The organism is Advenella incenata (assembly GCF_004217095.1).
GTDB lineage: Bacteria > Pseudomonadota > Gammaproteobacteria > Burkholderiales > Burkholderiaceae_B > Advenella > Advenella incenata.
In genome coordinates this window covers 2,367,273-2,424,943 of sequence record NZ_SHKO01000001.1, presented here as the reverse complement: position 1 = coordinate 2,424,943, position 57,671 = coordinate 2,367,273, and the positions used below count along the sequence as shown (strand labels likewise).

General features: G+C 54.2%; 53 protein-coding genes, 1 tRNA gene and 1 pseudogene (2 of these 55 cut by a window edge). 35 read left to right on the top strand and 20 right to left on the bottom strand.

The genetic code is table 11. The features are described from left to right. Both EV681_RS10960 and EV681_RS10955 read right to left on the bottom strand, forming a co-directional pair. Positions 1–10: the beginning of a hypothetical protein gene (locus EV681_RS10960; protein ID WP_130303930.1), read on the bottom strand. The gene continues 785 nt to the left of window position 1, outside the view; the window shows 10 of its 795 coding nt (coding positions 1–10); the start codon lies at positions 8–10; its stop codon lies beyond the left edge, outside the window. A 109-nt stretch (positions 11–119) separates the two neighbouring features. Then, positions 120–662, bottom strand: a complete 543-nt coding sequence (locus tag EV681_RS10955; protein ID WP_130303929.1) for an OmpA family protein — start codon at positions 660–662, stop codon at positions 120–122. A gap of 429 nt (positions 663–1,091) precedes the next feature. On the opposite strand from EV681_RS10955, the gene thrS reads away from it, so the two are divergent. The 6 genes from thrS (at position 1,092) to ptsP (ending at position 7,172) form a co-directional block, all read left to right on the top strand. After that, positions 1,092–3,026 carry a threonine--tRNA ligase gene (thrS, locus tag EV681_RS10950; protein ID WP_130303928.1) on the top strand — a complete coding sequence of 645 codons (1,935 nt, stop codon included), beginning with the start codon at positions 1,092–1,094 and terminating at the stop codon, positions 3,024–3,026. Next, on the top strand, positions 2,992–3,600 hold the full coding sequence (gene infC / locus EV681_RS10945) for a translation initiation factor IF-3 (RefSeq protein ID WP_128394066.1): 609 nt from the start codon (positions 2,992–2,994) through the stop codon (positions 3,598–3,600). The genes thrS and infC overlap by 35 nt, the downstream gene beginning before the upstream one ends. A 48-nt stretch (positions 3,601–3,648) precedes the next feature. Further along, positions 3,649–4,608 carry a glutathione synthase gene (gene gshB / locus EV681_RS10940; protein WP_128394067.1) on the top strand — a complete coding sequence of 320 codons (960 nt, stop codon included), beginning with the start codon at positions 3,649–3,651 and terminating at the stop codon, positions 4,606–4,608. 11 nt (positions 4,609–4,619) lie between these two features. Next, positions 4,620–5,033: a PTS sugar transporter subunit IIA gene (locus EV681_RS10935; protein WP_128394068.1), complete on the top strand. Its 414-nt coding sequence runs from the start codon at positions 4,620–4,622 to the stop codon at positions 5,031–5,033. A gap of 25 nt (positions 5,034–5,058) precedes the next feature. Continuing rightward, positions 5,059–5,328, top strand: a complete 270-nt coding sequence (locus EV681_RS10930) for an HPr family phosphocarrier protein (protein ID WP_130303927.1) — start codon at positions 5,059–5,061, stop codon at positions 5,326–5,328. Positions 5,329–5,414: 86 nt separating this feature from the next. Continuing rightward, a complete protein-coding gene (gene ptsP / locus EV681_RS10925) occupies positions 5,415–7,172 on the top strand; it encodes a phosphoenolpyruvate--protein phosphotransferase (RefSeq protein WP_128394069.1) in 1,758 nt (585 codons plus the stop codon). A gap of 456 nt (positions 7,173–7,628) precedes the next feature. Here ptsP and EV681_RS10920 read toward each other — a convergent pair whose 3' ends face one another. Continuing rightward, positions 7,629–8,855: an ammonium transporter gene (locus EV681_RS10920; protein ID WP_130303926.1), complete on the bottom strand. Its 1,227-nt coding sequence runs from the start codon at positions 8,853–8,855 to the stop codon at positions 7,629–7,631. A 41-nt stretch (positions 8,856–8,896) separates the two neighbouring features. Then, complete coding sequence (gene glnK, locus EV681_RS10915; protein ID WP_128394071.1) at positions 8,897–9,235, bottom strand: P-II family nitrogen regulator; 339 nt, start codon at positions 9,233–9,235, stop codon at positions 8,897–8,899. Between the two features lie 352 nt (positions 9,236–9,587). On the opposite strand from glnK, the gene EV681_RS10910 reads away from it, so the two are divergent. The 9 genes from EV681_RS10910 to EV681_RS10870 all read left to right on the top strand — a co-directional run bounded on the left by EV681_RS10910 (position 9,588) and on the right by EV681_RS10870 (position 17,946). Further along, entirely contained in the window at positions 9,588–10,157 is a 570-nt protein-coding gene (locus tag EV681_RS10910; RefSeq protein WP_128394072.1) for a hypothetical protein, read from the top strand. Between the two features lie 317 nt (positions 10,158–10,474). Next, positions 10,475–10,759 (top strand): accessory factor UbiK family protein, encoded by a 285-nt coding sequence (locus EV681_RS10905; RefSeq protein WP_128394073.1) that lies wholly within the window; start codon positions 10,475–10,477, stop codon positions 10,757–10,759. A 386-nt stretch (positions 10,760–11,145) separates the two neighbouring features. Then, positions 11,146–12,714 carry a YifB family Mg chelatase-like AAA ATPase gene (locus EV681_RS10900; protein WP_130303925.1) on the top strand — a complete coding sequence of 523 codons (1,569 nt, stop codon included), beginning with the start codon at positions 11,146–11,148 and terminating at the stop codon, positions 12,712–12,714. A gap of 327 nt (positions 12,715–13,041) precedes the next feature. Next, a complete protein-coding gene (gene rpmI, locus EV681_RS10895; protein ID WP_014750767.1) occupies positions 13,042–13,239 on the top strand; it encodes a 50S ribosomal protein L35 in 198 nt (65 codons plus the stop codon). Between the two features lie 13 nt (positions 13,240–13,252). Further along, positions 13,253–13,612 (top strand): 50S ribosomal protein L20, encoded by a 360-nt coding sequence (gene rplT, locus EV681_RS10890; protein ID WP_025372900.1) that lies wholly within the window; start codon positions 13,253–13,255, stop codon positions 13,610–13,612. A gap of 81 nt (positions 13,613–13,693) precedes the next feature. Beyond that, on the top strand, positions 13,694–14,716 hold the full coding sequence (gene pheS, locus EV681_RS10885) for a phenylalanine--tRNA ligase subunit alpha (protein WP_014750765.1): 1,023 nt from the start codon (positions 13,694–13,696) through the stop codon (positions 14,714–14,716). Between the two features lie 43 nt (positions 14,717–14,759). Next, positions 14,760–17,165, top strand: a complete 2,406-nt coding sequence (pheT, locus tag EV681_RS10880; RefSeq protein WP_130303924.1) for a phenylalanine--tRNA ligase subunit beta — start codon at positions 14,760–14,762, stop codon at positions 17,163–17,165. 18 nt (positions 17,166–17,183) lie between these two features. Continuing rightward, the gene (locus tag EV681_RS10875; protein WP_014750764.1) at positions 17,184–17,516 is read left to right on the top strand and encodes an integration host factor subunit alpha; all 333 of its coding nucleotides are present in this window, start codon (positions 17,184–17,186) and stop codon (positions 17,514–17,516) included. A 40-nt stretch (positions 17,517–17,556) separates the two neighbouring features. Then, a complete protein-coding gene (locus tag EV681_RS10870; RefSeq protein WP_014750763.1) occupies positions 17,557–17,946 on the top strand; it encodes a MerR family transcriptional regulator in 390 nt (129 codons plus the stop codon). A gap of 468 nt (positions 17,947–18,414) precedes the next feature. Here the strand turns inward: EV681_RS10870 and EV681_RS10865 are convergent, their stop codons facing one another. Together EV681_RS10865 and EV681_RS10860 are read right to left on the bottom strand one after the other, a co-directional pair. Continuing rightward, a complete protein-coding gene (locus EV681_RS10865; RefSeq protein WP_128394077.1) occupies positions 18,415–19,572 on the bottom strand; it encodes an alpha-hydroxy acid oxidase in 1,158 nt (385 codons plus the stop codon). Positions 19,573–19,679: 107 nt separating this feature from the next. Further along, positions 19,680–20,120, bottom strand: coding sequence for a hypothetical protein (locus tag EV681_RS10860; protein ID WP_130303923.1), 441 nt, complete (start codon positions 20,118–20,120; stop codon positions 19,680–19,682). A gap of 247 nt (positions 20,121–20,367) precedes the next feature. On the opposite strand from EV681_RS10860, the gene EV681_RS10855 reads away from it, so the two are divergent. Both EV681_RS10855 and EV681_RS10850 read left to right on the top strand, forming a co-directional pair. Next, positions 20,368–20,640, top strand: a complete 273-nt coding sequence (locus EV681_RS10855; protein WP_130303922.1) for a DUF4142 domain-containing protein — start codon at positions 20,368–20,370, stop codon at positions 20,638–20,640. Beyond that, positions 20,639–20,992: pseudogene (locus tag EV681_RS10850) on the top strand (sigma factor-like helix-turn-helix DNA-binding protein); the annotation flags it as partial. The gene EV681_RS10855 and the pseudogene EV681_RS10850, both read left to right, overlap by 2 nt. Positions 20,993–21,038: 46 nt before the next feature. Here EV681_RS10850 and EV681_RS10845 read toward each other — a convergent pair. The 4 genes from EV681_RS10845 to EV681_RS10830 all read right to left on the bottom strand — a co-directional run bounded on the left by EV681_RS10845 (position 21,039) and on the right by EV681_RS10830 (position 23,275). Next, positions 21,039–21,115 (bottom strand) — tRNA-Pro (locus tag EV681_RS10845). 321 nt (positions 21,116–21,436) lie between these two features. Beyond that, positions 21,437–21,787 (bottom strand): GFA family protein, encoded by a 351-nt coding sequence (locus tag EV681_RS10840; RefSeq protein ID WP_130303920.1) that lies wholly within the window; start codon positions 21,785–21,787, stop codon positions 21,437–21,439. Between the two features lie 80 nt (positions 21,788–21,867). Next, entirely contained in the window at positions 21,868–22,284 is a 417-nt protein-coding gene (locus tag EV681_RS10835) for a hypothetical protein (protein WP_130303919.1), read from the bottom strand. A 406-nt stretch (positions 22,285–22,690) separates the two neighbouring features. After that, complete coding sequence (locus EV681_RS10830) at positions 22,691–23,275, bottom strand: YceI family protein (RefSeq protein WP_130303918.1); 585 nt, start codon at positions 23,273–23,275, stop codon at positions 22,691–22,693. A 406-nt stretch (positions 23,276–23,681) separates the two neighbouring features. Between EV681_RS10830 and EV681_RS10825 the strand changes: the two genes are divergently transcribed. Next, complete coding sequence (locus EV681_RS10825) at positions 23,682–24,848, top strand: methyltransferase (RefSeq protein WP_130303917.1); 1,167 nt, start codon at positions 23,682–23,684, stop codon at positions 24,846–24,848. Here the strand turns inward: EV681_RS10825 and EV681_RS10820 are convergent. Beyond that, positions 24,829–25,083 (bottom strand): hypothetical protein, encoded by a 255-nt coding sequence (locus EV681_RS10820; RefSeq protein ID WP_128394096.1) that lies wholly within the window; start codon positions 25,081–25,083, stop codon positions 24,829–24,831. The genes EV681_RS10825 and EV681_RS10820 overlap by 20 nt on opposite strands. Positions 25,084–25,340: 257 nt before the next feature. On the opposite strand from EV681_RS10820, the gene EV681_RS10815 reads away from it, so the two are divergent. Continuing rightward, positions 25,341–25,769 carry a hypothetical protein gene (locus tag EV681_RS10815; protein WP_128394097.1) on the top strand — a complete coding sequence of 143 codons (429 nt, stop codon included), beginning with the start codon at positions 25,341–25,343 and terminating at the stop codon, positions 25,767–25,769. Positions 25,770–26,262: 493 nt separating this feature from the next. Beyond that, complete coding sequence (locus tag EV681_RS10810; RefSeq protein WP_130303916.1) at positions 26,263–28,854, top strand: UvrD-helicase domain-containing protein; 2,592 nt, start codon at positions 26,263–26,265, stop codon at positions 28,852–28,854. Here EV681_RS10810 and EV681_RS10805 read toward each other — a convergent pair. Further along, a complete protein-coding gene (locus EV681_RS10805) occupies positions 28,750–29,100 on the bottom strand; it encodes a hypothetical protein (RefSeq protein WP_130303915.1) in 351 nt (116 codons plus the stop codon). The two genes, EV681_RS10810 and EV681_RS10805, sit on opposite strands and share 105 nt — an antisense overlap. A gap of 213 nt (positions 29,101–29,313) precedes the next feature. On the opposite strand from EV681_RS10805, the gene dinB reads away from it, so the two are divergent. After that, a complete protein-coding gene (gene dinB / locus EV681_RS10800) occupies positions 29,314–30,378 on the top strand; it encodes a DNA polymerase IV (RefSeq protein WP_128394100.1) in 1,065 nt (354 codons plus the stop codon). A gap of 238 nt (positions 30,379–30,616) precedes the next feature. Here dinB and EV681_RS10795 read toward each other — a convergent pair whose 3' ends face one another. Then, entirely contained in the window at positions 30,617–31,078 is a 462-nt protein-coding gene (locus EV681_RS10795) for a GatB/YqeY domain-containing protein (protein WP_128394101.1), read from the bottom strand. A gap of 63 nt (positions 31,079–31,141) precedes the next feature. On the opposite strand from EV681_RS10795, the gene EV681_RS10790 reads away from it, so the two are divergent. Then, entirely contained in the window at positions 31,142–31,858 is a 717-nt protein-coding gene (locus EV681_RS10790; protein ID WP_130303914.1) for an alpha/beta hydrolase family protein, read from the top strand. Positions 31,859–31,917: 59 nt separating this feature from the next. Here EV681_RS10790 and pbpG read toward each other — a convergent pair whose 3' ends face one another. Then, on the bottom strand, positions 31,918–32,829 hold the full coding sequence (pbpG, locus tag EV681_RS10785) for a D-alanyl-D-alanine endopeptidase (RefSeq protein ID WP_128394103.1): 912 nt from the start codon (positions 32,827–32,829) through the stop codon (positions 31,918–31,920). Positions 32,830–33,200: 371 nt separating this feature from the next. On the opposite strand from pbpG, the gene purL reads away from it, so the two are divergent. Together purL and guaB are read left to right on the top strand one after the other, a co-directional pair. After that, a complete protein-coding gene (purL, locus tag EV681_RS10780; RefSeq protein WP_423191203.1) occupies positions 33,201–37,265 on the top strand; it encodes a phosphoribosylformylglycinamidine synthase in 4,065 nt (1,354 codons plus the stop codon). 102 nt (positions 37,266–37,367) lie between these two features. After that, the gene (gene guaB, locus EV681_RS10775) at positions 37,368–38,828 is read left to right on the top strand and encodes an IMP dehydrogenase (RefSeq protein WP_128394104.1); all 1,461 of its coding nucleotides are present in this window, start codon (positions 37,368–37,370) and stop codon (positions 38,826–38,828) included. Positions 38,829–39,161: 333 nt separating this feature from the next. Here the strand turns inward: guaB and EV681_RS10770 are convergent, their stop codons facing one another. Next, positions 39,162–39,974, bottom strand: coding sequence for an alpha/beta hydrolase (locus EV681_RS10770; RefSeq protein WP_130303913.1), 813 nt, complete (start codon positions 39,972–39,974; stop codon positions 39,162–39,164). Positions 39,975–40,211: 237 nt separating this feature from the next. On the opposite strand from EV681_RS10770, the gene guaA reads away from it, so the two are divergent. After that, on the top strand, positions 40,212–41,804 hold the full coding sequence (gene guaA, locus EV681_RS10765; RefSeq protein ID WP_128394106.1) for a glutamine-hydrolyzing GMP synthase: 1,593 nt from the start codon (positions 40,212–40,214) through the stop codon (positions 41,802–41,804). A 200-nt stretch (positions 41,805–42,004) separates the two neighbouring features. Continuing rightward, positions 42,005–42,349 carry a zinc ribbon domain-containing protein YjdM gene (locus EV681_RS10760; RefSeq protein ID WP_128394107.1) on the top strand — a complete coding sequence of 115 codons (345 nt, stop codon included), beginning with the start codon at positions 42,005–42,007 and terminating at the stop codon, positions 42,347–42,349. 200 nt (positions 42,350–42,549) lie between these two features. Here the strand turns inward: EV681_RS10760 and EV681_RS10755 are convergent, their stop codons facing one another. After that, positions 42,550–43,767 carry an MFS transporter gene (locus EV681_RS10755; RefSeq protein ID WP_130303912.1) on the bottom strand — a complete coding sequence of 406 codons (1,218 nt, stop codon included), beginning with the start codon at positions 43,765–43,767 and terminating at the stop codon, positions 42,550–42,552. A gap of 67 nt (positions 43,768–43,834) precedes the next feature. Next, a complete protein-coding gene (locus tag EV681_RS10750; RefSeq protein WP_130303911.1) occupies positions 43,835–44,323 on the bottom strand; it encodes a MarR family winged helix-turn-helix transcriptional regulator in 489 nt (162 codons plus the stop codon). A 468-nt stretch (positions 44,324–44,791) separates the two neighbouring features. Between EV681_RS10750 and EV681_RS10745 the strand changes: the two genes are divergently transcribed. From EV681_RS10745 to EV681_RS10710, 7 genes are all read left to right on the top strand, one after another. Then, positions 44,792–45,319 carry a sigma-70 family RNA polymerase sigma factor gene (locus EV681_RS10745; RefSeq protein ID WP_128394110.1) on the top strand — a complete coding sequence of 176 codons (528 nt, stop codon included), beginning with the start codon at positions 44,792–44,794 and terminating at the stop codon, positions 45,317–45,319. Next, a complete protein-coding gene (locus EV681_RS10740) occupies positions 45,316–46,287 on the top strand; it encodes a FecR domain-containing protein (protein ID WP_165393005.1) in 972 nt (323 codons plus the stop codon). Before EV681_RS10745 ends, EV681_RS10740 begins: the two co-directional genes overlap by 4 nt. A gap of 118 nt (positions 46,288–46,405) precedes the next feature. After that, positions 46,406–49,144 (top strand): TonB-dependent receptor, encoded by a 2,739-nt coding sequence (locus EV681_RS10735; protein ID WP_242612193.1) that lies wholly within the window; start codon positions 46,406–46,408, stop codon positions 49,142–49,144. 41 nt (positions 49,145–49,185) lie between these two features. Continuing rightward, complete coding sequence (gene tadA, locus EV681_RS10725; RefSeq protein WP_130303909.1) at positions 49,186–49,656, top strand: tRNA adenosine(34) deaminase TadA; 471 nt, start codon at positions 49,186–49,188, stop codon at positions 49,654–49,656. A gap of 2 nt (positions 49,657–49,658) precedes the next feature. Next, positions 49,659–50,672 (top strand): LD-carboxypeptidase, encoded by a 1,014-nt coding sequence (locus tag EV681_RS10720; protein WP_130303908.1) that lies wholly within the window; start codon positions 49,659–49,661, stop codon positions 50,670–50,672. A gap of 117 nt (positions 50,673–50,789) precedes the next feature. Then, a complete protein-coding gene (locus EV681_RS10715) occupies positions 50,790–52,391 on the top strand; it encodes an ABC-F family ATPase (protein WP_130303907.1) in 1,602 nt (533 codons plus the stop codon). 15 nt (positions 52,392–52,406) lie between these two features. After that, entirely contained in the window at positions 52,407–53,000 is a 594-nt protein-coding gene (locus EV681_RS10710) for an IMPACT family protein (RefSeq protein WP_128394117.1), read from the top strand. Positions 53,001–53,203: 203 nt separating this feature from the next. Here the strand turns inward: EV681_RS10710 and trxA are convergent, their stop codons facing one another. Together trxA and EV681_RS10700 are read right to left on the bottom strand one after the other, a co-directional pair. After that, complete coding sequence (gene trxA, locus EV681_RS10705; RefSeq protein ID WP_128394118.1) at positions 53,204–53,587, bottom strand: thioredoxin; 384 nt, start codon at positions 53,585–53,587, stop codon at positions 53,204–53,206. Positions 53,588–53,869: 282 nt separating this feature from the next. Continuing rightward, positions 53,870–55,159, bottom strand: a complete 1,290-nt coding sequence (locus EV681_RS10700; RefSeq protein WP_128394119.1) for an NCS2 family permease — start codon at positions 55,157–55,159, stop codon at positions 53,870–53,872. A gap of 229 nt (positions 55,160–55,388) precedes the next feature. Between EV681_RS10700 and tsaD the strand changes: the two genes are divergently transcribed. Continuing rightward, a complete protein-coding gene (gene tsaD / locus EV681_RS10695; protein WP_130303906.1) occupies positions 55,389–56,423 on the top strand; it encodes a tRNA (adenosine(37)-N6)-threonylcarbamoyltransferase complex transferase subunit TsaD in 1,035 nt (344 codons plus the stop codon). A gap of 5 nt (positions 56,424–56,428) precedes the next feature. Here tsaD and plsY read toward each other — a convergent pair whose 3' ends face one another. Next, positions 56,429–57,067 (bottom strand): glycerol-3-phosphate 1-O-acyltransferase PlsY, encoded by a 639-nt coding sequence (gene plsY / locus EV681_RS10690; RefSeq protein WP_128394121.1) that lies wholly within the window; start codon positions 57,065–57,067, stop codon positions 56,429–56,431. Between the two features lie 132 nt (positions 57,068–57,199). Here plsY and surE point away from each other — a divergent pair, with 132 nt between their 5' ends. Then, positions 57,200–57,671: the 5' portion of a 5'/3'-nucleotidase SurE gene (gene surE, locus EV681_RS10685; protein ID WP_128394122.1), read on the top strand. Its footprint extends 284 nt past the window's final position; 472 of the gene's 756 nt are visible here — the first part of the coding sequence; it begins with the start codon at positions 57,200–57,202; the stop codon falls past the right edge of the window.

Genomic DNA, 57,671 nt, shown 5'->3' with positions numbered 1-57,671 from the left:
ACTTTGACATAAGTTTGGCGTTATCAGTTTCAGGCCGGACAGGATGCCTGCCGGTCCAATTCGGTGACCGTCAGCTTGCGGCTACAGTGTAAGTATATCTTGGCTGACACCGGTGCGAATCAATTGAACAGGCTTTTACCCAAATTGGAAATTCCGTCGAAGAAGCGTTCTATGGTGTTGACGTTCATATCGGCAGTACTGGCCCCAAGAATGATGATTTTTGACTGCTGAGCCGTAGTATTGACCGGTTGCATGGTTCCGGGCGTGGGCGAAGCCGAGGATCCTGTGACATAGGCCAGACGCGAGCGATCAACGCCGCGGCTTATCAGGGCCTTCATGATGGACAGGGCGCGCACTTCCTGCAGTTCCTGGTTGTATTCAGCCGAGCCGGTATTGTCCGATACGCTGTCTACGAGGGCTTTACGTTCCGGGCGGTCGCGCAGCAACTGGCTGACCCTGTCGAAAAAAGGCGCTGATTCAGGCTGTAGCGTGGCCGAGCCGGGCAAAAACAGGTTGCTGTCTTTTGAGGCGATGGCAACGCCGCGCGGATCCTGGCTTATTTGCAGCCCGCTGCGGTCATTGCCGCCCATTGAGGCGCAGGCGGTAAGCAGGGTGAGGGCAAGCAAGGCAAGCGCGTTGCGCAACAGGCGTAATTGAGGCATATTAGCTCCGTTTTATGTGCGATACAGTGAAATTTGGCCACCAGCCTAGCATGGCCCGGGCTAAAAATGATGAACATTAATATACTGCAACAGGTCTTTTTAAGACAACCCGCGGCAATTGGCACCTCAGTAGACGCGCCAATCGAGGCAATGCTGTGTTTTTTCGCTGACATGCACCCCTTGAATTTTTACAAATTGCAGCCATTTATTGGCTATAGGTCCGGGGCTGGTGTAAAATCACGGGGTATTTTACGCAAAGGTGAGACTGTTTAGATGATGTCCGAAGCTTCACGAACCCAGGGCCTGACCACCACCGATACGTGTATCGGTCTACCAGCGCGCTCGTGATTCTTGCCAAACGTATTTTTCAAAAGAACAGCGAACGCGACTTGTGAAGTCGCGTTTTTTTATTCAATTCAAGGCAACAGCATGTTTCAAATTACTTTACCCGATGGTTCCAAGCGCGAGTTTTCCCAACCTGTCCAGGTGGGAGAAATTGCGACGACCATCGCGCCCAGCCTGGGCAAGGCGGCGCTGGCTGGTAAGGTAACAATCAATGGGAGCGAGTCGCAGCTGGTGGATACGTCATTTGTCATTGACAGGGATGCCGATCTTGCCATCGTGACTGCGAAAGACCCGGATGGCCTGGACGTTATTCGTCATTCTACCGCTCACTTGCTGGCCTATGCGGTCAAATCCCTGTTTCCAGATGCGCAAGTCACCATTGGCCCTGTTATCGACAATGGCTTTTATTACGACTTTGCCTACAAACGTCCGTTCACGCCCGAAGATCTTGAAAAAATCGAGAAAAAAATGGCTGAACTTGCCCGAAAGGACGAGAAAGTTGTTCGTGAAGAATGGTCGCGCGACGATGCCGTGGCATTTTTCAAAGAGCAGGGCGAAGCCTACAAAGCCGAAATCATCGCTTCCATTCCGCAGGATCAGAAAATATCCCTGTATCGGGAAGGCGATTTCATCGATCTTTGTCGTGGCCCGCACGTACCCTCTACCGGCAAGCTAAAGGTATTCAAGCTAATGAAAGTGGCCGGCGCCTACTGGCGTGGCGACAGCAAGAACGAAATGCTACAGCGTGTCTATGGCACGGCCTGGGCAACCAAGGAAGAGCAGGCCGCTTATCTGACAATGCTGGAGGAAGCAGAAAAACGCGACCATCGCAGACTGGGCCGTGAACTGGACCTGTTTCATTTCCAGGACGAAGCGCCGGGGCTTATCTTCTGGCACCCCAAGGGTTGGCAGATCTGGCAACAGGTTGAGCAGTACATGCGCGACGTCTATCGGGATAACGGCTACCAGGAAGTGAAGGCGCCGCAAATTCTCGATCTGAGTCTGTGGAAAAAAACTGGCCACTGGGACAATTACAAAGAGAATATGTTCACCACCGAGTCCGAGAACCGTGTTTATGGGCTCAAACCCATGAATTGCCCCGGACACGTGCAAATTTATAATGCCGCGTTGCATTCCTATCGGGAATTGCCTATCCGCTACGGTGAATTCGGCCAATGCCATCGTAATGAGCCCTCTGGTTCATTGCACGGCATGATGCGGGTACGCGGTTTTACGCAGGATGATGGACATATTTTCTGTACGGAAGACCAATTGCTGGCAGAGTGTGCCCAATTCACAACACTATTGCAGAAAGTATACAAGGATTTCGGCTTTGCCGAAGTCCTGTACAAAGTGGCTACCCGACCCGAAAAACGTATCGGCGAGGATGCTGTTTGGGACAAGGCGGAACACGCCCTGATGGAGAGCTTGCGCAGCTCCGGATGCGAGTTTGAAATCTCGCCGGGAGAGGGCGCATTTTACGGTCCCAAAGTGGAATATACGCTTAAGGACGCCATTGGCCGCCACTGGCAATGCGGCACGATCCAGGTAGACTTCTCAATGCCTGTGCGGCTTGGCGCCGAATATGTCGATGCCCACGATCAGCGCAAGACCCCGGTCATGTTGCATCGTGCAATCCTGGGCTCGCTCGAACGCTTCATTGGTATGCTCATTGAAAACCATGCCGGCGCCATGCCTCCCTGGCTGGCTCCCGAGCAGGTGGTGGTTTGCACCATATCCGAATCGTTCTCTGATTACGCCACCGAGGTGGTCACAGAGTTGAAAAAACACGGTTTTCGCGCTTCATCCGATTTGCGCGGGGAAAAAATCACCCGTAAAATCAGAGAAAACAGTATGCAGAAGGTTCCTTACATTCTGGTTGTCGGCGAAAAAGAACGGGACAGCGGTGCTGTCGCAGTTCGTGCCCGCGGCAATCTGGACCTGGGAAGCATGTCTGTAGAAGCATTTATAGAACGCCTGCGTCATGACGTTGCAACACGTCAGGACGTTTCAGCGTAGTTTATTAATTTCAGGAGATCTTAACATCGCAACCGAAAAAACCAATCGTATCAACGCCGAAATCCGTATTCCGGAAGTCCGACTAATCGGCGTAGACGGCGAACAACTGGGTATTGTCAAAACAGTAGAGGCCTTGCGTCTGGCTGAGCAGGAAGGCGTCGATTTAGTTGAAATCGCGCCAAACGCGGAACCGCCCGTATGTCGAATTATGGATTACGGCAAGTTCAAGTATCAGGAACAAAAGCGTCAGCAGGAAGCCAAGGCCAAGCAGAAAATTATTCAGGTCAAGGAAGTCAAATTCCGGCCGGCGACCGACGAAGGTGATTATCAGGTCAAGCTGCGCAATCTGAAGCGTTTTATTGAAGACGGTGACAAGGCCAAGGTTACGCTGCGGTTCCGTGGTCGTGAAATGGCTCACCAGGAATTGGGTATGCGTGTTCTTGAACGGGTTCGTGACGATATGGCAGAGCTGGTTCAGGTTGAAGCCATGCCCAAGCTGGAAGGCCGTCAGATGGTCATGGTTCTGGCGCCCAAGCGCAAGGCTGTGCCCGCCGGCAAGGCCGACGATAAATAAACACGGACTGCCAATACGCTTCCGTCGTCAATGTAGGATGTAAATTAGATGCATGTACTTTTTATCATTGATCCGCTGCCTTTGCTGAAGGCATACAAGGACAGTTCGGTGGCGATGATGCGAGCCCTGCACAAGCGTGGCCATGTCATCAGCGTTGCGCTTCAGTCTGACCTGTATGTTGAACTGGGTCGGGTAAAAGTACGTGCTCAACCGATACAGCTGGATATGACGGCGGATCTTCACGCCCACAGTTGGTGGACGCAGCAAGAGAATGCGGTTGAAACCGAGGTTGGTCATTTCGATGCGGTGCTCATGCGCAAGGACCCACCGTTCGACATGGAATACCTGTATTCGACGCATTTGCTGGAGACAGCACAAAAGCAGGGTGCGCGGGTATTCAATTCGGGTAGCGCCATACGTAATCATCCAGAGAAACTGGCGATTACCGAGTTCTCCGAATTTACGGCGCCCACGCTTATTACAAGCACCATATCGCGCCTGAAGGCGTTTCATGCGTTGCATGGGGATATTATCGTCAAGCCGCTGGATGGTATGGGCGGTACGGGTATTTTCCGAATCATGGAAGCCGATCCGAATGTCAACGCCATTCTGGAAACCCTGACGGTGGACCAGACGCAAACGATCATGGCGCAAAAGTATATTCCCGAAATCGTTCAGGGCGATAAGCGCATTTTGCTGATTGACGGCAAACCGGTGCCCTATGCACTGGCGCGCATACCGCTGGCTGGCGAAACCCGTGGAAATCTGGCAGCTGGCGGGCGCGGGGTTGCCCGCAAGCTGTCCGAGCACGATCTTGCCATTGCAAACCGAATTGGCCCTATACTGCGGGAACGCGGGCTGCTGCTGGTCGGTCTTGATGTGATTGGTGACTATGTCACCGAAATCAACGTGACCAGCCCGACCTGCTTTGTGGAAATCACAGAGCAGACCGATTTTGATGTTGCTGACCATTTTGCTGCTGCGCTCGAGAAAGCTGCTGCAGTCTGAAGGTACAAAAAATGACCACCCTTGCTCTTATAGCGCATACGCCTCTGGCCTCGGCCCTGTCCGAATGTGCTCAGCATGTCTTGGGACAAATTGATAACTATGTTTTCTTCGACATCGAGCCTGATGTCGATCCGGAGTCCAAGGCTGACGAACTGATCGCGCAATTGAAGGCGATGCTCGGCCCGGACCAGCAAGTGCTGATCTTGTCGGATCTGGGCGGTGCGACGCCGGCCAATATCGGCGCCCGTGTGGTGCGCCAGTTGCAGGATGCCGGCGTCAAGGCCCATATTCTATCCGGCACCAACGCCTGTATGCTGCTCAATGCGGTTCGATATCGGGATCAGCCGATGGACCAGTTATGTCAATCCATTTTTGAGGGGGGCAAGAAAGGCATGAAATGTGTCGACCTGGCTCCTAACGATTAACCTTTCTGATAAAGACCGCGCTCATATGCCTTCAGTTGATATAGTAATAAGTAATAAATTAGGGCTGCATGCCCGCGCTGCCGCCAAGCTTACCCAACTGGCCAGCAAGTTCAAAAGCGAAATCTTTATCACCCGAGCCTCCCAGCGGGTTAATGCAAAAAGCATCATGGGTGTCATGATGCTGGCTGCGGGCAAGGGTATCACGGTCAATATTGAAGCCGAAGGCGATGACGCCGATCAGGCGCTCATCCAGATTCAGGCGCTGTTTGAAAATAAATTTGGCGAACCCGAATAACGACAGCCCATTGCCCATGATGGCAATGAGCGACAGTTGCACCTGAAAACAGGCACGTAAAAGTGCAAGGGACAAGACCATACACGATGACATACACCGAGCACACACCGACAAGACAAAGTACTGTTTTTACCCTGCAGGGAAAAGGTGTTGTGCGCGGTTTTGCCATTGGTCGCGCGGTCGTGATGGGCGCCGCCACACTTGAGGTGAGTCACTATCGCATTGCATCTGAAGATGTGCCGGCAGAATGCGCCAGGCTGGATCATGCGCTGAAAATTGTCTATGACATGCTGCAGCACACTATAGACACGTTGCCTGCCGATGCGCCAAAGGAGCTGGTTCCGCTGCTCACGGTTCACAGTTTGCTGGTGTCAGATCCGGAACTGGCCGCGCAAACCAAAGAGTTGATTGCATCCCGCCAATATAATGCCGAATGGGCCTTGAGTACTCAGGGGCAGATCGTGGCTGAGCAATTTGCGGTTATGGATGATGATTACATCCGTGAGCGCGTTGCCGATATTCATCAGGTGATTGAACGAGTCATTCGCATCCTGGCCGGTTCGGGTGAATTGATGCTGCCTGATATGTCCAGCGAGATAGACATCAATTCGCTTATTGTGGTGGCTCACGATATTTCGCCGGGAGACATGCTTAAGCTGCGCGGCGGACGCTTTGCTGCATTTGTTACTGATCTTGGCGGCCCGACATCGCACACGGCTATCGTAGCGCGCAGTATGAATGTGCCTGCGGTGGTGGGCCTGGGAAATGTCCGGAGCCTGGTGCACGATCGGGATATGTTGATTGTCGATGGCGAAAACGGACTGGTGTATGTCAATCCAACTCCGGAGATTCTGGCCTTCTATCAGCGCAAGCAGGAAGCCTTTATTCAGGAACGGGCGGAATTGATCCTGTCCAAAGATGAGCCCGCCATCACGCTGGACGGCAAACGCATTCGCCTGGAAGCGAATATCGAATTGCCTCATGAGGTGTCGCAGGCGCTGGACATGGGTGCCGATGGCATCGGGCTGTTTCGCAGCGAATTTCTGTTTATGGGCAGGCAAATTCTGCCGACCGAAGAAGAGCAGTTCGAGGCCTATGCGCACGTGTTGCGTGCCATGCCTGACAAGCCTGTGACGATCCGCACCCTGGATTTGGGATCGGACAAAACGCTGGATGGTGAAGCGACGGTCGCGGTCAATCCAGCACTGGGCCTGCGTGCAGTGCGCTATTGTCTGTCGCGTCCGGACCTTTTTGCGACCCAGCTGCGCGCACTGTTGCGCGCGTCAGTGCACGGTCGGCTCAGAATTCTGATTCCGATGCTCTCGCATATGCACGAGCTGCACGCCGTGCGCGATGCCATCGAATCGGCAAAAAAAGAGCTGGACGCTGCTGGCATACAATATAGCGACAATATCGAACTGGGTGCGATGGTTGAAATTCCGGCCATCGCCATTGCGATAGAGCCTTTTCTTAAATCGCTGGATTTTGTTTCCATCGGCACCAACGATCTGATTCAGTATACCCTGGCCATCGACCGGGTCGACAACGAGGTGTCTGACCTGTACGACCCTTTGCACCCGGCTGTGCTGCGGCTGATTTCGCAAACGATCCAGGCAGGCGAGCGCGTAGGCAAGAGTGTGGCCATATGTGGCGAAATGGCCGGGGATGCCCGCTATACCAAGCTGCTGCTGGGGCTGGGTCTAAATGAGTTTTCCATGCATCCGCAGCAGTTGCTGGACGTCAAAAAACTGGTTAGAACATCGCACACCAATGCCTTGCGCACCAAGATCGCAACCGCGCTCAATCGTGCCGAATCTATTGATTTGAACAGTCTGGGCATTTGATCCGTTCAGGGCAATTGATTGGCCCAGGATTCTGAGGCGTCCGGGCATCTGATTGCTTCTGGTTATCTGTTCGCGACGGCTGCAGATTGAATTGTGCGTTATCGGAGGTGGGCATGAGCCGAGTATTAGCCGAGTTAGCGGAAACGGCCCGCTGATAGCGTCCAGAGCGGCTTCATTCCGATCATCACATTCGGCCAGGGTATCCAAAATAGGATATTTAGGCAGGGCGCTTAGGCAGGGCATTCATGTAGCGATCGAGGCTCATCCAGGCAAAGAAAAGGACACCGTGGTGTCCTTTTCTTTTTTATATTGCGACTATCGATTTTTCACACACTGCCATTGCTGCGGCCAGGGTCAGAACTGCTTTGTTGAGGCCGCTTGCAAAGCCGACTGGCTTTGCAAGTTTGTCTGCTTGAGAGTGCTTGGCAGTGTGTGCAGTCCTGTTAAAGACTTAATTCAATTGTGATAGCCTTGCTCGCCATGAGAGCTGATATCCAGGCCCTGGCGTTCTTCATCTTTGTCCACACGCAATCCGCCAGTGACCAGGCCCGCTATCTTAAGGGCAATGAAGCTTACAACGGCACTCCAGATGATCGCAATCACAATGCCTTCAATCTGGTTGAACAGCTGCCCCGGAATCATGCTTGCAGAATCCAGGCCGGGGCCGCCCATTGCTTTGGCATTGAACAGGCCCGTCAGGATGCCACCGACGATACCGCCGATGCCATGCACGCCGAAAACGTCCAGGGAGTCATCGGCCTTGAGCAGGCGCTTGAGACCGTTTACCCCCCAGACGCAGAACAGACTGGTTATGGCACCGATAATCAGCGCGCCCATGGGGTCCACCAGACCGGCAGCCGGCGTTATACCGACCAGGCCGGCTACGGCACCAGAGGCGCCACCCAGCAGGGAAGGCTGACCCTTGAATTTCCACTCGGCCAGAACCCAAACCACGATAGCAGCGGCCGTGGCCAGAAGCGTGTTAAATACCGCCAGCGCTGCCTGATTGTTGGCGCCCAGGGACGAACCACCATTGAAGCCGAACCAGCCTACCCACAGCATGGCTGCACCGATCATGGTCATGGGCAGGTTATGTGGCTGCATGGCTTCTTTGCCATAACCGATACGAGGCCCAACAACATAGGCGGCCACCAGCGCGGCTACACCGGCGTTGATGTGCACCACAGTGCCACCGGCAAAATCCAGCGCATCGCCAAACAGCAGGCCTTTTTCGGCCCAGATCATATGAGCCACAGGGATGTAGGAAAACGTGAACCATATTGCCATGAAAATAAGCACGGCCGAGAACTTGATACGCTCGGCAAAGCCACCCACGATCAGAGCGCAGGTGATGCCGGCAAAGGTGGCCTGGAAGGCAACGAATGTCAGTTCGGGAATGGTGCCCGCCAGCGCATAGGAATCTGCGGGCAGGTCAATCACTCCGGAAAGGAAAGCCTTGGACAAATCACCAAAAATCGCATTCCCGCCGGAAAAGGTAAGGGAATAGCCGTAGGCAAACCACAGAATCGTGATCAGGGCGAAGGTAACCAGGACCTGGCTCATCAGCGAGAGAATGTTCTTGCTGCGAACCAGGCCACCGTAAAACATGGCAAGACCGGGAACAACCATAAACAGCACGAGAATGGTGGACACGCTTACCCAGACTAAATCGGCGCTTTGCATTTTTAAATTCCTTTCAATACAGGTGATAGGGAGCGACGGGCTTACAGCGCCGCATTGCCGGTTTCGCCAGTGCGAATTCGGATGACTTGTTCCAGGTCAGTCACGAAAATTTTTCCGTCACCGATTTTGCCGGTGGTGCCTGACTGGCAGATGGTCTCAATTGCCTGTTCCACCTGTTCATCGGCAACAGCCGTCTCCAGCTTGATTTTGGGCAGAAAGTCCACAACATACTCTGCGCCACGGTATAGCTCTGTATGACCTTTCTGCCGGCCAAAACCCTTGACTTCTGTAATCGTCAGCCCTTGAATTCCGATTTCGGCCAGGCCCGCACGGACCTCATCCAGTTTGAATGGCTTGATAATGGCAGTGATCAGTTTCACAATGTTCTCCCAGAAATAACATTTGTCTTTAAGGACCGATTGTCCATGGCCTCTTAAAAGCAATAGTCGTGCCAGCTTTTGCTACCGTGCAAACGCTTGTTGAAGCACGCAAATGATGCATAAACGCATGTGGTCATAAATACGCGCCCGATATTGGTGCGTTATGAGGGATCTTGTTTGCTGAGCTTGCAATATGTGCCCGGGTCGGTGCTGCCATTCGTTGTCTTAGTGCATAGTTTGTAACAGCCAGGAACGGTTACCGGATAATTCAGATGGTTTTCAGCTTATACGTGCCGCCAAATTACAGTAAAATCATGAAACAAATTCCATTTTCAATTGAAGAGGTGAAGCCTTGAAGAACGTATCCAAATTCAGTCTTGTAGCCATGTTGTCCGCCGCTGCCTTTATTGCTGGTTGTGATAACAGTTCTGATACTGCCCAGACCACGCAGACTCCTGCTGCAACCGATTCGGCAGTGGATCAGGCAAAGCAGGCGGCAGACAAGGCAGCCGAAGAAGCGAAAATTGCCGCTGATAAAGCATCTGAAGCCGCCTCTGAGTCAGCCAACAAAGCGGCTGATGCAACCCAGGATGCAGCAGATAAAGCGGGCGAAGCTGCCGGTAACGCGATGGATTCTGCCAAAGAAGCGGCCAGCAGTGCGCTTGAATCGGCTAAAGAGGCAGGTTCAAACGCGGCTGATGCAGCCAAGGAATATGCCGACACCGCCATGAAGTCAGCCACAGAAGCAGCAGAGTCAGCCAAGCAGGCGGCCTCTGATGCCATGGACGCGGTCAAAGAGAAAACATCCGGCGCTACCCAGCCGGCTGGCGAGACCTCTACAACCGCGCCAACTGAAACTGCACCAGCCCAGAGTGCACCGGCTGCGCCAGCCGAACCGAGCACAGAGTCAAAACCACAATAAGCCATTGCTTACATCAACCCGCCCCAAGGCGGGTTGATGCTTTAGGGCTGGGCCATGCGTAGATCTGCCTTGTGGATGGCGCTAAAAAACGGCAGGCTGGTGGCCTGAGCGTACTCGTCTACACCTCATCGCCTGGGCTGCGTTGGTCAGGCGTTGTGCCCATGTCAGGCCGCGTTGCGTGATGTCGTGCAGTGTTGTGCATTGAATGTAGAACGTCGCTTTCAGCTGGCGCAGTACAAAGTTTGCAATGGCAAATGTGTACAATATGAAGAACAGGACGCGGCACTGGTGCCCGTATACATACAGGAATCACAATCATGAAATCGAATCAGTTATTTGAAGATTTTCAGAAAAATATTCAGGAATTGATCAAGAACAGTCCGGCAGCGGATATAGAAAAGAATGTGAAGGCATTCATGGCCCAGGGATTTTCCCGGCTGGATCTGGTCACTCGGGAAGAGTTTGATGTGCAGGTTGCCTTGTCGGCAAAATTGCGCGAACGTCTGTTCGAGCTGGAGTCCCGGGTTCGTCTGCTGGAGGAAAAGGCAGGCATTACAACGCCGTCTTCAACAGGCACTCATACCGGCCCGGTTGTCGATTAAGATCGCAAGGTATACGGCTGCTCCCCGGGTCTGCCCATGGGGAGGGCTGCCAGTATCACGCCTGCTTGGGTGTTGACAGATCATTTGTCGGTCATATGTCGGGCAGTATCTGGGATTTTATGAGGTGTCATATAAGGCCTCATTTGTGACTCCATTTGTGACTCCATATGCGAGGCCGTATGTGTGAGGCCTATGTGCGAGGCCCTATGTACCGGGCTGCCAGTATCGCTCACGACGATCGGCTTCGTTTCGCTGCCTGCTCGAGTGTTCTGTGCATGGCAGCTATCTCCGGGCTGTCAGTTCCCACTATAGATCAATCTATCCTGTAATAACGGTGGTCGGGCCAGGTTTCTGCCAGAATGCCCTGATGCATTCAGGAGATTCGGATGAGCTTAGCGGTGTTGGCCAGCAGGGCGCTTTGCGGTATGCACGCGCCAGAAGTGTTTGTTGAAGTGCATCTCGCCCAGGGGTTGCCGTCTTTTACCATTGTCGGGTTGCCGGACGCCGGTGTTCGCGAGAGCAGGGAGCGGGTGCGCTCGGCCATTTTGAGTAGTGGATATAGCTTCCCGGCCGGACGATTAACGGCAAATCTTGCGCCGGCCGACATTCCGAAAGAATCCGGCAGATTCGATCTGCCGATTGCGCTGGGCGTGTTGCTGGCTTCAGGGCAACTGGTCTTGTCAGACAAAATGGCTCAGCAGGTACTGCCCGGTATCGTTTTTGCGGGCGAGCTTTCGCTTACCGGCGCACTGGTCCCCGTTGCTGCTCCGCTGGTTATTGCCCTTGCCGCAGCCAGGGCCGGTAGGGCGCAGCGGCCCGAGAAGGCGGGTAGCCGACCCATTCTTATTTTGCCTGACGAGAATGCCTGTTTGGCTGCCGCCGTACCCGGCCTCACTGTCATTGGCGCCCGTACGTTGCGGGAAGTGGCAAGCCATCTGGATGAAACAGCAGTATTAGCGCCCGTAACGGTGGATGGCCAGGCTTGCCTGAAGAGTCAGAAAGAGCAGGAGGGTGAAGGGGCGCCTGAACTTTGTTTATCCGATGTGCGTGGCCAGCAGGTAGCCTGTCGGGTCCTGGAGGTCGCTGCCAGCGGCTGCCATGGCTTGCTGATGTCCGGGCCGCCCGGCATAGGCAAAAGCATGCTGGCGCAACGACTGCCCGGAATATTGCCCCCTTTGGATGAAAATGCAGCCATAGAAGTCGCGGCGATTCATAGCCTGCACCAGCGTGCACCCCGTTTTTCAAGGAAAGTCCCGATGCGCGCGCCGCATCACTCCAGTTCTGCGGCAGCCTTAATCGGTGGCGGGGTCAATCCACGGCCTGGCCAAATCAGCCTGGCTCATCATGGCGTCCTGTTTCTGGATGAGTTGCCCGAATTTCAGCGACATGTGCTGGAAGCCTTGCGTGAACCCATGGAAACAGGAGAAATCCATATCGCCCGGGCCAATCGTTCAGTGAGCTATCCGTGCCGTTTTCAACTGGTAGCGGCCATGAATCCGTGTCCCTGCGGCTACCTGGGTAGCACGCACCGATCTTGTCGTTGTACGGCGGAGCAAATAGAGCGCTATCGCGCGCGCCTGTCGGGGCCATTTTTGGATCGCATGGATATGCTGTTACAGTTGACGCCACCGGCGCAGGGTTGGCAGCAGTTGCCGGCATCCGAGCCTTCCGGCGTGGTACGGCAACGAGTTGTGCGCTGCCGTGAGCGGCAATTGCAGCGCCAGGGGCGATTAAATGCGTTGCTGACGCCAGATCTGATGGATCAGGTCTGTCGTACGGATTGCGAGGCGACCCAATTGCTGGCCCGGGCCGGCAGACACTGGGGATGGTCAGCCAGAGCGATGCACCGGGTGTTGCGCGTAGCCCGCACGATCGCGGATATGGCAGAGGTAGGGCAGATTCGCGCAATCGATTTGACCGAAGCCATGTCGTTTCGTCAACAATTGACCCGATAAGCGCCCAGCAGGGACGCTTGTAAAAGGGCAGGTGAAGACCCGCTTTATTAACAATCCGTCGCCTGAGGGCCACATTTATTGCCGATTCAACGAATTCTCTCCGGTTTTGCTCACTTAATTGCTGGCAGTTGGAGAAAAATCATCGTATAATCAATGGTTTCCCGCAGGCCGTAGGCATCACGGAGCACTGTTTTCTGGGTAACCATGAAATATAACAGCTGATTCGGGGCGTTCGAGCGGATCGTGACGGGAAAAATGGATACGGGTTAGCAAAGTCTTAATAAACGGTTATTAAGCACCTTTTATCCACATTTGCAGGTATCAGTTATGCCCAAAATGAAAACCAAGAAAAGTGCTTCCAAGCGCTTTATCGTACGCGGTAGCGGTTCTATCAAGCGTGGTCAGGCTTTCAAACGCCACATTCTGACAAAGAAAACCACGAAAAACAAACGTCATCTGCGCGGCACGACAGCCGTTCACGAATCCAACGTGGCTTCAGTAAAAGCCATGATGCCTTTTGCTTGATAGGAGTTAGACTATGCCTCGCGTAAAACGCGGTGTTACCGCACGTGCTCGTCACAAAAAAGTTATTGCTGCAGCCAAAGGCTATCGTGGTCGCCGCGGCAATGTGTTCCGTATTGCCAAACAGGCAGTCATGCGTGCTGGTCAGTATGCATATCGTGACCGTCGCAATAAGAAACGTACATTCCGCGCTCTCTGGATTACCCGTATCAATGCGGCTGTCCGTGAGAACGGCATGACCTACAGTGTATTTATCGCCGGACTGAAAAAGGCCGCCATTGAACTGGACCGCAAGGTTCTGGCCGATATGGCTGTCCACGACAAGGCTGGTTTTGCCGCCGTTGTCAAACAGGCCAAATCTGCCCTGGGCGCCTGATCCACTGACGATTTAAATTTGTGCTGTATACAAACGGGGCTCGTTTCGGGTCCCGTTTGTTATTTCAAGAATGGTAATTTCATGACGCAATCGCTGGACGATCTGATTCTTCAGGCCAAAGACAAATTCGAGCATGCAACCGATTCGGCTTCGCTTGAAAACGAAAAGGCAAAATTTCTTGGGAAAAACGGGGTCATCACCGGCTTCATGAAAGGGCTGGCACAGCTGCCCCCTGATCAGAAGAAAGCCGAAGGCGCCCGCATCAACAGGGTCAAGCAGCAAATCGAATCGTTGCTCAACGCGCGTCGCGAGCAGTTCGCGCGTGATCAATTGAACCAGCGCCTTGCCGCGGAAACCATTGATGTCACCTTGCCGGGCAGGGGTCGCTCCATGGGCGGCGTCCATCCGGTGATCCAGTCATGGCAGCGTATCGAAGAAATTTTCCATAGCATCGGTTTCGATGTGGCTGATGGCCCCGAGATCGAGAATGACTGGACCAACTTTACCGCCTTGAATAACCCCGAGAATCATCCTGCGCGCTCCATGCAGGATACCTTCTACGTGGATATGAACGACGCCGGGGGCCTGCCTTTTCTGCTGCGCACCCACACCAGTCCCATGCAGGTGCGTTACGCCCGCATGCACAAGCCGCCAATCAAAGTAATTGCGCCTGGCCGTACTTATCGCGTGGACAGCGACGCAACGCATTCCCCCATGTTCCATCAGGTCGAGGGCCTGTGGATCGCGGAAGACATCTCTTTTGCTGATCTGAAAGGGGTGTATACGAATTTTCTGAAAGCTTTTTTTGAAACCGACGACTTGAGCGTGCGGTTTCGACCTTCTTTTTTCCCGTTCACCGAGCCATCTGCCGAAATCGACATGATGTTCACCTCTGGTCCCAATCAGGGACGCTGGCTGGAAATTTCCGGTTCAGGCCAGGTGCATCCGGAGGTTGTACGCAATTTCGGACTGGACCCTGAAAAATACATCGGGTTCGCGTTCGGATCAGGCATTGAGCGTCTGACTATGTTGCGCTACGGCGTGAATGATCTGAGGCAGTTCTACGAGGGAGACTTGCGTTTCCTGCGTCAGTTCAATCGCTGATTTTCACGCTTTAACTCCCTATTTGAACCTAGAAAAAGACATCATGTTATTTCCTGAATCCTGGTTAAGATCCTTCGTTAACCCATCGATTTCCACCGACGAGCTGGCGCATATGCTGACCATGGCCGGCCTGGAAATCGAAGGGACTGCGCCCGTCGCGCCGCCATTTTCGGGGATCGTAGTGGCCCACATCACGGCCGTGCGCGCCCATCCCAATGCTGACAAACTGCGCATCTGTACCGTGGATGACGGCTCGAGCGAACCGTTGCAGATTGTCTGTGGGGCGCCGAACGCCGCCGAGGGCCTGAAGGTGCCGCTGGCGCGAATTGGCGCGGTCCTTCCCGGAGACTTCAAAATCAGCAAGGCGCGCATGCGCGGCGAAGATTCGTTCGGTATGTTGTGTTCTGCGCGTGAACTGGGCCTGTCCCAGGATCATGGCGGGTTGCTGGAGCTGGATGCCGACGCAAAAGTCGGGCAGGATATCCGCAGCGCACTGGACCTGAACGATACCATTTTCGAAATAAAACTGACGCCCAATCGTGCCGATTGCCTGTCCATTTTGGGTGTGGCGCGTGAAGTGCGTGCGCTAACGGGTGCGCCGTTGACCGAGCCGGTCAGCAAGCCGGTGGCCGTCACGCATCAGGATACACTGCCGGTCACTGTCCAGGCGCCGGATCTATGCGGTCGCTTTGCGGGCCGGATCATTCACGGCGTCAATGCCCGGGCCGCCACGCCCGACTGGATGAAAAGCCGGCTGGAACGCGCTGGCCAGCGTTCAGTCTCGGCATTGGTGGATATTTCCAATTACGTCATGCTGGAGCTGGGCCGTCCCACCCACGTGTTTGACCTGGCCAAGATCAATGGCGGGCTTACCGTACGCTGGGCAAAAGAAGGGGAAAGCCTGACGCTGCTGAATGATCAGACGGTGCAACTGGCTTCCGATGTGGGCGTGATTACCGCCGGCGAGACGATCGAAAGCCTGGCCGGAATCATGGGCGGAGCCGCCACAGCTGTGTCCCTGGATACCACCGATATTTACCTGGAAGCCGCTTTCTGGTTTCCTGACGCCATCGCCGGGCGCGCGCGTCGCTACAAGTTCAGTTCCGAAGCGAGCCACCGCTTTGAGCGCGGAGTGGATTTCCAGAACATGGTTGAACACATTGAATATATTTCCAGCCTGATTCTCGAGATCTGTGGCGGTCAGGCCGGTCCGGTCAGCGATCAGAGCATTGCGCTGCCGGCACGGCCCGCCGTGGCTATGCGTCTTGCTCGTTGCCGCAAGGTGCTGGGTATTCCAGTTACCGAAGCACACGTGCGCGACGTCTTTACCAAGCTCAATTTTCAATTTACGGAACAGGACGGCGTATTTTCCGTTGTCCCGCCGTCATTTCGTTTTGACCTGGAAATAGAGGAAGACCTGATCGAAGAGGTCGCCCGTATTTACGGATTCGAGAATATTCCCAGCAATCCGCCAAAGACGTCGGCCACGATGCTGCCTACGAATGAAACACGTCGCTCCCAGCACCAGTTGCGCCATCTCATGGCTGCGCTGGACTACCAGGAGGTGGTCAATTTCAGTTTCGTGCAGAAAGACTGGGAAAGCAATTACATGGGCAATACCGACCCGATCGTATTGCTCAACCCCATTGCCAGCCAGCTCGAAGTGATGCGCTCAGGCCTGATCGGCGGGCTGGTCGCCAATATTCAATATAATCAGAAGCGGCAGCAGAGCCGGGTTCGGGTTTTTGAGCTGGGACGCATCTTTATCCGCGACAGCGCTGTGACTGATGGTGATCTGAGCGTGGCCGGTGTGCGCCAGCCGCTACATCTGGCCGGCGCGGCGTGGGGTCCGGCGGAACCGGAGCAGTGGGGTTTGCCCGTGCGCCAAACAGATTTTTTTGATGTCAAAAACGATATTGAGCGCCTATGCAGCCAGCAGGCACGCCATCTGCGTTTCGAGCCGGTAAGCCATCCGGCCCTGCATCCCGGACGCAGTGCGAATGTCCTGCTTAACGGACAGGTGATCGGTTTTGTTGGTGAACTGCATCCGCAATGGGTGCAGGACAATGAACTGGTTCATCCGCCCGTGGTGTTTGAACTGGATGTTATTGCGTTGCAGCATATGCAGTTTGCTCACTATACGGAAGTGGCGCGGCAGCCTGCAGTATTTCGCGATCTGGCCATATGGGCGCCTTTAACGCTGAAACTGCAGGACTTGCTTGACACATTGGAGAATAATCAGCAAGATGGGCAATTCCTTGATATTATTAAGGATATTGCACTATTTGATGTCTGGAAGGATCCAAGTTCGGAGCAGCAGGAGCGCAGTCTGGCCTTGCGGTTTACGTTGCAGGATCCGGCGGCAACCTTGGAAGATACACGTGTAGACCAGTGCATGAACGCAGTGCTTGAACTGCTGGTTCAAAAGCATGGCGTTCGTAAAAGATAGAACAGGAAGGGAAAGAGCATGTTGGAAGAAAACAATACCTTAACCAAGGCAGAATTGGCGGAATTGCTGTTTGAGCGCGTTGGATTGAACAAACGGGAGGCCAAGGATATTGTGGATACCTTTTTCGAGGAAATCCGGGAGTCGCTCGCCAAGGGCGATTCGGTCAAGCTGTCTGGTTTTGGCAACTTTCAGGTGCGAGACAAACCCGCAAGACCGGGTCGCAATCCCAAGACTGGTGAGGTCATCCCAATCTCTGCCCGCCGGGTTGTTACCTTCCATGCAAGCCAGAAGCTCAAGGGTATCGTAGAGCAGGGTGATGAGTATAATCCTGATCTTACGCTCATCGATTAAAGTGGTTCCTTAAAAGACGGTTTGGGTTTACAATCTGCGCATGAATCAGACTGAAATACCTTCCATCACTGCGTTGCCCCCGATTCCGGCAAAGCGATATTTCACCATCGGCGAAGTATCCGAGCTGTGCTGCGTCAAGCCACATGTTTTGCGTTACTGGGAACAGGAGTTCACGCAACTGAACCCGGTCAAACGCCGGGGTAACCGTCGTTACTATCAGCATCATGAAGTGCTGCTTATTCGCAAAATTCGTGATCTGCTCTATGAACAGGGGTTCACCATCAGTGGTGCGCGCAATCGTTTGAGTGACGGCCGTGATGCCCAACACGATCAGGATGCCGCGGTTCGTCTGTCTGCGCAGGATCTGCAATACATCCGCTCAGAGCTGAACAGCGTCATGAAGATTTTCGACCAAATGGTCGCTCCCTGATATCTTCCCTGATTCCGAATTAGGTCTATGAGGGCTATCAGGTCTAGGGCGATCAGGCAATAACAGACACTGGCGTACCGCGATCGCTGCCCAGGGTCGCTTTGCCTTACAGGGGGTGTTCTGCGTAAGCGCTTCCTGTTCAAGTTTATTTTGCTTAAGTTTATTCAGCCCAGGTTTGTCCTGCTTGAGCGATCTGGTCAAAAGCTGCTACGCTAAACCGCCCCGCGAAACCATCTCATTAAAACAACCCGTTAAACTGCTCTGTTGCAACGGTTCAGTCCAAATAAATTCACTCTAGTCAATTAACTCTCTAGTCAATTAAATCAGCGCACGCGCTTGGGTGAACCCAGCCGCAGCCCCCGCTATAGTTACGAAAAGCACACGCACAAAAAAACCGTGATTCACATAACGTCAATCACGGTTTTTTTGATGTTTGGCATTATCGTTGCCAAACAGGGTGCTTGCTGATTACCGTTGCTGGGGTAACAGGATATCGGCCGTCACCTTATTGATGTCTGTCTGTCCGCAGAATCCGAGTGTGATATCCAGTTCGTTGCGGATAATCTGCAGAATTTTGGTGACGCCTTCTTCTCCGTAGGCCCCCAGCGCATATAGAAAGGCACGACCGATCATGGTGCCTTTGGCGCCCAGCGCAATCGCGCGCAGTACGTCCTGACCGGAACGGATACCGCTGTCGAGCCAGACTTCAGGGCCGTCGGTGCCGATCGCTTGCATAATCGAGGGGAGCATGGAAATGGCGGACGGGGCGCCATCAAGCTGGCGACCACCGTGGTTTGATACAACGATGGCGTCAGCGCCGGTTTCTTTTGCCAGTCGCGCATCTTCCGGATCCAGGATTCCCTTTAGGACCAGTTTGCCACCCCAGCGGTTTTTGATCCATTCGATATCGTTCCAGTTCAGGCTGGGATCAAACTGTTCGGCGGTCCAGGAAGAAAGCGAGGATAAATCGTCCACCCCCTTGGCGTGCCCGACAATATTGCCAAAGGTGCGACGCTGGGTTCTGGACATTCTCCATACCCATTCTGGTTTTAACGCCAGGTTGAGCAGATTCGGGATGGTAGGCTTGGGCGGGGCAGAAAGACCGTTTTTGATATCCTTGTGCCGCTGGCCAAGCACCTGCAAATCCAGTGTAACGACCAGCGCCGAGCAGTTGGCAGCCTTGGCGCGGTCGATCAGGCGTTCGTTGAAATCCCGATCGCGCATGATGTATTGCTGGAACCAGAAGGGGGCAGAGGTATGAGCGGCAATGTCTTCAATCGAGCAAATGCTCATGGTAGACAGGCAAAAGGGCACACCAAATCGTTCTGCGGCACGGGCAGCAAGAATTTCCCCATCGGGGTGCTGCATACCGGTAGAGCCTGTAGGCGCCAGCGCCACCGGCATGGTGACATCCTGTCCCAGCATTTTGCTGCGCAAATTGCGGTTTTCAATATTGACCGCGACACGCTGACGAAACTTGATCTTTTGGAAATCTTCCTGATTAGCGCGATAGGTGGATTCAGTCCATGCACCCGAATCGGCATAGTCGTAAAACATTTTTGGAACTTTACGCCGCGCAATGCGTTGCAGATCGTCCAGGCAGGTGATTTTGGTAAGATCAGCCATTATTTTTTATTTCCAGGAAAACAAACAATAGCGTCAATTATACGGATAAGGGTGAAGAAACCACAGTCTCTTCACCCTTAAAATTAAAAAAACGAAAATCGCGGCGCTTATTCAGTTGGCCAGCGCAACACTGCCTTCTCGGCCTTGCCTTTGGCAACCGTAAATGCGTGCTTGCGGGCTTCGCCTTTGTATGTAGCAGTCAGCTCATATTTGCCATCGGGCAACTTTACATTGAGGTAAGGTCCGGTGTTTGCGGCATCAAATACTTTCTTGTTGTCCTTGTCAACAATCTGCACGGCGACATCAGACAGGAAAGCCTGATCCTTGACTGCCGAAAACGTCATATGCAGGTTGTAGTCCTTTTCGGAACTTTTCAATTCATTTTGTTCGGCGTTGCCGATGCCACCCGTAATATATTGAATTGACTCATAACTTTGCGGCTGTACCTGAGCGAATACCGCATTGGCGCAGCCGATAGTCAGGCCCAAAGCCAGGGCAGAGGTAGCCAGAAACGTTTGAATGTGGCGGATGGAAAACTGTGTGTTCATTCTGATACTCCTTATAAAGCGCTCCAGACGCATTACTCTCAAATGCGTATAAAACCCGGATAGCCAAATCAGTGTAAACACAAAAACTTCGGAAATGGCCGTTTTGATGCCGGCTGAAATATTTTTGACAGTTCAACATATCCGTAACGCCAGTGCATCTGGCGGCATCCAATGCTATGAACGGAACGGTTGCGGCCTGATGTGCTGTCAATTCGTTCTGTCATAACCATACATTAAAGGACGCAAAATGAAATCAACACATATAGGATGGATTCTGCTGGCGGCGCTGTCAGGTTGTGCATCAACGGCAAAGAATACCGGACCCGCGGACGCCCAAATTGCCGCTATTGTTGTCACTGCCAATCAGGTCGATGTGGATGCAGGCGAACTGTCCACATCTACACCCAGATTGAAGGATGTGCGATCGTTTGCAAATTTGATGATTACCGACCATAACGCGGTCAATCGTTCGGCTACAGCGCTGGTGCAGAAACTGAACGTGCAGCCGGAACCTGGGTAATATCGAAAACGAGACGCGTGCAATGTTGATCACCGACAGCAATCGACCATATCATGAAGCGACGCGCAGTCAGATGCGCTCGTTGCTGGAGGCGCGATTGGATCAATTGCCGGAATCGTTTCGCACCGTATTTGTCCTGCGCTCGGTCGAAGAAATGTCAGTAAAAGAGACGGCGCTGTGCTTGGGCATGCCCGAAGCAACGGTACGCAGCCGGCATCATCGTGCCAATGCAATGTTGCGCAAACTGCTGGCGCGTGATCTGGATTCCACCGCGCGCGATACGTTTGAGTTTGATGGTGACAACTGCGACCGCATCGTTGCCAACGTACTGCAGCGGGTGCCAGCGGCGTAAGATGACAAAAAGGACTTGCCGATTTCTCGTAAGTCCTTGATTTTGTTGGTCGGAACGGAAGGATTCGAACCTTCGACCCCTTGCACCCCATGCAAGTGCGCTACCAGGCTGCGCTACGCCCCGACGATATTGTCGCTTAGCAGTTTTGAGGTAAATCGCACGTGGTTAACCTTTGGGGAAATAGAAAGTTAGTAATGCGATCTCAGCTAAGTCGTGCATCATATCATTGTGACGTTTTTTTTTCAATCGTCCAAGGTGGGTTTCATGAAAAACCATGCCTGAAATTGATGGGTTCGTGCAACACCATAAGCACCCCCCAGCTGTTTATTATGGCGCCATGGTTGCAACAGCTTATGACGCGGCCGCCTGTCTTATTGCTTGCACTGTAGTGGCGGGCACCGGAAATATTACCAGAGCAAGCTGCATTCAGAATCCGATAAGACGCTAAACCGCAGCACCGTCATATTTTTGCAGCACCAAAGCGTCCAGGTCTGCCTGCGGTACGCTGCGCAAATTGACTGCGTAGGTTTGTGTGCCATCCGGCTGTCGCCCCGTTGAAAACGATTGCACTCCGCAGTTTTGACAGAACAGGTGCTGGATTTTGTGTTTATTGAACTCGTAAGTCTTTAGCTGATCACTGCCGCTGTTTAACTCGAACTGGTCGGCGGCAACGAAGGTCAGTAGCGAACCGGTGCGTCTGCAAATGGAGCAGTTGCAACTAATTGCCTGGCTAGGTATTTCAGCATTGACCGTAAAAGTGACTGTGCCGCAATGGCAGCTTCCCTGATATGACATTGATCGCTCCTTGTATATTGCAACCGTTGGCTTTGGCAGACTGCATGGTTTAGTGCATTCAGCCTGCCTGGCCTGCGGGGTCAGGAGCCGATGCGACGCTGCAGCTGTTCATAAGCTCGTTCAGCGGCTCTTTGTCTGGCCGGCGTTGTCGGGGCCAGGTAATACGACGAGAAACTGGAATGGTATCGTTTTAACACGGGGCGGGTGCGCTTGTCAGCATTGTCATATGCCTGTTTGTAGTCACGCTCCCAATTGCGGTTGATCACCCGATAGCATCGCGTTCCTTTCTCGTACGATTCGTGTGTCATGGCTTGGCAGCGGCTTACCGAGACGGGAGGGTATTTATCGGCGAAGGCTATCGCCGTTGCTGTGGTGGCTTTGTCCGATTCCAGTTCCTGCGCGGTGAACTCTGCATAGGGATCAGTCTGGCTAAAGGAGCAGGCTGCCAACAAAATCAAGGCTGTGATAACGGCTGTCTTTTTCACTATTGAAGTCATGTTCGAATTTTCCTGAAGCAAGAAACGTTAGCTAGAGAGGGGAACCCGCCTGCGCAAAAGTATATACAACTTTAGAATTGATACAAAGAGAAATATTATGAATGAAATGTGAACTGGGGTGCCGACTCATGCTTTCGACTTGCGGTCTATGACAAAAGGTTTTTCAGGCATGCGATGGCATTGTCGCCATTGCATGGGTCGCAGTCTGTGTGACGGGCGAGCCAGAGAGGAAGTCAGGGCGGAAAAAGTCAGGGGGTAATCAGAGGGCAATCAGAGGGTAGTCAGCGCATAAAAATAGCCGCCGTTCAGATCGGCGGCTATTGCAGGGTTGCCAGGCAAACGAAAAACTGCGCATGGTTTCTAGCAAGTGCATTATCCTGTTCTTTACAGGAAAATGCGTTACCGGTTATTTGACGATGGCTTCAATCTGGACAAGTATTTTGACTTCATCGGGAATGCCCATGTCGATACCCCAGTTCATGCCCCATTCTGAGCGTTTGATCGTGGTTTCGAAATCACCGCCGCAGATGTTCTTCTTCAGTACGGGCTGGAAATAGCAATTGTAATTGGTATTTTTCAGCGTCACCGGATGAGTCTGGCCCAGCAGAGTCAGGTCGCCACCTACCGTGGCCAGTTTGTCATTCTTGTATTCAAACGACTTCCCGGCAAAAGTGATTTCCGGATATTTTTCGGCGTTGAAAAAATCGGCAGACTTCAAATGATCATCGAAATCCTTGGTGCCTGAATCGACCGATCCAGCCTTTATTTTTATATCGGCGGTTCCCTTGTTTTGCTTGGCATCGGCGGCGATGGTGCCCTGAACATCATCAAAGCGAATGCGCAATGTCGACGTTTTAAAATGCATGACTTCCACGGTCACAAATGTGTGGGTCGGTTCTACCTCATAGTTTGCCGTTTCAGCATGGGCCGTGCTGGCCATACCGCCGAGCAGGGCAGCAGAAAGGGCGGCGTTACGTAATACAGAGATCATTCAATATACTCCCGAAAAAGTGATGGCAAGGCAACGGTCTGATGACTGGCGCGCAAATCATTCTGATAATTTATCATGAATTTATTCAGTATTCTGTAAGTAACGTGTGCCCCTCGGTATTCATCCGTCCGGCATGATTTGAAAACCAAAATTCAATTCGCTGCCGCGCTCGGTATACTTTGTTGGGTGCGCGGCCAATACCGGGCCGTAGCGGACAACGCAAAGACGGACCCAGGCTGTTTTATGGCACAATGCCTTGTTTGTCCGGTTCGAAAAGCGGTTTGGCCGTCTGGGCGCTTCCCAGAACATGCAGGTCTGCAACCGCATACGGGTAGCGCGAGAACAAACATAATATTCGTGTGACTGGCGATAAACAGCAGTATATGCATTCCAAGGAATTGAATAAATGAATACCGAACAGACCGAGAACAGCACTCCGGAGTTGGGCCAGATTCTGCCTGATGGTGAGCAGGCGGCTGTCTGGCATTCAGAAGCCGGCTTTGCTGCGCCCACTTCTTTGCAGGATGCTGACGATACGATGCGGGCCGATCAGGCCTTGAAAAAAATGCGCAACGGCATCGGGCTGCTTTGGCGGGGTGACTTCCAAAATGGCAGGCAACTGCTGCAGGCTTTGGGGCGTCGGCTCGACCGAAAGACCAAAGCCGCAACTGGTCATGAAGCTGAGCCTATATCAGCGCGTTTTCACCGGTACCGGATGCAGCAGGCCCAACGGGCACGCCTGCTGGGTCTGCTGCTGATCCGGCTCGAATCTGACACTACGATTGCACTGCGTCGGGCGCCAGCCTGGGAGCAGGCGCTGCTTCAGGTGTACGGGTCTGCGCATCCGCCCATGCTGGTGTCGTTAAGAGAATTGCTTGGCGTAGTCGGAGCATATGAATGGCGCCGCAAAGGGGTACCAATCATCGACTGTGATTTTCGTATTCATCCGCATTACGGCGTATTTTCACCCTCGCGTGCCGAATATCTCACGTTGCTCCTGCAAGCGCCCTTGCCGGAAAACTGCCGGACTGCATTCGATATCGGCACCGGTACGGGCGTATTGTCTATCCTGTTGGCCAAGCGAGGCGTCGCGCGTGTCATTGCCACCGATTCGTCACCGCGCGCAGTGGCCTGTGCGCAGGATAATGTAGACAGGCTGGAATTGGGGGACCAGGTGACGGTGCAGGAGGTTGAGTTTTTCCCCGAGGGCAGGGCCGATCTGCTGGTGTGCAATCCGCCCTGGTTACCAGGGAAAGTCACTTCATCGCTTGATGCGGCCGTCTATGATCCCAACGAGCAAATGCTGAAAGGCTTTTTGCAAAAAGCGCGGCAGCATCTGGAGCCGGGCGGCCAGATCTGGCTGATCATGTCTGACCTGGCCCAGTTATTGGGATTGCGTGCAGTGAACGAATTGACACAGCTGTTTAGTGAAAATGGCCTGCGCGTGCTTACCGTTTATGAGGCCAAGCCTACCCACGCTCGTGCGAGCGATCGTTCGGATCCCTTGCATGAGGCACGCGTGCAAGAGACGACATCGCTATGGTGTCTGGCGCCTATTGACACTGAAAATTGATGAAGTAGGTGTCTTCTGGCGTGCCAGTACCGGTGGGATTGTGTTGTGAAATATTGACAGGTTTCTGATAGCCGCAAGTTTTTTGGGCCGTCTGCATGCACATTTCCCAGTTCGGTGGCGTTTTCGCATCGGGTGAACATTTGACGCCATAATTGCCGCGATCTGTCACGTCAAGCCCGCTGGAGGCACACCCGGCCAGTACGATAGGGACAAGAAGCAATAGCAGTTTTTTCATTCACGAACTCCTGTTGGGGCTGTATTGTCTAGTGGCTGTATTGTATCGGATTATTAATCACGTACTTTTATTTTAATTAAATTCAGTTATAGTGGTAGAAGAATATCCTGTAACGTATTGAATTGAACGTATGTATTTGCTCCATTGTGAGAAGTGATATGTTTGATTTGTATGCATTCCGTTACATTCAAGTGTGATTCTGTTGTTATGATGAGAGTCGTATAAGTTTTGTTTATGTCTTTTAAAGGGGTACTTCTATGAAAAAATTTCTCGTTCCCGCTATGATCGTTCTCGCAACTGCAGCAACAGTAAACGTACATGCTGCTACGCCGTCTGACAATCTGTCTCGGCATGCGCTGGGCGAGGCAAAGGATACCCGTTCGGCTTGGGCCAAATCGCAGGACATGTATGTTGAGCCAACGCTACGTATGACAGAGACCACTGTACCTGTCGCGCCAGGCCAGGCTCAGCAACAAAATTTACCCGTTGAGGCAGTACCTGCAGGCTCTGTTCCACCAACAGGTACCAGCACGACAACGGTGTATGGCCCTAACGGTCAACCTGTTTCTCAGCCTGCACAGCAAATGCCACAGTCGGCACAGCCAGCTGCGCCGGGCCAGCCCGTGCCAATGCAGCAGGGCACCAGTGGCGCACCTGTTCAGGATCTGTCTCGTCCACAGCCCTGATGGCTTGCGGCTTGGCGGTATAAAGCCGCTTAGCCATGGGCTTGATCCGCAAACATAAATAGCGCGCATTATTCTTGTCGTTGTTGTTGATGCCATCCGCGGGTCCGCCTGCTACTCGCTACACGAAAACCGATAACGTTGCTGCGTTATCGGTTTTTTTGTTCGCACACCGATTCAGTTGTGTGCTTCGCACACGCACTGCCTGCAGCAGGCACGTCTGATTGCGCATTCGTGTTGATTATGGGCGGTCAATGACGCGCGCGATCAACAAGTACGGCGCCACGCAGTTCCGTTTCAGATTGCCATGTGGCGACCCGCTGAGCACTTTATGTAGGATCGGTACTGCGATTGCGGCAATGACGTCCGATTTGATCCGGGCGATATCCAAAGCGGCTGGTAATTATCAGAGGATAAAAATACCCACATAGGACCCCGTTCATGGTTTGAATTCATTAATCTGCTGGCATCCGTTTGTTATCAACACAGACACCGAATGCAGCCATTGAAAACGACAACCCAAGACAACCCGGCAATTTGGCTGGAACGCTATGCCGAATTGTTTGACAGTATTGAAAGTACACCGCTCACGCAAGAGCAACGCCTGGCCTCTATCTCTAATGCAGCAGCGACACTTGTTCTGGCCGGCGCCGGAACAGGAAAAACCAGCACGCTGACAGGACGCGCGGCATTTCTCATGGCCCATGGGCTGGCAAAGCCTGAAGAAATTCTCTGCCTGGCGTTTGCTCGTGAAGCGGCACGGGAGATTGATGATCGCCTGCAGCGCCGGCTCGCTGCGCGCTGGCCGATGCAGGGGTTTTCAGCGAGCACGTTTCACAGTCTGGGGTTGCGGATCGTACGCGAAGTCGAGGGCAACACACCTGCGCTCGCTGAGCTGTGCAGTAATCGACAGAAGCTGGCAGCGTTTATACACGAACATATGCTGCGGTTGAGCGCGCGATCGGCCGACTATGCCGGCGTGTTGTTTGAGTATTTTTCAATGATTGAGCCTGGTCTTGCATTGTCGTGCGAATTTGCCGAGCGTGGCGATTATCTGGCAGAGTGTTCGATCCGCCTGCTGCAGACCATTCGTGGCGATGTCGTGCGTTATCCATTTGATTGCCTGGTGGCCAATGCGCTGTGCTTGATGGGTATTGAATATGACTATCGAAGACATTATCCTCATCCGGTCTTCCAGGCCAGGCGCCGCCCATATCAGAGCACTTTTTATCTGCCAGAGGCAGGCGTTTATATTGATGTGTTCGATTGCACGAGACAGGCCGGTGAACAATGCGCTGCCGCTACTCTATCGCGGCAACTTGCCCGCTGGCATCAGCATTATGCCACGCGTCATATTACTGTATGGGAAGCGCCGGGTTTTACGCAAGACATCTGGCAATTGATTGAGCACTTAAGCTGCAAGTTTATTGAGTGTGGTATATCCGTGCGCGCGGTCGGCATCGATGCTACTCACAGTAGCATTCAGACTCATCAGGTTCTGAATCTTCAGGGCAGGGCAGGCAGGTATCGTGCCTGTCTGCAAACGCTGGTTGGCTCTGCGCGTTGGTACTCTCTGGTGGATACGCTGGCCACTGTGCTGCCGCTGCATCTTCAATGCAAAGCCCAGACGGCCGCGGATACAATGCTTGCCGAACGCAAGCATGCGTGGGAACGGCGCCGTATCGCGAACATCGCAGCACTGGTGCAGCCGCTGGCGACGGTCTATAAAGCACGTTTGCGCACGCATGGTGAAATTGATTTTGACGATATGATCAACCGGGCAACGCAGTATGTTGCCACCGGTCGCTTTATCGTTCCCTGGCGTGACATACTGATTGATGAATTTCAGGATATCTCGGCGCCGCGCTTTGCACTGATTGCTGCCATGTTGCGGCAGCGGCCGGACCTGCGGCTTTTTTGCGTTGGCGATGACTGGCAGGCCATTTATCGTTTTGCGGGCAGTGAGATTCGATACAGTACGCAATTTTCTGACTATGTTCATCCCCAGGCCCGGATCGTGCCTTTGAGTTGCACCTTCCGGTTCAATCAGGCATTGTGCAACGTCAGCAGCCAGTTTCTGATGAAAAATCCATTCCAGAATCGCAAGCAGTTGTTTGCCGCGAGCAGTGACATGCGGCCGGTGGTCACTGTTGCCCGGCAGGAGGATGGCCTGGCCGTGATTTTATCGAGGCTGCAGCGCAGGGTGGAGCAAGGGGCAGAGGCTGATCACGACTGTGGCTACGCCTCTAAGACGTTCGTTCAACGTTCCGCCGCAGCATCGCTCATGCCAACGGCAGGCTTTCGAATCATGAAGCGGATTGCAGCGCGAATTGCCTTGGCGTTGCCGGTGCTGGCCAGGACATTGTCAGCGGCAGCTGCCAGTGCCACCAACCTAGTCGATTCTTCTGCCAGAGCAGCGACAACGGTGAACACCGACGCCTGTCGTGGACGGTCGCCGCCAATGCCAAAGGCCTCGGTGCTTATTCTGGCGCGGTTTGCGCATCTGCTGCCCGATGACGACAGGCTGGATGCGTACGCTGTGCGTTATCCTGGTTTACAGTTGACCACCAGCACTGTACATGCCTCCAAGGGACTGGAAGCCGACTATGTGCTAATTCTGAATATGCAGCAGGGGGTTTACGGTTTTCCTTCAGGCAAGCCATCAGATCTTGTGATTGAACGCTTTAGGCCGCAGCCCGAGTGCTTTGAGCACGCCGATGAGCGGCGGCTATTCTATGTCGCCCTGACGCGCGCCAGAAAGCATGTATGGCTGCTGGTGCCGCAAGACCAGAAAAAAATGTCGGTATTTGTGAGGGAACTGCTGCAAGATAATAAAGCCGTGGTTCGCAGCGTGGCTAAGCGTAGCGTGAGATGGCGCGCCTGCCGGGCAGGCGCTGACCGGTCTGGCAGCGCATCAAACATCGTCGTTAAAATGGCTCGCAGACTACGGTCAGGCTGGCGCTTGCCTATGCACGAAAACGCGCTAGCTGATCGGCAGAAACGACCGATCGCCTGTGTAGTTGATAAAATCAAGCGCTGTATCATAGGCATCGGCGTCGGCGCAGAAAAAAAGAACCGTATCATCTGAGTCCATATTGGCCAGAATGGATTCCATTTCATCTTCTACCGGTTCGTCTTCAAGGCCCAGGCTGGAGACATGGATCTGGCCATCCTGCTCAAAACGCGCTTTAGGTAAAATATTGGGAATCCGGTCAAAGTCTACGTCTTGCACAATCAAATAAATGTCCAGCGCCAGAGCATTGACTTGCGCCAACACCTGAATGCCATTGTGAATCGCCCGAACCAGGCTTGTTTGTATTCCAGGATCACCCATGATTTATTCAGAAAGCAATGAAGTTGGCGGAGGCGCATCGCCTGGCACGGCCGGAGCACCCTTATAATGACCTTGGTGCACACCGCAACCGGCCAGGGCGATGAGAAGGGCAGTCATTGCGACAAATTTTTGCATGATAGTTAAAGTACCTGGAATGAGGGCTAGCGGGAATCGCTACAATACAATTGTAATACGAACTGACCGTCTGGATCCATGACACGAAAAATTGTCCATATTGATATGGACGCATTTTATGCTTCTGTCGAGCTGCGTGAAAATCCGCAGCTCAAAGGCTTGCCCGTGGTCGTTGCCTGGGACAGTATTCGTTCGGTGATCGTTGCTGCATCCTATGAAGCGCGCAAATACGGTTTGCGGTCTGCCATGTCTGTCAGGCGTGCGCGGGAACTGTGTCCGCATGCGATTTATATTGCCCCCAACTTTACCTTATACCGCGATGTGTCGCGCCAGGTGCGCGGCATTTTCCAGCAATACACTGATCTGATTGAACCGCTGTCGCTGGACGAAGCCTATCTGGATGTCACGGTCAATCACAAGGGTATTGCATCAGCAACTGAAGTGGCCCGCCGGATACAGGAGGACATTTTCCTTGAAACTTCGCTCACCGCGTCTGCGGGCGTCGCGCCCAATAAATTTCTGGCCAAGATCGCGTCGGACTGGAATAAACCCAATGGAATTTGTGTTATTCCACCATCCAAGGTGATGTCATTTTTGCAGGATCTGCCGCTGGAAAAAATTCCCGGTGTCGGACGAGTCACGCTGGCAAAATTTCATCGGCTGCAAATGAAAACCATTGCTGACTTGCGCCTGCGTAGTGAATGGGAACTGACACATCATTTCGGCCGGTATGGCCGCCGTTTGTACGAACTTGCGCGCGGGATTGATTTGCGTGAAGTCGATACCAATCAGCAATCGCAGCAGATCTCTACGGAAACTACCTTTGATCGGGACTTGCCTTATCTGCAACTGCAGGATCCACTGGACGCCATTGCCAGAAAATTATGGGAGCAGGTGCTGCGCAAGCGCAAGTTCGGCCGTACCGTCACGCTCAAGCTCAAAAGCGCCTCCTTCAGGATCGTGACCCGATCTCAGACCTATTCCAGTCCGCTATATTCAGCGGACGAAGTGCGGCAGGCTGCGGCTACGCTGCTGGCACGGGTTGAAGCCGATAAACGCCATACACTATATCGGCTTATTGGTCTGGGCATTAGCGCGTTTGCCGAAGTCGATGAGATTGAGGCGCAAATATCCTTGCTGTAGGCTTTGTGCTGTCTGATGTTGTTCGTCACGTATAGGTGGGCGCACGAGAATGCGAAGATGCGAGGTATGGAAGATACAAGGCGGGGCCTGCGTTGCGCAAGAAAAATGCCATTTTCCTCAGGCTGTCGGCCGGCAGAAAAATGGCAATGATAGTCCTTGTCTGGGAGCATACGATCGTGTGCTAGCGGCCAACCGTATTGCATGCAAGTGAGCGAGCACGCATTGCCGGTTAACAGGTTTACGGTTTAAGACGATCTTTCAGACGCTTGGACAGTTCTGCCATGTCTGTGCGGCCTGCCAGTTTTTGCTTAAGAATAGCCATGGCCTTGCCCATAATTGCCGGGCCGGTAATACCATCTGCCGTGACCTGGGTAAGCGCTGCGTCAACCGCTTCGGTTACCTCCTGTTCTGATGCTTCTTCCGGCAGGAATTCCCTGAGTACTTGCAGTTCGGCTTTTTCAGCTTCAGCGGTTTCAGTGCGGCCGGCATTTTCAAAAGCAGTGATGGATTCCTTACGCTGTTTGACCTGTTTTTCGATGATGGCCAGCACCTGGTCGTCATTCAGCTCAATGCGGTCATCGATTTCCTTCTGTTTGATAGCGGCCTGCAGAAAGCGCAGTGTCCCCAGTCTTGCAGTCTGCTTGGTGCGCATGGCGTCTTTGACGGCATCCGATATTGCTATTTTGATGGGAGAAGACATGAATTTATTCCGGGAATGGTAAGATTAGTTTCATATTATGGCATAACTTTTTCGGAGATATATATGACGGAAATAAAGACTTCCCAGATTCTTCTCCCGGAAGGCGACACCCATGGTCAGTTGTTTTACGTACTGCATGAAGAGAACGAGCAATTAACGAATATGCCATTTTTGTTAGGCACCATTCGAGCTGAATTTCCTGATGCTGTGATCCGGATCGCGGTAGTTGCGCTGGATGAAGACACGGCATGGTTGGACGCCGGGGACACCGAGCCGAGCGAGTCAGCAACGGTGCAACTTGCGCCGCGGCTGGCGGCCAATATCAAATCGCTGGAGCATGATATTCAGACGGGTCAGAATATGCACGGCGTATTAAGCGAGGCCACTGCCGTGATCGGCGTGGGGCCCGCCGGGTCGCTGGTGTTGGGCTTAACGCTGCTGGAGCAGCCGATCGCCGGCAGGCTAATTACATTCGGTGCGAAATTTCCTGCCTATCCACTGGAGTTATCTCTGGATACAACGGTTCATCTGCTGCATGCCGATCGCGATACAGCGGTTTCATCAGCCCGGGCACGCGAGGCGCATGAACGCATGGCGCAGTTGCAGGCCGATGCGACAATTGACATTGCCATGAACTCGGCCGAGTCGTTCAGTGAAGTGCTGATTGGAAAAATGTTTGAAAGATTGAAAACCTGCGTGCCGTTACGATACTGGCGGTATGCCGCAGAGTCTGAGAGTGATAAAGAAGAGGGCAGGACGCCGCCCACTTCCCTGCATTAGAGGAGCAACCGGGACAGCAGGCAAGCAAGCTGTTGCTGTCCGGTTTGGCTCCCCAGGCTTTACAGCAAGGTGGGGTAATCTTGCTGAACCATATGGCGCACACGCACCGCGTCTGCAAAACGGGTCAATCCGCCATCGGCATTGAGCAGTACGACGGCAACCGGGCGATTATCCATTTCAGTCATCATGACCAGGCAGTCGCCTGCTTCACGGATATAACCTGTTTTGGAGATGTGGATGTTCCAGTTGCTATTGCGGATCAGGCGGTTGGTATTGCGATAGCGCTGTTCGCGACCATTGCTGGTCACGATTTGGTATTTATCGCTGGTTGTATATTCTCGAATAAGGGGCTGCTGATGCACCGCCTGCATCAGACGCACCAAATCGCGGGGAGAGGCGACATTCTGCGGCGACAGCCCCGTGGGCTCTACAAAACGGGTCCGGGTCATGCCCAGCTGGCGCGCCTTGGCATTCATTTCGCGCACAAATGCGTCCATGCCGCCCGGGTAGGTTCGACCTAGCGCATGAGCCGCCCGGTTTTCCGAGGACATCAAGGCCAGATGCAGCAATTCGCTGCGTGTCAATATAGTGCCGACGGATAGTCGTGAGGATGATTTTTTCACCCGATCAATGTCATCTGCCGTAATGATAATCTGTTCGTTCATATTCAGATTGGCAGTGGTAATGATCAGCGCGGTCATCAGTTTGCTGATTGACGCAATGGGTCGGATTACATCGGCGTTTTTGGAATAAAGAATGCGATTATCAGTCAGGTCGACTACATAGGCTACCTGGGAACGGACGATGCCGCCATTATCGGCCTGGCCGACAACGGTGCTGGCCAACGGCAGGGCATCATAGGTCTGGCTGCCGTCATCTTCCTGGGCGAAACCGGAAACGGGTACAATAGAACCAGCGGCCAGCACGACGGCCAGACATGCGGTCAGGGTTTTTCTAAGAAATTTTTGCATAGGTTCGTCACGGACAAATTAGATCAGGGTCAGCGCAATTATAAATAAGATTTGAAAAAAAATATATTTATTAATGAGTTAGAGGCGATATCTAAATTTACTGTTAAGTATACCGCACAGGTGGCATCTTGTGTTTTGCTGTATTAATAAGAGACGAAGCAAGAGGATGCGCGTAAATTCGGCTATGTTTGGCTAAATCACGCTAAATTGTATCAAATGTTTTCCTTATAAAAATAAATAAAAAACAGGCCGTTTCTCTCCAAGGCATCAGGGTAAATATCGCAACTGCATGGTTATTGCGCATGAGACGGGGCCAGGGACGATAAAATAACGCTTTCCTGTTCAGGCAATTTTCATTTACTCCGGTTTTTATTGTGTCAGATACTCAACATCAACACCAGATTGCATACGGCTGTGCCGCCTTGACCCCGTTTCAGAAAGAGCGACTGCTTGCGGCGCTTGCCCAGGCCGGGTTGCCTGTGCAGGACGTGACTGCCCGTTACGAGCACCACGTTTTTATTGGCGGCGTCATGTCGCAGGACGATCAACAACGGTTAAGCCAGCTGCTCGATTACGGCACTACCCAGGCAAGCGTGCCGGTGCAGGATGCGCTGGTACTGCGCGTACTGCCACGTCTGGGTACGCTGTCACCCTGGGCCAGCAAGGCAACCGATATTGCCCACAATTGCGGCTTATCGGCAGTTCGGCGCATAGAGCGGGGTATCGAATATCGGTTTGTTCCGAAAAAAGGGTTGCTGGGCACCAAAAAGCTTACGCAGGAACAACTGTCTCAGATCGCAGCGCTTGTCCATGACCGGATGACAGAGACCGTGGTGGATGCGGCCTTTGATGCTTCAATATTAATGCAAACCTTGGCTGGTAAGCCGCTGACGCAAATTGACGTTCAGGCCCGTGGCCGGGTTGCGCTTGAACAGGCCAATGAGAGCCTGGGTCTGGCGTTATCGCCCGTGGAAATAGATTATCTGCTGACCTCGTTCAGCGAGCTGGGGCGCGATCCGACTGATGTCGAATTGATGATGTTTGCGCAGGCAAACAGCGAGCATTGTCGCCATAAGATATTTAACGCCAGTTGGGAGATTGATGGCGAGAAAAAAGAAGACACCCTGTTTGGCATGATCCGCAAGACACATGCGGCGCAGCCCAAGGGAACAGTGGTTGCGTATTCAGACAATGCCGCCGTCATGGAAGGCGGGCAGGCAAGCCGTTTCTTTGCCGGCTTTTCTGCGGAGGATCACGCCGCGGCGGCGCCCAAGTATGGTAGCCATACGCGTCTGACCCACACCCTGATGAAAGTGGAAACGCACAATCACCCAACGGCAATCGCGCCGTTTCCGGGTGCGGCCACCGGCGCTGGCGGCGAAATTCGAGATGAGGGGGCCACTGGACGCGGTTCCAAGCCCAAGGCGGGCCTGACCGGCTTTACCGTTTCCAACCTGAACCTGTCGGATATCGCCGAATCGCGTGAGGCCAAGCCTTATGGCCTGCCTGACCGAATTGCCAGCCCGCTTGACATCATGATCGAAGGGCCTATCGGCGGCGCGGCGTTCAATAATGAATTTGGCAGGCCCAATTTGTTGGGCTACTTCCGTACCTTCGAGCAAACGGTCGACGGGGTTCGTTGGGGATATCACAAGCCGATTATGATCGCAGGCGGTCTGGGCAGTATTGATGCTGCGCTTACCCATAAAGACGTTATTCCGGGACAGGCGCTGCTGATTCAGCTTGGCGGGCCCGGCATGCGTATCGGCATGGGAGGCAGCGCAGCTTCGTCCATGAGCGCCGGCGCCAATACTGCGCAGCTGGATTTCGATTCAGTTCAGCGCGGCAATCCAGAGCTCGAGCGTCGCGCTCAGGAAGTGATCGATCGCTGCTGGCAATTGAAAGAAGACAACCCGATTATTGCTATTCATGATGTGGGCGCAGGCGGCTTGTCCAATGCGTTTCCGGAGCTGGTCAATGATGCCGGCCGCGGCGCGATTTTTGATTTGCAACGGGTTCATCTGGAAGAGTCCGGCCTGTCGGCTGCGGAAATCTGGAGCAATGAAGCCCAGGAACGCTACGTATTGGCTATCCTGCCCGAAGACCTGTCCCGTTTCGAAGCGATTGCCGTGCGCGAACGCTGCCCGTTTGCCGTAGTGGGGGTAACCACAACAGAGCGCCATTTGAAGGTCTCTGATGGCCAGGGCTTACCAGGGTTCTCAGAGCCGCAAGCGGCAACGCAAGCCGATGGCCCTGCGCCGGTGGATGTGCCAATGGATGTCATTCTGGGCAAACTGCCTCGCATGAAACGCCAGGCCGAACACAAGGCAAGAACCTTGGTGCCAATGGATGTCACTGGGTTGGATCTGGCCGAGATTTCAATGCAGGTCATGCGCCATCCGACGGTAGCCAACAAGTCATTTCTGATTACCATTGGCGATCGCACCGTGGGCGGCCTGTGTTCAAGAGACCAGATGGTCGGCCCATGGCAGATGCCCGTGGCCGACTGCGCAGTTACGCTGGCCGACTATGAATCGCTGCGCGGCGAAGCCATGGCGATGGGCGAACGTACGCCGCTGGCTATTGGCAATGCGCCGGCTTCAGGCCGCATGGCGGTTGCCGAGGCGCTGACCAATCTTGCTGCAGCCGATGTCGCCACGCTGGAAGACATCAAGCTGTCCGCCAACTGGATGGCCGCCTGCGGTTTCGAAGGCCAGGATGCCGCGCTGTTTGACACGGTGAACGCCGTGTCAACACTATGTCAGGCTATTGGCCTGTCGATTCCAGTGGGCAAGGATTCATTGTCCATGCGGACACGCTGGGACGACCAAGACCAACCCAAAGAGGTGGTTGCACCTGTATCGCTGGTGGTAACGGCTTTTGCGCCGGTCACCGACGTACGTAAAACCCTGACGCCACAACTGGTGACTGACCAGGGCGAGACTGCGCTGATTTTGCTGGATCTGGGGCAGGGACGACAGCGCCTGGCCGGCTCGGTGTTGTCAAATGTGATTGATCAGTATGGTTCCGACGTTCCCGATCTGGACGATCCCACACTGCTCAGAACCTTCTTCCTGACCATCCGTTCGCTGGTCGAGCGCGGGCTGATCCTGGCCTATCATGACCGCTCCGATGGCGGTCTGCTTGCCACGGTAGCCGAGATGGCCTTTGCGGGCCACGTGGGTGTTTCCATCAACCTGGACATGTTGACTTTTGACGAGACCTCTGCTGATTGGGGGGATTATAAAATTCGTCCCGAACAGGTGGCGGTGCAACGCGATGAGTTGACGGTCAAGGCGCTGTTCAACGAGGAAGCCGGTGCTGTCATTCAGGTCCGGGCCGAACAGCGAGACCAGGTGCTGCAAGCCCTGCGCGAAGCAGGGCTATCCCGTATTTCAAATGTAATCGGAGCGCCGAATGCCTCTGATCAGATCGAATTTTACCGCGATGGCCGGCGTATTTTCGGTCTGAATCGCGTCGAACTGGGTAAGGCCTGGAGTCAGGTTACCTACGAAATCATGAAACGGCGCGATAATCCGGCCAGTGCCCTGGCCGAGTTCAATAGCTGGGACGAGCGCGAAGATCCCGGGTTGAACGCGGTTATTGGCTTTGACCCCCAGGAGCCGCTGGCCGCGCCTTTTATTTCAAGTGGCATACGTCCCAAAATTGCCATCTTGCGCGAACAGGGCTGCAACAGTCAGGTTGAAATGGCCTGGGCCTTCGATAAGGCCGGCTTTGATGCCTACGATGTGCACATGACCGATCTGCTGTCCGGTCGCACCAAGCTTGCCGACTATCAGGCCATGGTGGCGGTTGGCGGCTTCAGTTATGGCGATGTGCTTGGCGCCGGCGAAGGGTGGGCGCGCACCATCCGGTTTAACTCGGCGCTGTCTGCGCAGTTCGCTGCTTTTTTCGCGCGGCCCGACGTATTTGCGCTGGGCGTGTGTAATGGGTGCCAGATGCTGGCCACGCTGGCTGACATGATTCCCGGCGCGCAGGACTGGCCACGATTTACTTATAACCAGTCAGCCAAGTACGAAGCGCGCCTGAGCCTGGTGCAAATTGAACAGTCCCCATCTATCTTCTTTAACGGTATGCAGGGCAGCCGCCTGCCGATCGCGGTGGCGCACGGCGAGGGCTTTGCCGATTTTGGCCTGCAAGGCGATATCACTGCCGTTCAGACTGCCTTGCGTTATGTATCGAACACCGGTTTTGTAACAGAGGCGTATCCGGCCAATCCCAATGGCAGTCCGCAGGGCATCGCCTCTGTCACGACGGCAGATGGCAGGTTCACCATTATGATGCCGCATCCGGAGCGGGTCACGCGCAATGTTATGATGTCCTGGCACCCGGACAGCTGGGGCGACCAGGATACGGGTGGAGAGTACACGCCGTGGATGCGGATGTTCATGAACGCCCGTGTGGCTATGGGGTAGAAAACGGTTTGCGCAGCGGGAAATTTCTCGCTGTTTGAGCAAACCCGGTTGATTCCGTTCGGGCGCAAGCGTATAATTTTGCTTTGCGCCCGGAGTTATTTCATGCGTCTCATTCAAAAAGCGCTTACCTTTGACGATGTTCTTCTGGTACCTGCGTACTCAAATGTGTTGCCGCGCGACACGTCTCTCAAAACCAAACTCACCCGTAATATCACACTGAATATTCCGCTGGTATCGGCCGCCATGGATACGGTTACCGAAGCACGTCTGGCCATCGCGATGGCGCAGGAAGGCGGGATCGGGATCATCCACAAGAATATGACTGCAGACGAGCAGGCCGCAGAAGTGGCCCGCGTCAAGCGTCATGAATTCGGGATCGTCATCGATCCGGTGTCGGTCACCTCCGACATGAAAGTGCGCGATGCCATTGCCCTGCAGAAAAAGCACGGTATCTCGGGTCTGCCCGTGGTTGACAACGGTAAGGTGGTTGGCATCGTGACCAATCGGGACCTGCGTTTCGAAGACCGTCTTGATGTGCCGCTCACCTCGGTAATGACACCCAAGGAACGGCTGATTACCATGCATGAAGGCGGCACGCTGAGCGAAGCTCAGGCCTTGATGCACAAATACCGTCTGGAACGTGTATTGATTGTTAATGACGATTTTGAATTGCGCGGGCTGGCTACCGTCAAGGATATTGTTAAAAATACTGAACACCCTTACGCGTGCAAGGACGAATTTGGTCAATTGCGTGTCGGCGCAGCGGTCGGCGTGGGCGAGGGCACCGAAGAACGTGTACGCAAACTGGTGGCAGCCAATGTCGACGTTATTATCGTTGATACCGCACATGGCCACTCCCAGGGCGTGCTTGATCGCGTACGCTGGGTTAAAGATAATTTCCCGGAAATAGACGTGATTGGTGGCAATATAGCCACTGCCGAAGCTGCCAAGGCGCTGGTCGATGCCGGCGCAGATGGCGTCAAGGTGGGTATTGGTCCGGGCTCAATCTGCACCACGCGGATCGTCGCGGGCGTAGGTGTTCCCCAGATCACGGCCATTTCCGATGTAGCCAAGGCGCTGGAAGGCACTGGCGTGCCGCTGATCGCCGATGGCGGTATCCGCTACTCTGGCGACGTGTCCAAGGCGCTGGTTGCGGGCGCCTTTGCCTGCATGATGGGCGGCATGTTCGCAGGCACTGAAGAGGCGCCGGGCGAGGTTGTATTATTCCAGGGGCGCTCTTATAAGTCCTACCGGGGCATGGGTAGCCTTGGCGCCATGGAAAAAGGGTCTGCCGACCGTTATTTCCAGGATCCTGCCAACAACGCAGACAAACTGGTGCCGGAAGGTATTGAAGGACGTGTGCCATATAAAGGCAGCGTGTTGGCCATTATTTATCAGTTGGTTGGCGGTATCCGCGCATCCATGGGCTATTGTGGTTGTGCCTCGATCGACGACATGCGCACCGTGCCGCAATTTGTAGAGATTACCTCTGCAGGTGTGCGCGAATCGCATGTACATGATGTGCAAATCACCAAAGAGGCGCCGAACTACCGCGCCGATTAAGCACAGTCTGAGCAGTAGCGCCACCTATGCCGTGGCACATTGCGCGATCGGCATCATAACCGGGTACTAACACCCGGAACCAAACCCGGCACTGTTTACGACAGTGCCGGGTTTTTTGTTGGCTCATTATGAACTGGGTTAGACATCGTTTGGACTCTTTGCTGTCCAACTTTTCCATGCAATTTACTCGGTCGTGTCAGATTACTGCACGCAACGCGGCTACAGAGCGCGCAAACGAAGCGGCCCAGGTCGATTCTGCTGACCGATGCGGCAATGGTCAACATAGATCGATCAGCAGTCAATATTCCTTTCTGGCAATGTTGCTGTGGGTTATTACAACGAAGACAGTTCCAGCAGCTTATCAGCCACCATGTTCGGCGCCAGTAGTGGGGCGGAATGCGAGCTGCTCAGTTCGGCCCAAATCCAGTCTGACTGGCCCTTTACCCAGTCATGTGAGGCAGCAACCGGCCTGTAGGGCGGGGCAGTGCAGACCAGGTAAATTTTCTTCACGCCAGCACCTAATGGCGCGTTCAGCGAGAGCGCGCTGGCGTAAGTGTTGATGGGATGCGGTGTCAATTTTCCTTGCGCGAATGTGTATTGCTTGGTATCGGCGGGAATGCCCAGATGAATCGGATCCGGCGCGGGAATGCCATATCCATGGTGGGCCTGGGCCGAGGCTGTTAATGAATTGACCACCTTATCGGGCAACGTCGCAAACGTGGACTGACCTGAAGGCAGCACAAAGGCGTCCAGGTAGATAAGGCGGTCCAGGCGATCTGCGATACGATCGGCCACGCCACTGATGACCAATCCGGCAAAACTGTGGCCCACGAGAATGACATTTGCAAGCGTCTGATTGCCAGGCTGCTTGCCTGCAGAATGGGCAAGCGCTGGTGCCGATTGCGGGTGCAATATTGCAGTTTCGATATCTTCAATGAATGTTTCCAGCGAAATGGCCGCCGATAGCTCGTTCGCGCGCTCTCCCAGACCGGCCAGCGTGGGGGTGTATACGATATGCCCCTGATCCCGCAGCTGTTGCGCAACCGCGTTCCAGACCCAGGCTCCGTGCCAGGCGCCATGGACCAGCATAAAGGTTTTTGCTGTGGAGGCAGAATCGGTAACGGGTTGATTTTGGGCATTTTTCATTAATACAGGGCCTTTGGTATATGAGCGAAATAAGGGGTAAGACAGACACGCTGTCCCGGCGTGCTGTGCCGCGTACGTGCGCCAAACGGTCGCGGTTGCGTTGCGGGGCCGCGACGCGCAAAACAGCCCTGACTGTCACATCTTATGCGCAGCCAGGTTTTGACACGGTTTTGGGCGTCACTGCCATTATAATGTCGTCTTCCAATTTCTTTTCTTTTGTCCTCAGGCGGATATAGCATGCATCAGCGGATTCTGATTCTCGATTACGGTTCACAGGTTACCCAACTTATTGCGCGACGCGTACGCGAAGCAGGGGTGTTTTGTGAAATTCACCCCGGTGATGTCGATGCGGCTTTTCTTGCAGAACAGCAGGGTCTGGGACTCAAAGGCGTGATTTTGTCCGGCAGCCATTCGTCTGCCTATGATGAAGCATCGCTCAAGGTGCCGCAGCAGGTGTTCGAGCTGGGCGTGCCGGTGCTGGGCATCTGTTACGGTATGCAGGCCATGGCGTCGCAACTGGGTGGCAAGGTCAGTTGGTCCGACCATCGTGAATTCGGCTACGCTGAAGTGCGCGCACATGGCCATACCGCACTGCTCAAGGACATTGCCGATTTTGTCACGCCCGAAGGCCATGGCATGCTCAAGGTCTGGATGAGCCATGGCGACAAGGTTACTGAACTGCCCGACGGTTTTGTGCTAATGGCTTCCACGCCTTCGTGCCCGATAGCCGGGATGGCCGACGAAAGCCGTCATTTTTATGGTGTGCAATTTCACCCCGAGGTGACCCATACCACTCAGGGGCGGGCGTTGTTGAACCGTTTTGTTAATGACATTTGTGGTTGCAGCAATGACTGGAACATGCCCGACTACGTTGAAGAGGCGGTCACACGCATCCGCGAGCAGGTCGGCACCGATGATGTGATTCTGGGATTGTCCGGCGGTGTGGACTCATCCGTGGCCGCAGCATTGATCCACAAGGCCATCGGCGATCAACTCACTTGCGTCTTTGTGGATCATGGGCTGCTTCGCCTGAATGAAGCAGAGCAGGTCATGAAGATTTTCGGCGAGCACCTTGGCGTTAACGTGATTCATGTCGATGCAACTGACGCCTTCATGAGCAAGCTGGCTGGCGAAACCGACCCCGAGAAAAAACGCAAAATTATCGGTCGTGAGTTTGTGGAAGTGTTCCAGGATGAAGCGGGCAAACGCAAAAGTGCACGCTGGCTGGCCCAGGGCACGATCTACCCCGATGTGATTGAATCGGCCGGAGCCAAAACCGGTAAGGCGGTTGCCATCAAGTCGCATCATAACGTGGGCGGTCTGCCGGAAACATTGAATCTGCAACTGCTGGAGCCACTGCGCGAGCTGTTCAAAGATGAGGTGCGTGAGCTGGGTCTGGCGCTGGGTCTGCCGCACCATATGGTGTACCGTCATCCTTTCCCCGGCCCGGGCCTGGGCGTGCGCATTCTGGGCGAAGTCAAGAAAGAATATGCTGACCTGTTGCGCAAGGCTGATGCGATCTTTATTGAAGAACTGCGCAACACGACCGATGAAGAATCAGGCAAATCCTGGTACGACCTGACCTCTCAGGCCTTTGCCGTGTTCCTGCCGGTCAAATCGGTGGGCGTCATGGGCGATGGCCGTACTTATGATTATGTGGTCGCGCTGCGCGCGGTGCAGACATCAGATTTTATGACGGCCGACTGGGCGCAATTGCCATACCCGTTACTGGGTCGTGTGTCATCTCGTATTATCAACGAAGTGCGCGGCATCAACCGGGTGGTTTATGACGTTTCAAGCAAGCCGCCTGCGACGATTGAGTGGGAATGAGGTTAATTTATAAGTTATTGATTTAACCGCAAAAATTTTGACTCGATAACTATATCTCCCACATCAACAATGGTATTTTTCACGGTGTCCGCAAGGTATGCCGTTGAGAAAAACACCGATACCACCATCGTGTCAGTGATGCCGGCATGGTATCGGATGGCTCTCGGACATGCCGGAGCAAGTTTCTAGGATTCTTTGATATGAGCACTCTACCTCCCTGTTCCCAATGCCAATCGAGCCTCACCTATGAGGATGGTGGTGGGCTCTACATCTGCCCCGAATGCGGCTACGAATGGCCGGTTCAAGCCGAAGCCGTGGCTGAGTCGGACGAACGTGTTCACCGTGACGCCGCCGGAAACGTGCTGCAAGATGGAGATAGCATCACCGTCATCAAAGACCTGAAACTCAAGGGATCGGGCGGGGTCGTGAAGATGGGGACGAAGGTCAAGAATATCCGCCTGGTTGATGGGGATCATGACATTGACTGCAAGATCGATGGATTCGGGGCAATGAGCTTGAAGTCGGTGTTCGTCAAGAAAATCTGATGGGTAGCCTGCAGAGCGACCCAACGCGACACCATATGGACCTTGACATTGGCGTGCTCCGGGCGGGGCCGATTGGCATAGCATAGTATCTTCGTGGTATTACCAGACGACCGGTGTTAAGGGCTAGGCTAGGCTTGGTTGCAACTTCAAATTAAAATAACTATCTAAAGGACAGCAGTAGCGGGCGCTAACTGCTTCCCTTAATGTGACGGCTGGGCGATTGTCGGCCGAATGCGCGGATGGCGCTGGAATAACACCGCCACAGGCACGCCGATTAAGATGACCATCGTGCAGAACGAATAGATGGCCACTTCAATGCCCCAATGGTCGGCAATCCAGCCTATGCCCATCATGGGAATCATGCTGCCAACGTAACCGGCGACCAGGTAAGTGGCTAACAGTCCTGAACGATTGGCGGGTCCGGCCAGGCGGGTGATCATGCCCATGCCGGCAAGCATGGTCATGCCATGCCCGATTGCCGTGAGCGACACACCCAGCGCAAACAAAATGGCCGAGCTGGCGTGCAAGTTCAGCATGAGAATCGCGTTGCTCAGGGCTAATGCGATTGTGCCCGTAGCGCCGCACCAGTGAATAGGCATGCGTCCGGCAATTACCTGAACCGCTGCCGAAGAAAACAGGATCAATGCAATAGAGGTGCCGCTGACGACCGGACCGTCCCAGGGCACAAGTTTGCCCAGAAATAGCGGCGCCATGGACGCATATAGGCCAAAAACGCCAAATGCTAGAAAAGGCAGGCAGCAGGTGAGCACAAATGCCCTGGACGCGCTTGCGTCGGGCCAGGTCAGTTTTGGCAAAATATCGTGCAGGGTCAGGCGGGCAGCGGCCTTGGGTTTAATGGTGTCGGGCAGGTTCAGACAGCACAATACCGTTAAACCCAGGCTGCCCAGGATCAGGGTCGGAATATAGGCGAGCGTCAATGGCGCAGGGGCCCATTGCCCGATAACGCCGCCCACCAGCGGGCCCAGACCGAAACCAAAAGCCATCAAAAAACCAGTCATCATGGCCACGCGTTGTACGCTGCCGTGGCGGGACAGTTTGGATAACCCCAGGGTCGCACTGGTGGTCACCATGCTTGAGGCCACCCCCACGATAAAGCGTCCGATATTCAGGCTGGTCATGTTCCATGCGATTAGGCTGATGGCTGTTCCCAGCAGGACCAGGGCCAGGCCCCACTGCATCATGGGGCGAAAGCCGACGCGATCAGGCAGGCGCCCCAGAAACAGCAAGCCGCAAAGTGCGCCGCCCATGTACATGACGTAGATAAGCGAGATATCGCTCGTTTGCAGTTGCCAGGCTTCTTTATAGAGCGCATACAGGGGGCTGATGAGCGCGGTGCCCATCACGCCGACAATCATGGCAAAACTCACCCAGGTAAAGGGCGATACTTTCAATTTCATTTTTCAACCGTATGTTTTCTGGCGCAGGATTGGCCGGTGCGGGTGCAGGAGCAAGGAAAGTGGAGCGTCATTTGTTGATCTGTCCCGCCGATTCGAGCCGTCCTGAGATTTTTTCCAGGGCCTGGCGGGTGACTTGTATTTCATTTGCGGAAAGATCAGCCAGTATGGTTTGTTCGATTTCCATGCTTTTTTCCAGGATCAGTGCCGCCGCCTTACGGCCTGCAGGCGTCAGGGCAATGCGCTTGGTACGTCGGTCGGCCGGGTCGAAATCCCATTGCACCAATTGCGCTTTTTGCAGTTGCGCCAGCACACGCACCAGCGAGGAAGAGTCCAGGTACAGCGCCTGCGCCAGATCTTTCTGGCGCAGGGCTTGGTTCTGCACGTGCAGCACCAGCAGCGGCATGCGCGTGGCATCCGAGAGGCCCAGATCTTTGAAATTCAAATCGATCTGGCGACGCCACTGCCTGTACACGCTGCCCAACAGAAAACCAAAGCGGCTATGAGGCTGTAAAGGCTCGTGCGAAGAAGGGGGGCTTGCTGGCAATTTAGTTTGCATGCAAAGTATTTTACTACGGGTTTACCCTTGAAACAAGAACAACGTTCAGTTATCTGTTAGTCAGGGCTGATCAGTGGAAACAACAGCAGAGCCCTCGGGCAAGGTGTAATACCGGTATCCCTGTTTTTATTCAAACAATAGGCGTACCAGTGCCGGCGTTGGTTGTACCTACTTATCGACTGCGTCGACGCCGCCATTGAGCGCATTAGTTTGTGTGAAGGGGCCCGGCTTATAGGCTCTGGTCTGTAGCAGGGCATTGAAAAGACGAGGCGCTGACCCGTTCCAGCGCCGGACGGTGGCCGCCGTATAGGGCTGGCGGCCCACTGCCACGCTCAGCGAGCAAGAGGTTTTCTGCGTTGATGACTGGTATTTGGTCGGTAATAATCGTCAATTGTTATATATAATGAGAACGAATGTCATTATCGTTGTTTTTTGTGTTGGGGCGGCACTTTACCGAAAGAGGGGCGCATGAGCGGTGGCCAGTCTGTTTTGCAGCGGGAAATCCATATCCTTTATCAGGATCATCATGGATGGCTGTACCAATGGCTGCACAGAAAACTAGGTAACCGATTTGATGCGGCCGATCTGGCACATGACACGTTTATGCGGGTGCTGGCAGGGTATCGACAGGATGCAATTCCGGTGCTGGATGAGCCGCGCGCCTACCTGACCACCGTCGCCAAACGACTGCTAATCAATTTCTATGAGCGCCAGTCTCTGGAGCGCGCCTACGAAGCGTCGTTGTCGCTGCTACCGCAGCAGCATATGCCTGGTTTGGAAGAGCGGGCGATTCTTCTGGAGACACTGCAGGAGCTGGATGCGCTGCTGGATGCTTTACCTGCTCGCGTACGCACGGCGTTTCTGCTTAGCCAGCTCGAGGGCATGAGCTACGAGCAAATTGCGGCGCATCTGCAGGTGAGCGTGCGCACAGTCACACGTTACATGGCGCAGGGCTTCAAACAATGCCTCACGTTGATGCTGGCGCAAGCGGCGTGAATACCACTAGCACGGCTGAACCGCAGCAAACGCAATTGGTAGATGAGGCGGTCCAGTGGCTCGTGCTGATGCATTCCGGACGTTTCAATGAGGCCGATGCACAGCGCTGCGCCCATTGGCGTGACCAAAGCCCCGAACATCAACGCGTCTGGGAAAGCGTTGAGAAACTGAATCGACAATTCGATGCCGTGCCAGGACCTCTGGCAATGCCTGTATTGAATCGGCCACGTGTTTCCGAAAATCGTCGCATGATGCTCAAAACCGTTGCGCTGGCCATTACAGTGCCTTCGGCAATGTGGTTCGGTTACCGGGCGGTCCCCTGGGAGTCGCTCAATGCCCAGTACCGCACCGGCACGGGCGAGCGTCGCGATGTGGCCCTGGCCGACGGAAGCAAGCTAAGCCTTAATACATCAAGCGCTGTGGACGTCGCCTTCGATACCCGGGAGCGGCTGGTGCTGCAACGCTCGGGGGAAATTTTTATCCAGACGGCACACGACCCCCAGGCCGCTGCGCGTCCCTTTGTAGTCAAAACGCAGCAAGGTAGCCTGCAGGCATTGGGCACCCGGTTCATCGTGCGCTGTACGCCTGACCGTACGCGGTTGACCGTGCTGGACGGTGCTGTTCGGGTGCAGCCGCTGCATTCGGCGGAGACCCATATCGTAGCGGCGGGACACGAACTGGATTTCAGCGCAGATCGCTTCAGCACGAAGGTACCCGCATCGCCCGGCGCCGGGCAATGGGTGCAGGGAGTGCTGTATGCCGAGCAAATGAGACTGGCCGATTTCTTGGCCGAACTCGGACGGTATCGCCCGGGTATTTTACGCTGTGATTCGTCTGTGGCCGATATGCCCGTATCCGGCGCTTTTCAGCTAAATAATACCGATCGTATTCTCGATGCCCTTGTCCAGACCCTGCCGGTGCAAATCCAGTTGCGCACCCGCTACTGGGTAACCGTTGCTGCGCGGTAACAGCGGTATTTTTTCGCCGACAAGAAAATAATTTTAATTATTTTGTCCGGTTTTTGCATCTGGCCTGTCATGTCTATAGGAACTTCAATTGACTGACTTTGAGACAGGAACTTTTTTCATGGCTAATCTGACTTCAGATTCCTATTTGCCTGACGCAGCGTGTGGCGCACGGCGTTGCATTAGCGCCGTAGTGCTGGGCGCCTTGTCTGCGCTGGGCCTTGCCGCCACACTGGCGGTTGTGCCGGTCTGGGCAGCCGAACCCAACTTGGCGCAGACGCGCAACATGTACAATATTAGCCCCGGCGAACTCGGACCGGCACTACTTAGCTATGCGGGACAGGCTGGCGTCAATTTGAGCATCGATATGAATGCCACGCGCGGCTTGAAAACGCAGGGGCTGACTGGTCAGCATCCAGTGCTGGGCGGCTTTGAGCAATTGCTAGCAGGCACCGGACTTCGCATACGAAAGGTGGGAGATGGCAACTATACGCTGGACACTACTGTGAGCCCTGTTGCTGCCACGCCGTCCGTGTCTGCAGGATCGCAGACAGCCTCGCCTGTTGCCGAACTGTCTGCCATTACCGTGACCGCTCGTACACAAAGTGATTTGATGTCACCCACCCAGCAGGTTGCCGTTATTGACCGGGAGCAACTGGATACATTGCGAGCCGGGTCGGACAGTGTGGCCACCGTCTTGAGTAAAGTGCTGCCAGGCATGGCTGACTCCAGTCATACCATTACCGATTATGGCCAAACCCTGCGCGGTCGCAATATGTTGATTCTGGTTGACGGCATTCCCCTGAATACTAATCGTGATTCTTCGCGCAATCTTGCCAATATCAACCCTGCTGATATTGAGCAAATCGAAGTGCTGCGCGGCAGTAGCGCCATCTACGGTAGTGGTGCGGCCGGTGGTATTGTGTCCATACGCACCAGAGGATACGATGGCGAGCCCCGTGCCGAGACCACCGTTTCGGCAACAACGCCCTTGTCCCGGCTGGGCGCAGCAGGCCTGGGCGGCGGAGTACAGCATTATTTTTCAGGTGGCAATGACAAAATCGATTATTCGCTTAGCCTGGGTGCCAGCCATACTGGCGGATCGTACGATGCACGGGGTACGCGCCTGGCTCCTGAACCGAGTCAGGGCGATCTATTTGATTCGAATATCTACAATATGTCCGGCAAAGTGGGGCTGCAAATTGATGAGAAACAACGCCTGCAGCTGGCTCTGAGCCACTATGACGCAAAACAGGATACCGACTACGCATCTGATCCAAGTGTTGCCCGGCAGCCGCCTGGCAGCACTGGCGCGAGGAGTATCCGGGGACTGGAACTGGACGAGCAGAATCGCATCCGCAATACGCTGGCCAGCCTGGAATATCAGAACCGCGATATCGCCGGAAGCACACTGGCAGCCCAAATTTACTATCGCGACTTTTTTACACGCTTTGCCCCTTTTGATGCACGCGGCGTATCTGTCCGGGGCGCCAACGTGGACCAGGTCACGCAAAAATCAAGCGTATTCGGCGGTCGTCTGACTATCAAGACGCCGTTGACGTCCGACAAGAACACTCAGTTGACCTGGGGTCTGGATTTCAATGAAGAACGCAGTGAGATGCCTCTGGACGTGTTTGATCCGTACGAGTACGACAGAAGCGGCGGTTTGCATTTTCGCAAAACCGGCTCGCTGACCTACATGCCGCCGATTACGACACGCAGTATCGGCGCCTTTGCCCAGCTGGAGCATCGCTTTAACGAACACTGGGCGGTGCAGGGCGGGGCACGGTATGATCGCGCCAGTGTACGTTTTGACGACTTTACCCCGTTGTCGCAATCGCGTCTGGCCAATCCGGGACGGGTTTCCGGCGGAACGGTCCATTATGGCGCCTGGAGCTATAACGCTGGTGTGGTTTATACACCGGTCAAGGGCCAGGAGTTTTATGCGTCTTTCAGCCAGGGTTTTGAACTTCCCGATGTCGGCGTTCAGGTGCGAAATGCCACACCGACCTTCAATTTCGGCGCTTCAAATCTGGAGCCAGTGAAAACCGATAGCTTTGAGTTGGGCTGGCGCGGGACATTTTCCAATGTATCGGCCAATCTGACCGTATTTCAGTCGAAATCGGATCTGGGCGCGCTGCAAAGTTTCAACAATGGCCTGACGTTGCTGCGAACCAAAGAGCGCATTTATGGGATTGAAGGCGGGCTGGATTATTACAGCGATAATAATCAATGGGCACTGGGTGGTACGTTCACATGGATGAAGGGTGAAGAAAAACCGGAAGACAAGGACAGTTACCAGAACATGACCGGGTATCGCATTCCGCCATTGAAACTGACCGCCTATGTGGAATACACACCCTCTGCGAAATGGAGTCACCGGATACAGGCTACGCATTTTGCGTCCAAAGACTATAGACTGGATGAAAAAACCAGTTTTGGCCGCTGGGAAACCGCGGGCTACACAACAGTCGATCTGATCAGCCGATGGACGATTGATGATAAAAACAAAGTGACCTTTGGTATCCAGAACGTGCTGAACCGCCACTACTACCCCTTGTACAGCCAACTGATGCGCAATAGCAACAACACCAGTCGGCTGCCGGCGGCAGGCGCCGTGTTGAATGTCAGCTATACCCATCGCTGGTTGCCCGATATACGGCTGCAGCGCAGCGGGCGATCCTGCGCCTGGGCTGTGGCCACGCAAGCCGAGGCGGTCTTGACGCCGACGGGCGAGACCGACACGGCACGGGCAAGCTACATCGGGCTAGCCTTGCCATGCCTGTTGCACGAGCCCAAAAAAGGGCTTATCGCACAGGCTGTCGGCTTTTGCTTTATGTTTGCGTCCATACCCGGATAAAATGCAACCATGTCGATCATCGTCGCAACCGTTGCGAAAATATGCAAATCACACCGTTGAATCACGCCCAGTTCATGGCGCTGGCGCTGGAACAGGCCCACCTGGCCTATGAACTGGGCGAGGTGCCGGTTGGCGCTGTTGCCGTCGATTCATCAGGGAATGTGCTTGGAAAAGGGTACAATAGAACGATTACAGACCGCGACCCTACTGCGCATGCAGAAATCATTGCTTTGCGTCAGTGTGGCCGGGATCTGGACAATTACCGGCTTCCCGGTATTACCTTGTACGTTACACTGGAGCCATGCATTATGTGTATGGGCGCCATCACGCACGCCAGGGTAAGTAGGGTGGTATACGGTGCAGCAGACCCGAAAACCGGCGCCTGCGGTAGCGTGATCGCAGTGCAGGACAACAAACAGATCAATCACCACACCGTCATTGTGTCGGGAGTGTTGAAAACAGAGTGCGGCCAGTTGCTTCGCCGCTTTTTTCAGGAACGCAGGAAATCGTGACCATGAACAATGCTTCTTCCCTTGGCAAAAAGGAAAGTATTAAAGAACAGTTGAATGACGCCCAGATTCTGTTCGATGAGGCCGATGATGTTGCGTATCAGCCCACGCGCTACACGAATAAACTGCAGGTCTATACCATGTCGCCGTCTGGGTATGTACAGGACCCTGAAATCTTGAAGCGCGCCGTCAAGAACCTGAAAAGATCCAAAGTCAAAGTCACGGTGGACAAAGCTGCGCTGTCTCGGGATATGCGCTTTGGCGGCGACGACGAGAATCGGCTTGCTGCGATCGCCCGTGCTGCAAAACATTCAAGCGATATTGTCATGCCCACCCGCGGTGGTTATGGGTTGAGCCGAATATTGCATCGTATAGACTGGAAACTGCTGGAACGCAATCCAAAGCGGTATGTCGGGTTCAGTGACTTTACCGCCTTCAATCTGGCCTTGCTGGCAAAAACCGGCATGAGCAGCTATACCGGCCCCAATATGCTGGACTTTGGCAAGGAAACGGTAGACGAGCTGACCTATGACATCTTTCTTGAGGTCATGCACGGTGAGCTGGAAATCCTCAGTTTCGAGTCCGAAGGCTCGGACGCGGTCGATACCCGCGGCACATTATGGGGCGGCAATCTTGCCATGGTTGCGTCACTAGTGGGTACGCCTTATCTTCCCAAAATCAAGAACGGTATTCTGTTCCTGGAAGATGTTGGCGAATACCCCTTCCGGGTTGAGCGCATGCTGACACAACTGCTGCACGCTGGCGTACTGGCCCGGCAAAAGGCGATCGTGCTGGGACACTTTACCGAGTACAAACTCAGCGCCCAGGACAAGGGCTTTGATATGCCCGAGGTCGTGCGATGGCTGCGTGCCAACACTGGGTTGCCCGTAGTGGGCGGACTGCCTTACGGCCATGGCGACGTGCGTGTTACGCTGCCCATTGGTAAAAAGGTCGGCCTGGCTACCGAAGCAGACATGGCCTATCTGGTGATTGACGATCACCACCACGATCATCATTAATATTGATGATCACCGGCACCGCACAAGGCGGTGCATGCAAGATACGAACAACGCGTTCTGCTGTTATGAACGCGTTTGGCATTTTTTATAACCCCATTCAAGGCATCAAATACAGTCGTGATTTCTACCGCTAATTTAACCATTCAGTTTGGCCCAAAACCTCTTTTCGAAAACGTCAGCGTCAAGTTTGGAGGAGGCAATCGCTATGGCCTGATCGGTGCGAACGGATCGGGCAAGTCCACCTTCATGAAAATCATCGGCGGCGATTTGGAAGCCTCGTCGGGCAATGTCTCGCTGGACCCGGGCGTACGCCTGGGCAAGTTGCGCCAGGATCAGTTTGCGTTCGAAGATATGCGGGTGCTGGACGTGGTGATGATGGGGCATGAGGAAATGTGGCAGGCCATGCACGAGCGCGATGCCATCTATGCCAATCTGGAAGCGACCGATGACGACTACATGCGCGCAGCCGAACTGGAAGCCAAGTTTGCCGAATATGATGGATACACGGCTGAAGCCCGTGCCGGCGAATTGCTGCTTGGTCTGGATATACCGGTAGAGCAGCATAACCAGCCGATGCGCGAGATTGCGCCGGGCTGGAAGCTGCGTGTGCTGCTGGCGCAGGCGCTGTTTTCCAATCCTGATGTGTTGTTGCTGGATGAGCCCACCAATAACCTGGACATCAATACAATCCGCTGGCTCGAAGGGGTGCTCAACGGCTATCAGAGCACCATGATTATTATCAGTCATGACCGGCACTTCCTGAATCAGGTATGCACCCATATGGCTGATCTGGATTATGGCGAAGTTCGCCTGTATCCCGGCACCTATGATGACTATATGCTGGCTTCGACGCAGGCGCGTCAGCGTCTGGTATCGGACAACGCCAAGGCCAAGGAGCGGGTTGTTGAGCTGCAGGATTTTGTCCGCCGGTTCTCGGCCAATAAGTCCAAGTCCCGTCAGGCCACCTCGCGCCTGAAGCAGATTGATCGCATCAAAGCCGAAACGGTTGAAGTCAAACCCTCGTCACGCCAGAACCCGTATATTCGCTTTGAACAGACCAAACCGTTACACCGTCTGGCTGTTACCCTGGACAAAGTCAGCAAGGCATATGACAAGCCGGTAATTAGCAATTTCTCGGCGATGATAGAGGCCGGACAGAAAATAGCCATTATTGGTGCTAACGGCGTAGGTAAAACCACGCTGTTACGGCTGTTCGCCCAAGACCTGGAGCCCGATAGCGGTTCGGTCAAATGGTCCGAAAATGCCGATATCGGTTACATGCCGCAGGACGTTTCCGAGGACTTCAAAAAACATGTCAATGTATTTGACTGGATGGGCGAGCACCGTAAACCGGGCGACGAAGACCAGGCGATACGTTCAGTACTGGGTCGGTTGCTGTTCTCTGCAGACGACATTGTGAAGGATGTCCCGGTACTGTCCGGTGGCGAAAAGAATCGCATGACATTTGGACGGTTGATGCTGGGGCGCCATAACGTCCTGTTGATGGACGAGCCGACCAACCACCTGGACATGGAATCGATTGAGTCGCTGCAGTTTGCGCTGGAAAAATATGCCGGAACCCTGGTTTTTGTATCACATGACCGGGAGTTTGTTTCCGGTCTGGCCACGCGAATCATCGAGATCATGCCTGATGGAACATTGAATGACTATCAGGGTGGTTACGATGATTACCTCAATTCGCGTGGTATCGAGCAGTAGGAGAACCACAAGTCGATGGCCGAATTATTGTCAACACTGACGGCCGCGTGCAGTTTTGAAGAAGAAATAAAAAAGAGCCGCTTCATCGCGCACGCTGCTCCCGCTACCAATGCGGCAGCGGCGCTGGCTTTTTTTTCCGAAGTTGGCGACCCGACAGCAACGCACAATTGCTGGGCTTACAAAACGGCTGACGGTTATCGCTTTAATGATGATGGCGAACCGGGCGGCACGGCCGGCAGGCCGATTCTGCAGGCCATTGAAGGCAAGGGGTTGACCGACGTCGCAGTTCTGGTGATCCGTTACTTCGGTGGCACCAAGCTGGGTACGGGCGGTCTGGTAAGAGCCTACGGAGGTTGCGCGGCCAAGTGTCTGGATGCAGCGCCAAAGAAGATCATCGTGCCGTCGACGACCGTTTATTGCACATGTAATTATTCTGATGCCGAGAGAGTCAAGGTTCGCCTGACGCAGGCCGGCGCAGTCATTTCAAATGAAAATTTCGGTGCCCAGGGCGTGACCTGGACGCTGGTAATTGCGGTGAGTGATCTGCACCTGGTGCAGGAAGTCTATACGGATCAGACAAAAGGAAAGGGACAGTGGACTGTCCCTTGATCCTGCGTTGATCATTGTGCGCTGATGTCGCCGAGCCATCGATTCGGCTGGCCTCTGGTGACTGGCCGGACACAACACAACTGAGCGCTAGGCCGGTATAAAAGATTTTTACCAAGCCGCACGGGAATGTTGGCAAGTGCCCGCAATCGCCGTTCGCGGCCTTATTTGATCCTTTTGTACACTATCGGCCAAGTGCCCCGATATCACGCGTTTTCTTCAGCAGCCTTGGCTTCAGCCGTAGCAATTTCCTGATGCACTTTTTCCATGTCAACAGCCTGAACTTTCTCAAGCAATTCGTCCAGCTGACCGGGACTCAGGGCACCGGCCTGTGAAAACAGCATTACGCGTTCACGAAATACCATTAACGTTGGAATGGAACGGATGCCCAGGGCACCGGCCAGTTCCTGCTGATCTTCGGTATTGACTTTGGCAAATTCGATATCCGGATGGGCCTGCGCCGCTGTCTCGAATGTCGGGGCAAACTGGCGGCAGGGACCACACCAAGGTGCCCAGAAGTCAATAATCAATGTATTGTCTTCTTTGATGGCTTGCTGGAAGGTGTCTTTGGTCAGTTCGGTAATGGGCATAATTCTTTCTCCAGTTTAAGTTGCGGACCGAGGTACTTCATTGAATATAGGGGCGGCAACCATGAATTACTAGTTGAATATTTTTATTGCTGTCATTATGAATGCCTATCGGGCACAAGTGTAATTCAATTGTTAACGATATAAACCTGAACGTAAAATAAAACCGCAAGCGATTGGCTTGCGGCTCTGAGGGATGAGTGCGTTTTTTGCACCCGCATGCAATTTCACCACGAAACTTGCGGCGCCCGTGCTGTCAGGCGCCGACTGGCAAGGGCGATGTGACTATTCCAGTGCGAAGCGCAATACAAACAGCAGGGCAATGATCAATGTCGCAATGTGAATCTCACGGAAACGACCGGTGAATGCCTTGATAATCACATAACTGATAAAGCCGAATGCAATCCCTTCCGCAATGGAGTAGGTAAACGGCATGATAATTGCAGTCAGCGCGGCTGGAATGGCATTGGTGATATCGTTCCACTCCACTTCAACCAACTCGCGCACCATCAGTCCGGCAACGTAGAGCAGGGCAGGGGCGGTGGCGTAAGCAGGTACGACGCTGGCCAGCGGCGCAAAAAACAGACACAGCAGAAACAGCAAGCCTACGATCAGCGCAGTCATGCCGGTGCGGCCCCCGGCCTGTACGCCCGCTGCGCTTTCGACAAATGCGGTGGTGCTGCTGGTACCCAATGCAGAGCCGGCCAGGATGGCGGTGCTGTCGGCAAACAGGGCGCGCCCAAGGCGATTGGGTTTGCCCTCAGGCAACAGGTTGGCGCGACGTGCAACACCGATCAGAGTTCCGGTTGCATCAAAAATTTCTACCAGTACAAAAACCAGAATAATATGCAGGAAGCCCTGGTTCAGGACGCCAGCAATATCCAGTTGCATAAAAGTGGGCGCGATGCTCGGCGGCGCAGACACGATGCTGGTGATAGGCGCGCTATATCCGAGCAGGGCAGACAAAATGGTCACGGCCAGAATACCGATCAGAATCGCGCCTTTGACACGCAGGCTATCGAGGCACACGATAATAAAGAAGCCAAGGATTGCCAGCAGGACAGTTGGAGATTTCAGATCGCCCTGGGCCACAAGGGTAGCCTGGTTGCCAACGACAATGCCGGCCGATTTGAGGGCAATCAGCGCCAGGAAAAGACCGATACCGGCGACGATGGCCGAGCGCAGCGACTTGGGTATCCCCTCGATCAGCCATTTGCGTATACCGGTAGCTGACAGAATCAGGAATATGACGCCGGAAACAAAAACGGCGCCGAGCGCCTGTTGCCACGAATAGCCCATGGCTCCGACCACACCGAAAGCAAAGAAGGCATTCAGGCCCATGCCCGGTGCCATGCCGATGGGCCAGTTGGCCAGGAAGGCCATGATAAGGCAGCCCAGTGCTGCGGCCAGGCACGTAGCAACAAAAACAGCGCCTTTGTCCATGCCCGTGGTGCCCAGAATCTCGGGGTTCACGAATATGATGTAAGACATCGTCAGAAAGGTCGTCAGACCGGCAAGAATTTCCGTACGGGCATTCGTGCCATGCTCCCTGAGCTTGAACAGTGATTCCAGCATGAACATAACTCCTAATAAACAGATACATGTGTACAATTGCAACTGTAGCGTATTCTTTACAGTTAATGACGGGCACGCATCGTGCCGTATCGGCAAATAATCCGATATCGTCTTTAATCTGCAACATTCTTTCCTGCTATAAAGGTAATGTAATCACACCGACGGCGCCCCCGCCTCGCCCCAGCTCGGCGCGCGCAGGCATGGGCCAGCGTCGTCGAACAGGTAATTTATGATCATTCTCGGCATTGAAAGCTCCTGTGACGAGACCGGCGTTGCGCTGGTCAGCACCGAATCGGGCCTGCTGGCGCATGCGCTGCACAGCCAGATCGCGATGCATCAGGCCTACGGTGGGGTAGTGCCCGAGCTAGCCTCGCGCGATCACATCCGGCGTGTCTTGCCGCTCACGCGCGAAGTACTGCGCCATGCAGACCTGACTCTTAAAGACATCGATGCCGTGGCCTATACTGCGGGCCCGGGCCTGGCCGGGGCCCTGCTGGTTGGCGCCTCGGTCGCCCGATCCCTGGCATGGAGCCTGAATATACCCACAATCCCAATTCATCATCTGGAGGGCCATTTGCTGTCGCCGATGCTGGCGCAGGCCGTTCCGGATTTTCCGTATGTGGCGCTGCTGGTGTCTGGTGGACATACCCAACTGATGCATGTGAAGGCCATTGGTCAATACGAATTACTTGGCGAAACCCTGGATGATGCGGCCGGCGAAGCTTTTGATAAATCCGCCAAGTTGATGGGCCTGCCTTATCCGGGCGGGCCGGCACTGGCCGCGCTTGCCGACAAGGGAAATCCGAAGGCCTACGATCTGCCGCGGCCGATGATGCATAGCGGCGACCTGGATTTCAGTTTTTCCGGCCTTAAAACTGCGGTTCTGACCACGCTTCGCAAGCTGGAGCAACAGGTACCACTCAATGACCAGCAACGGCAGGATCTGGCCGCTTCGGTACAGGCCGCGATTGTGGAGGTGCTAGGGTTTAAGGCAATCAAGGCAGTCAAGGCCTGCGGCAGCAACCGCCTGGTGGTGGCCGGGGGCGTGGGGGCAAACCGGCAATTGCGCGAATATTTGACGCGCCAGATGCAAAAGCAAAACGGTGAGGTATTTTTCCCGCCGCTGGCGTTATGCACTGATAATGGCGCGATGATTGCCCATGCGGCAGCCGAACGGGTCAAGGCGGGTCTGGTGGACAACATGCGTCGCCCAGACAATGCTGCCGTTCACCCCCGCTGGGATCTGGCAGATATCAGCGCCTGAGTGCGCTATTTGGTTTTTTTCTTCTGGCCGATTCGCGACTCGGTGCCTGCCAGCAGATTCGCAATATTTTTCTTGTGCTTGGCGATTAGCACCAACGTCAGAAAGCAGATGGCCAGAAACCAGGGCATGGAAAACGGCCAGGCCGCCATACCGCCCACATAATAATAAAACGGGGCAAAAACGGCAGCGACCAGGGCTGCCAGGGACGAGTAGCGAAAGAAAACGGCAATAATGAGCCAGGTCGCAATGGTGGCAACTGCCAGCCATGGTTGCAGGGCGAACAGCACGCCAACTGCAGTGGCCACCCCTTTGCCGCCCTTGAAATTGAGAAAAAGCGAATAGATGTGGCCAAGAAATACGGCGACGGCCACCAGTGCAATGGTGGTGTCGGTAAACCCGGCCGCAGGGGCAAGATAGATTGCCAAAGCAACTGCCAGCCAGCCCTTGAAGGCGTCTCCGAGCAGGGTAAACAGGGCTGCCTTGCGGTTGCCTGTACGCAACATATTGGTAGCGCCGGGATTGCCCGAGCCAAAGGTACGAGGGTCCTTCAAGCCGAACAGGCGACTGGCCACCATGGCAAAAGAGACCGAGCCTATCAGGTAGGCGGCAAGCAGGGCAAAAATGGTCCAGAGCAGGTTGTTCATCGTCGTCGTTGTCATTACCGGAAGACACGATTATATACAGTTCCCTTTCGTCATGCCGAACAGGATATCGCGTCCCGCGTATCGGATGATCCATGTACAATACAGGGGGAATAATGTCTGGTTGCGATCTGAATGAAACGAATATTGGTGTCGAACGATGATGGTTACAATGCTGAGGGTGTGCAGGCCCTGGCCGAGGCACTACGCGGTATTGCCCAGGTCACGGTTGTTGCGCCCGAAGTCAATCACAGTGGCGCCTCCAATTCGCTTACGTTGAACAGGCCGCTGTCGGTGCGGCGCACCCCATCGGGCGATTATTACCTGAACGGCACCCCATCGGACTGCGTGCACGTGGCGCTGACAGGCCTGCTCGACTATCGACCAGATCTGGTTGTCTCCGGCATCAATAACGGCGCCAATCTGGGTGAAGACACCTTGTATTCGGGTACAGTGGCGGCGGCGACAGAAGGCTTTCTGTTTGGTATCCCGTCCATTGCCTTTTCCCTGACGGAGAAGAACTGGCCGGAACTGGAAGCAGCCACGAAAATTGCGGTGCAAATCGTGCAGCATCAACTGGCCAATCCGTTTCCAGCCCCTGTTCTGC

What these genes read in the sequence shown, in the direction of transcription:
- EV681_RS10860 (WP_130303923.1), bottom strand. Translation starts at nt 20,120, where the DNA reads ATGAACACACAGTTTTCCATCCGCCACATTCAAACGTTTCTGGCTACC.
- EV681_RS10835 (WP_130303919.1), bottom strand. Translation starts at nt 22,284, where the DNA reads ATGACTTCAATAGTGAAAAAGACAGCCGTTATCACAGCCTTGATTTTG.
- EV681_RS10770 (WP_130303913.1), bottom strand. Translation starts at nt 39,974, where the DNA reads ATGAAAAATGCCCAAAATCAACCCGTTACCGATTCTGCCTCCACAGCA.
- infC (WP_128394066.1), top strand. Translation starts at nt 2,992, where the DNA reads ATGACGTTGCAACACGTCAGGACGTTTCAGCGTAGTTTATTAATTTCA.
- EV681_RS10795 (WP_128394101.1), bottom strand. Translation starts at nt 31,078, where the DNA reads ATGTCTTCTCCCATCAAAATAGCAATATCGGATGCCGTCAAAGACGCC.
- ptsP (WP_128394069.1), top strand. Translation starts at nt 5,415, where the DNA reads ATGACATACACCGAGCACACACCGACAAGACAAAGTACTGTTTTTACC.
- thrS (WP_130303928.1), top strand. Translation starts at nt 1,092, where the DNA reads ATGTTTCAAATTACTTTACCCGATGGTTCCAAGCGCGAGTTTTCCCAA.
- pbpG (WP_128394103.1), bottom strand. Translation starts at nt 32,829, where the DNA reads ATGCAAAAATTTCTTAGAAAAACCCTGACCGCATGTCTGGCCGTCGTG.
- EV681_RS10750 (WP_130303911.1), bottom strand. Translation starts at nt 44,323, where the DNA reads ATGCAAACTAAATTGCCAGCAAGCCCCCCTTCTTCGCACGAGCCTTTA.
- EV681_RS10825 (WP_130303917.1), top strand. Translation starts at nt 23,682, where the DNA reads ATGAATACCGAACAGACCGAGAACAGCACTCCGGAGTTGGGCCAGATT.
- EV681_RS10745 (WP_128394110.1), top strand. Translation starts at nt 44,792, where the DNA reads ATGAGCGGTGGCCAGTCTGTTTTGCAGCGGGAAATCCATATCCTTTAT.
- EV681_RS10955 (WP_130303929.1), bottom strand. Translation starts at nt 662, where the DNA reads ATGCCTCAATTACGCCTGTTGCGCAACGCGCTTGCCTTGCTTGCCCTC.
- EV681_RS10755 (WP_130303912.1), bottom strand. Translation starts at nt 43,767, where the DNA reads ATGAAATTGAAAGTATCGCCCTTTACCTGGGTGAGTTTTGCCATGATT.
- EV681_RS10830 (WP_130303918.1), bottom strand. Translation starts at nt 23,275, where the DNA reads ATGATCTCTGTATTACGTAACGCCGCCCTTTCTGCTGCCCTGCTCGGC.
- tsaD (WP_130303906.1), top strand. Translation starts at nt 55,389, where the DNA reads ATGATCATTCTCGGCATTGAAAGCTCCTGTGACGAGACCGGCGTTGCG.
- EV681_RS10930 (WP_130303927.1), top strand. Translation starts at nt 5,059, where the DNA reads ATGCCTTCAGTTGATATAGTAATAAGTAATAAATTAGGGCTGCATGCC.
- EV681_RS10815 (WP_128394097.1), top strand. Translation starts at nt 25,341, where the DNA reads ATGAAAAAATTTCTCGTTCCCGCTATGATCGTTCTCGCAACTGCAGCA.
- EV681_RS10870 (WP_014750763.1), top strand. Translation starts at nt 17,557, where the DNA reads ATGAATCAGACTGAAATACCTTCCATCACTGCGTTGCCCCCGATTCCG.
- guaB (WP_128394104.1), top strand. Translation starts at nt 37,368, where the DNA reads ATGCGTCTCATTCAAAAAGCGCTTACCTTTGACGATGTTCTTCTGGTA.
- EV681_RS10790 (WP_130303914.1), top strand. Translation starts at nt 31,142, where the DNA reads ATGACGGAAATAAAGACTTCCCAGATTCTTCTCCCGGAAGGCGACACC.
- EV681_RS10735 (WP_242612193.1), top strand. Translation starts at nt 46,406, where the DNA reads ATGGCTAATCTGACTTCAGATTCCTATTTGCCTGACGCAGCGTGTGGC.
- gshB (WP_128394067.1), top strand. Translation starts at nt 3,649, where the DNA reads ATGCATGTACTTTTTATCATTGATCCGCTGCCTTTGCTGAAGGCATAC.
- tadA (WP_130303909.1), top strand. Translation starts at nt 49,186, where the DNA reads ATGCAAATCACACCGTTGAATCACGCCCAGTTCATGGCGCTGGCGCTG.
- dinB (WP_128394100.1), top strand. Translation starts at nt 29,314, where the DNA reads ATGACACGAAAAATTGTCCATATTGATATGGACGCATTTTATGCTTCT.
- EV681_RS10905 (WP_128394073.1), top strand. Translation starts at nt 10,475, where the DNA reads ATGAAATCGAATCAGTTATTTGAAGATTTTCAGAAAAATATTCAGGAA.
- EV681_RS10900 (WP_130303925.1), top strand. Translation starts at nt 11,146, where the DNA reads ATGAGCTTAGCGGTGTTGGCCAGCAGGGCGCTTTGCGGTATGCACGCG.
- EV681_RS10865 (WP_128394077.1), bottom strand. Translation starts at nt 19,572, where the DNA reads ATGGCTGATCTTACCAAAATCACCTGCCTGGACGATCTGCAACGCATT.
- rpmI (WP_014750767.1), top strand. Translation starts at nt 13,042, where the DNA reads ATGCCCAAAATGAAAACCAAGAAAAGTGCTTCCAAGCGCTTTATCGTA.
- EV681_RS10820 (WP_128394096.1), bottom strand. Translation starts at nt 25,083, where the DNA reads ATGAAAAAACTGCTATTGCTTCTTGTCCCTATCGTACTGGCCGGGTGT.
- EV681_RS10920 (WP_130303926.1), bottom strand. Translation starts at nt 8,855, where the DNA reads ATGCAAAGCGCCGATTTAGTCTGGGTAAGCGTGTCCACCATTCTCGTG.
- EV681_RS10810 (WP_130303916.1), top strand. Translation starts at nt 26,263, where the DNA reads ATGCAGCCATTGAAAACGACAACCCAAGACAACCCGGCAATTTGGCTG.
- plsY (WP_128394121.1), bottom strand. Translation starts at nt 57,067, where the DNA reads ATGAACAACCTGCTCTGGACCATTTTTGCCCTGCTTGCCGCCTACCTG.
- EV681_RS10805 (WP_130303915.1), bottom strand. Translation starts at nt 29,100, where the DNA reads ATGGGTGATCCTGGAATACAAACAAGCCTGGTTCGGGCGATTCACAAT.
- rplT (WP_025372900.1), top strand. Translation starts at nt 13,253, where the DNA reads ATGCCTCGCGTAAAACGCGGTGTTACCGCACGTGCTCGTCACAAAAAA.
- EV681_RS10720 (WP_130303908.1), top strand. Translation starts at nt 49,659, where the DNA reads ATGAACAATGCTTCTTCCCTTGGCAAAAAGGAAAGTATTAAAGAACAG.
- guaA (WP_128394106.1), top strand. Translation starts at nt 40,212, where the DNA reads ATGCATCAGCGGATTCTGATTCTCGATTACGGTTCACAGGTTACCCAA.
- EV681_RS10840 (WP_130303920.1), bottom strand. Translation starts at nt 21,787, where the DNA reads ATGTCATATCAGGGAAGCTGCCATTGCGGCACAGTCACTTTTACGGTC.
- EV681_RS10935 (WP_128394068.1), top strand. Translation starts at nt 4,620, where the DNA reads ATGACCACCCTTGCTCTTATAGCGCATACGCCTCTGGCCTCGGCCCTG.
- pheT (WP_130303924.1), top strand. Translation starts at nt 14,760, where the DNA reads ATGTTATTTCCTGAATCCTGGTTAAGATCCTTCGTTAACCCATCGATT.
- EV681_RS10875 (WP_014750764.1), top strand. Translation starts at nt 17,184, where the DNA reads ATGTTGGAAGAAAACAATACCTTAACCAAGGCAGAATTGGCGGAATTG.
- EV681_RS10710 (WP_128394117.1), top strand. Translation starts at nt 52,407, where the DNA reads ATGGCCGAATTATTGTCAACACTGACGGCCGCGTGCAGTTTTGAAGAA.
- trxA (WP_128394118.1), bottom strand. Translation starts at nt 53,587, where the DNA reads ATGCCCATTACCGAACTGACCAAAGACACCTTCCAGCAAGCCATCAAA.
- EV681_RS10760 (WP_128394107.1), top strand. Translation starts at nt 42,005, where the DNA reads ATGAGCACTCTACCTCCCTGTTCCCAATGCCAATCGAGCCTCACCTAT.
- EV681_RS10855 (WP_130303922.1), top strand. Translation starts at nt 20,368, where the DNA reads ATGAAATCAACACATATAGGATGGATTCTGCTGGCGGCGCTGTCAGGT.
- EV681_RS10700 (WP_128394119.1), bottom strand. Translation starts at nt 55,159, where the DNA reads ATGCTGGAATCACTGTTCAAGCTCAGGGAGCATGGCACGAATGCCCGT.
- pheS (WP_014750765.1), top strand. Translation starts at nt 13,694, where the DNA reads ATGACGCAATCGCTGGACGATCTGATTCTTCAGGCCAAAGACAAATTC.